The sequence below is a fragment of the Bacillus litorisediminis genome (assembly GCF_022808645.1).
Lineage (GTDB): Bacteria > Bacillota > Bacilli > Bacillales > JC228 > Bacillus_BF > Bacillus_BF litorisediminis.
Window position 1 is genome coordinate 57,672 of record NZ_JAKZKT010000008.1, and the last position, 57,671, is coordinate 115,342.

Below are 57,671 nucleotides of genomic sequence, written 5' to 3' on the forward strand. Positions count from 1 at the left end.
TATAAACTGGGATCCGGTTACCAAAACAGCTTTATCTGACATTGAGGTGATTCATAAGGATGTGCAGGGTGCCTTTTATCACATGAAGTATCCGTTAAAGGACGGGTCAGGTCATATTGAAATAGCCACAACCCGGCCAGAAACCATGCTTGGTGATACAGCCGTAGCCGTACATCCTGAAGATGACCGTTATAAGCATTTAATCGGAAAAACGGTAATTCTCCCAATCGTTGGCCGTGAAATTCCGATTGTTGGCGATGATTATGTTGATATGGAATTTGGTTCTGGGGCTGTTAAAATTACCCCTGCTCATGACCCAAATGACTTTGAAATCGGAAACCGTCACAATCTGCCGCGTATCCTTGTTATGAATGAAGACGGAACAATGAATGAATTAGCAGGAAAATATCAGGGCATGGACCGCTTTGAGTGCCGCAAGCAAATCGTTAAAGATCTAAAGGAGCAAGGCGTTCTCTTTAAAATTGAAGAGCACCTTCACTCCGTTGGTCACTCTGAGCGAAGCGGGGCTGTTGTTGAACCTTATCTATCCACGCAATGGTTTGTAAAAATGCAGCCTCTAGCTGATGAAGCGATTGCCCTGCAGCAAGAAAAGGATAAGGTTCACTTTGTACCGGATCGCTTTGAAACGAACTATTTGCGCTGGATGGAAAACACCCGTGACTGGTGTATCTCCAGACAGCTTTGGTGGGGACACCGAATTCCAGCCTGGTATCATAAAGAAACAGGCGAAGTTTATGTAGATTATGAACCGCCAGCAGATATTGAAAATTGGAAACAGGATGAAGACGTGCTTGATACGTGGTTCAGTTCTGCATTATGGCCATTTTCTACCATGGGATGGCCGAATGAAGAAGCATCGGACTACAAACGGTACTATCCATCCGATTGTTTAGTAACGGGGTACGATATTATTGGATTCTGGGTGTCCCGCATGATTTTCCAAGGCTTAGAGTTTACCGGGAAACGTCCATTCAAAGATGTGTTAATCCATGGATTGGTTCGGGATGCAGAAGGCCGTAAGATGAGTAAATCGTTAGGGAACGGAATCGATCCAATGGAAGTTATTGAAAAGTACGGTGCTGATTCACTTCGATATTTCTTATCTACCGGAACTTCACCAGGGCAAGATTTACGCTTTAGCTTAGAAAAAGTAGAATCGGTTTGGAATTTTGCCAATAAAATTTGGAATGCTTCCCGGTTTGCCTTAATGAATATGGGAGATATGAGTTATACCGATGTCGATTTAAGCGGTGAAAAGTCAGTCGCTGACCACTGGATTCTAACCCGTTTAAATGAGACGATTGAAACGGTAACGAAGCTGGCTGATAAATACGAATTTGGCGAAGTGGGCCGCGTTTTATACAACTTCATTTGGGATGACTTCTGTGACTGGTATATTGAAATGGCAAAACTTCCTTTATATGGGGAGGATGAAGAGGCCAAAAAGACAACTCGTTCCGTACTCGCTTATGTTCTAGACAATACCATGCGTTTGCTTCATCCATTTATGCCATTTATCACAGAAGAAATATGGCAAAGCCTGCCTACTCAAGGTGAATCCATTACAGTGGCAGCGTGGCCAACTGTGAATCCGGATTTAACGAATGATAAGGCTGCAAAAGAAATGAAACTTCTCGTTGAAATTATTCGTTCTGTTCGTAATATCCGGGCAGAAGTAAATACACCAATGAGCAAAAAAATTAATCTTTATTTAAAAACCAAGGATCAAGAAACGAGTGATATTCTCATTCATAATCAAAACTATTTGGAAAAATTCTGTAACCCGGAAAATCTAGAAATCGGAACCGCTGTCGAAACACCAGAAAAGGCGATGACAGCTGTTGCAACAGGAGTAGAGGTTATTCTACCTCTTGCAGGATTAATTAATATTGAAGAAGAAATTGCCCGCCTCGAAAAAGAACTCGACAAATGGACGAAAGAGGTTGAGAGGGTACAGAAGAAGCTTGCCAATGAGCGTTTCATTGAAAAAGCACCACAACAGGTAGTTGAGGAAGAAAGAGCTAAAGAAAAAGATTACACGGAAAAACGGGAAACTGTATTAAAACGGATTGAAGAACTAAAAACAATGTAATGAGGTAATGAATGATGGCGAATCTTACAGGTTCGTCATCATTTATGCGTAGGAGGGGTTTAGCATGAACTATGAGGAAGCTCTTGCCTGGATCCATGGCCGTCTCCGGCTCGGGGTGAAACCAGGCTTAAAACGGATGGAATGGCTCATGGAAAAGATGGGGCATCCAGAGCAAAGGATCAAATTTGTACATATCGGCGGAACCAACGGGAAAGGATCGACCGTTACATTTGTCCGCTCTATTCTGCAATCTGCGGGGTATGAAGTCGGAACTTTTACCTCCCCCTATATTGAACAATTTAATGAAAGAATCAGCATTAATGGAATGCCGATATCGGATGATGAAATGGTACAGCTTACCGAAATAATCATACCGCTGGCAAACGAATTAGAAGGAACAGAACTGGGGGGACCAACCGAGTTCGAAGTGATTACCGCGATGTGTCTCTATTATTTTGGATTTGTCCGTCCGGTTGACATTGTGATTATGGAGGTAGGACTGGGAGGACGTTTTGACTCAACCAACATTATTTACCCTCTTATATCCGTTATCACGAATATTGGTATGGACCACGTTCGCATCCTTGGTGACACGATATCCGATATTGCATATGAAAAAGCAGGTATTATTAAAAATGGAATCCCCGTGATGATCAGTGAAGACAAAAAGGAAGCAGTAGAGATTATAGAAGAAGTAGCAGCCGCGAAAAAAGCTAAATTATATAAGCTGGATACTCATTTTGTGATTTCCAACCACGAATCAATCGAAGATGGCGAACGGTATACACTTGAGACACCATACCATATCTATCGCGATCTCGTTACGGGGCTGAAGGGAACCTATCAGGCTCATAATTCTGCTTTAGCCGTGATGGTAGCAGACTATTTAAAAACATATTTTTCTTTCTTTATCGAACCTGAGCATGTGTATGAAGGGATAAAAAATGCTTATTGGCCGGGACGCTTTGAAACCGTATCGGAACAGCCGACGATTATTATTGATGGGGCGCATAATCGTGAAGGAATCGAAGCACTAACGAAAACACTTAAACTCAGATTTCCGAAAAATAGGATTAAAGTCCTGTTTGCTGGGCTCTCAGACAAGCCATTACAGCCAATGCTTTCACTGCTTAAGGAAATCTCAGATTCACTTTATGTCACGTCCTTTGATTTCCCTAGAGCTGCTTCAGCAGAGGAATTAAAGGCTGCAATACCAGGTGGCAGCGGCTATGTGGCAGAGGACTGGAAAGCTTGGCTAGACGGGCAGCTGACGCAAATGGAAGAACAGGAAATTCTAGTCGTTACAGGCTCTCTTTATTTTATTTCAGAAGTAAAAAAATACTTTGAAATAACAAATGTGTGAAATAAAAGAAATATGTGACAAATAAAAAATATTTTGGTAAAGTTAATTTATTATTAAGACTTTTTGACTAGTTTTATAGGGAAAGGAGGGAAATAAAAATGATGGTTTCTTCTGCTAAAAAAATTGTAATATGGACACTTTGGTCACTTTTTATTCCAGCAGGAATAGCAGCTGCCTATTTTTATTTTCCTCCAATCCTGCCTGAACAGCCAACTGATATGCTATGGTTCCTAGTGCTTATGATTGGGGCTGCTTTAATGCCCTTTGTTGTAAACCGTACAACCATTGCTTTTGTACAATGGATTTCCATGACGGTTTTTCTTTTATATGGCTTATTTATTGAAATTCTATTTATGCATATTTTCCTGGTTTTCTTGCTTTTACGTACCAAAACGAGCAAAAGCGATCTCTATCGTTATCCGCTTAATTCCATTATGATCTTTATGGTCTCTGTTTTAAGCGGTCTAAGTTTTTATGCTCTTGGCGGAGATCATCATACTTTTACTATGAATCAGCCTTACGGGCTTATATTGGTTATCAGCTATACCCTCGTTTATTTTGCAGGAAATCAAGCGGGTTTAATGCTATTTTCAAGATTGTTTTTTAATGTGAAAAGAAAGCTTTTGGGAAAAGATATTATCTGGGAACTTGCTTCTCTATTGATGATTGTTCCGCTGGGGATGGGGCTTTTTATTTTATATAAAGAAATCGGAGTTGCCTCTGGTATTTTGCTGGGAATTCCATTTTTTACTGTCGCCTTTATATTAAGACTCTATTATTCTACTGATATCATTAATGACCATCTTCAAAAGGCAACCGAGATTGGACATGAGCTAACACAAAGTTTAAAAGCCAGAGAAGTAGTAGACCTTTTTATGAAGCGTATAACAACGATTGTTCCAGTCAGTCATGCATATATATTAGATGTGATTGATAATAAGGAACTTCAGTTGATTCGCCGTTATGAAGAAGGCGAAAATAAGAGCTTGGATATGGAACCTCTTCTCCGTTTTGAGGGGATCAGCGGTATGGTTTGGGGTACAAAAAAAGCGGTTCTCTATTCTTCTAAAGCTCAGTGGGAAACGATTGCAAAAGGGTATATGCCCGAGGGGGCGGAAAGCGTTCTCTGTGTCCCGATTATGCGTAATCAGAAGGTAGTTGGCGTTTTGCTGTTAGCTACTACTGAAAAGCGGGCCTATAAAAAATACCAGCTTATGATTGTTGATATATTATGTTCGTATTTAGCGATTGCTCTTGAAAATGCACGTAACTATGAACTTACGAAAAAAGAGAGTGAACGATGTGCTTTAACGGGTTTATATAATTACCGCTATTTTGAGAGACTGATTGAACAAGAGTATCAGATGCTCATGGAGCGTAAATACAATTATTTATCATTGATTCTAATCGATATTGACCATTTTAAGTCGATTAATGATACATATGGCCATCAAAGCGGCAATGAGGTATTGCGTGCAATTGCTGACAGGATTCAGCAATTTATTGGCGAAACAGGCATTGTGGCACGCTATGGCGGAGAGGAATTTGTAATCCTTCTTCCGAATATTTCTAAAGCAGAAGCTTTATCGATTGCAGAAACATTGCGGATTATGATTGCGAATCGTCCGTTTACTCTAGAACAACAATTAATTCAAAATCGGAAAAGGTCGCTTATTCGAATTACCGCCAGTATCGGAGTTGCCAATGCTCCTGAAGATGCAGATGATTACCTGACGCTAATCAGACATGCGGATTTTGCGATGTATGTAGGTGCAAAACGAAGAGGAAGAAATAAAGTATCAGAGTACCAATCCATTCAAGCTAACGGATGAAAGTATCTTTCCATTGGGAAGATACTTTTTGTCATTAAAAATTTTTAATTTTATTATATTTTTTTATATTTAGTAGGAAAAGACTAGTTTTTTATAACTATTATTCAATAAATAATATACAATAGAGTTACAGGAATATGACGGAGGTAGGAGGATGGAAAATCTTATACATACGGCTGTTAGTGCTGTCGGTCTTATTCTATTAGTTTTCTTGCTGCCCGTCCGTTGGTCATTGTTCGGGAGAGTGGTTATTTGGTTTGTTTCCAGTTTAGCGGGAGGGCTATTGATCCTTGCTTGGGGACATCTGCCTAAGCTGCAAACCATTTTGATACATATAGGATTAACCATTTCAATGAGCATTCTGATTTTGAAATGGTGGGGCGAACATTTTTATAAAAAAGCAGTCCAGCAAAAAAGAGGAGCAGCAGACCTTCCTCAGCCATTATTCAGTTATCAAAAGCAACTGGATAAAGCAAAATTGGCAAAACCAGCCAATCTAGTACAAGTGGATTCAGAGTCAGCTTCAATCAATGTCATAGACAGTCAGGCAAGTATACAAGCTGAGGGTCAAATAAAGCCGACAGCCAATATGAAAAACGGCTCCAATACTAAAAATGAGCTTCAGTACCTGCTCTCAGATGAAAAGTTGGATTATGAGATGCCTGGTTTCCGCTGGGATGATGATTCCACGGCTGAAGATGAGCCTGGTTATCTCCTTGATGATTGGATTATGTCAGATGATTGGAATAAATCTCATAAAAAAGAGGAGGCAGCTGAAAAGCTGCAGAACGAATCGCAAACAAAAACCATTGAAAATGTTATATCTTTTGACGAAAAACGAAAAGAACGAGAAAATCTTGCGCTGACTTTAGAGGCTGACCGTGAGCCTCATAAAGATATCATCCACACTTCGGATCAAGTAGCTGATGAGAACAAAATTGAATCGAAGCCGTTCGAAAATATAGAAAACGTGCATCAGTTTAATCAGACGGTTGAGCAATTTGATTTGAAATGGGTGTCTCTTCCTGAAAATCTTGAGGCTGAAACAAGGGATGATATAGAGGAAGAGGAATTTGCATCATCATATCCAGGCAGATCCATGTTATTAAACGACGGTATTGCCAATTTATATAAAGAACAGGCGGAGTCAGTAAAAAAACAAAAAACAACGTACGAGGACGACACGCCTGTTTTACAGAATGAAAAGCTGTTTTTAAAAGAACTGTCCAAACGGTTCCGAGCATCCAGTGAATAAGAGGTGGGACCATGAAAGTTTGGAGAGGAATTCAACTATTTGTTTCGATTCTTTTAGGAAGCGTCTTATTTATTTGTATCTTTCAGCTAAGCAGCTTTGCCTATGAAAAAATTTTTAATCAGGCATTTCCTAAAAATACAGTCATCAGAAGCGCAGTCGTATCAGGGTTGCCTAAGGATGACTCACCAGAAGAAAAGGGTACAGGAAAAGACGATTTGATACAAGCAGACCCGCCTCAGCAAACTGCCAATGCTGCTGTTATTTCCCTTGTTCGATCCTTTCCTGATATAAGCCAATTATCATCTATAGAGTTTCAGATTGAGCCGGGACAGGCTTTTTCCATGCTGCAATGGGCTGAAAACGAAAGCCCAGATACACTTTCTGATGAAGATTTATCTAATGTTGCCTCACTTTTATGGGAAGCGGTATTGTCTACTGATCTGAAGGTAATCGAACGCCATACAAGCAAAAGTCTTCCTGCTGGGATTCAGCCAGGGCTGGAAGCAAAAATTGATAGGACCCAAAAATTGGACTTCCGTTTTTTCAATGACGGTGATTCGCGGCTTGCCTTTAAGCTTGTTCCAATCAGCAAAACGAGTCTGCATTTAACGATTACTGGTCTAAAATCGAATGAATTTGTTCGCTATCATATTATTCAGGAAAAGGTGCTTGAACCAAGAACCATTGTTCAGTATGTGTCTGCGGATGAGGAAAAGGCAGGCACAACACAACCTGGGAAAAAGGGCTCTACTTTAATAATTAGGAGAGATTATTTCAATGCAGAAGGTGAGGTCGTTCATTCAGAGGTTGTTGCTGAAGATACCTATCTTCCTATCTATGAAATTCAGTATAGTATAAAACCATAATCCAGAGGGACTTCGTAATGAAGAATAGCAGTAAGGGTTTTACCGTTATCGAATTACTCATTGCATTTGCCGTACTATCCATAGTTGTAGTGGGGGCCATAGGTTTTTTTACCCAAGGCTTTCAATTTACTTCATACAATGAGGACAAGCTTTCGGCTGTTCATCTATCCTCGCTTGTCTTAGAAAAGGTACAGGAAAATTTTTCAGAAACGGCTTGTCCAAGCCCTGATACCAATCTATTTCCAAACTACCAGCATTTATTTGAGGGTCTTGATGTAAATGGGGCGTTTGTTTTAAATGAAAAGCGCTATTTTATCACGCTGCTTTTGTATTGTGATCCAGAGCAGTCCCTGCAGACCCTTCATGTTCAAGTATTTGACAGTGTTACGCGGGAGAAGCTGCTAAGCCAAAATTTCGGGTACGTTCAGCTTCAGAGCGGGGGAAGTGCTTCATGAGAACGATTTTGAAAAATGAAAAGGGTCTGACGCTAATTGAACTACTTGGAGCTCTCGTTATTTTTGGGATTGTCATAACGGTGATTTTTAGTTTTTTTAGCTTTGGATCGAATGCCTTTCAAAAGGATAAAGCGATGGTTCAGCTGCAAAATGAAGCGAATAGGATCATGACTGCTCTAACTGTCGCTTATTATTCTGAAGGGACTTTTACGGTTGAGCTAAAGGATGATAATGGCGATGGACGGGCAGATATTGTTTTGAATGGAGCGATTATTTCTGAATCAGACTTACTGTATAGTGTTACCCCAGAAACAATCGCAACCAATCTTGAACCAGTCGAGCTTGAGCTTACTGTCTCCGATTTGCAAAATCCAAACGATGCTATCACACTCAAAACTTATTTGCGGAGTGTACGAACCAATGCAAAAACTTCTAATCTATAACCAAAATGAACATGGTTCTGCGTTAATCTGGACTCTCTTGATTACATCTGTATTGACGATTTTAGCCTTAACATTGATTAGTTTTAATGTGACGCAAAGTAAACAAAATCAAAAATCAGAAAGCCTGATTCAAGAAATAAACTTGGCTGAGATGGGGATTCTTGATTTTAGAAATCGTATCTACAGCTATTTATTAAGTGAACCGGGACCAGGCTCTTTGCAGGAGATCAATGATTGGGTTATATTCAATTTTCCTGGAACGATTGAACATTATATTGAGCAGACAGAAGACCAATTCGGATATCAAGTGTTTAATATTCAAACAGAACAGCCTGCAGAAAATCAGCTGAACATTATCTTCCAAAGTAAAGGATTTACGAGTGCTTCTTCTTCTGGGAAAACCTTGACCAATACAATTTATATTACAGCATCGTCTGGCCCTGGCGGGAGTGATGACCCGATTGACGGAGGGGAAGATGGTTCGGATTGGGGACCTGAAGAAGGGGATGAAGGATGGGACATTATAGAGCCTGATAATCCAGATTCAGGTTTTTACGATGGGGATACTTTATTTCAAGGTGAGGTAACCATTGATAATCCAAATAATGAAATTATCATAACCGGCCATGCAAAATTCACGGATGATGTAGGTTTAACCAAACCAGGCGGATCGATCACCATCGGAAAAGATGGGCTCTTTGAGGGTGTCACAAGTCTTGATTCTTCTAAAACCTCTATTATCGTTGGCAGAAATGCCAGATTCTCAGAGGATTTTTATCTTTTGGTTTCCAATGGGAGACTTTCTGTAGGGGAAAACGCGATTTTTGAAAAAAACGTACATGTAACAGGCGAAAACGGCGTCATCGAGATAGACGGGGGTGCATTAGTAAACGGGAATCTCACCCTCGATACAAATTCGGCCAGTTTTACCGCCGGAAGAAATGCTAAATTTGGCGGAACGGTAACCTTAACGAATAAATCCTATATGAATATTGGCGTGGCCAATGCCTGCAGTGCAAATTATGCTGGTCCCGTCTATTTATTTGGGGGAACATCGATATCAATTGGCGGAAATGCACTCTTTCAAAATACACTTTCTCTGCAAGAAAATGGTTCATCCGTAACGATCCAAGGTCATGCAGCTTTTCAAACCATTCCTTCCATTTCAAAGCAAAGTGAGATTATCGTTAACGGGGATGTCTATATGAACGGAACACCTCCGGCAGGAATGCAAGTGTCAGGCAATATATATCCGTATGATGAAACAATCACAGGGTTTTACAGCTGCACAGTACCAGACGGGTCTGGCTGGGACATTAATGATGAGATCCAATATTAAACCGGGCGGTGGAGTATGTGGAAAAAAGAAAAAGGCTAGGAGATTTATTAGTAGAATCGAGACTCATTACACAGGAACAGCTTGATGAAACTCTAATGCTAAAGAAACAGGAGCAAAAAATTGGTGATGCATTAGTTGAGCGAGGCTATATTAATGAACAGCAGCTGATTGAAGTGCTAGAATTTCAGCTCGGCATTCCTCATGTTACGCTTTATCGCTATCCGGTTGATGGGAGCTTAACTTCCCTTATCACCAAGGATTTTGCCCTCCGCCACGTAATCTTGCCAATAAAAAAAGAAGGCAATGTTTTAACGATAGCGATGAATGACCCGATGGACGTTTATACGATTGATGATATTCGGCTTTCAACTGGGTTTGCGATTAGTCCTGTCATTGCTAAAAAAGATGAAATCATTCAATCTATTTATAAATATTACGATATGAAAGAAACATTTTCAGAGCAAGAAACTGTCATTTCTTCCGCGAATACGGGGGATAATGCACCAGCCGTTCGTTTGGTTGATCAGATATTAACGAGCGGTCTTCAATTGCGGGCAAGTGATATCCATATTGATCCGCAAGAAGAAAGAATTCTGATCCGCTATCGTGTTGACGGCAAGCTCAGGACAGAAAGGGTCATCTCGAAAAATATATATGAATCATTGATAGCCCGTATCAAAATCATGGCCAGTATGAATATTACCGAATCAAGACTTCCTCAGGACGGACGGATTAAATTAAAAATGAATGCCACACCAATCGATCTGAGAATCTCAATCCTCCCTACTCTGCATGGTGAGAAAGTCGTCATGAGAATTCTAGATTTATCAAAGGTGATGAAAAAGCTGGCACAGCTTGATTTTAATCGGTCCAACCTCCAGCGCTTTGTGCAGTTAATTGAAAGTCCACAAGGGCTAGTCCTGATTACTGGACCTACAGGAGCAGGGAAAACGTCGACTCTTTATGCGGGACTGCACCATTTAAATAAAGCCGATGTAAACATTGTTACGATTGAAGATCCAGTCGAGTATGAACTAGAGGGGATTAACCAGGTTCAAGTCAATCCTCAAATCGGACTCACCTTTGCTAATGGTCTGCGTTCAATCTTAAGACAGGATCCGAATATCATTATGATTGGAGAAATACGTGACCAGGAAACAGCTGATATTGCGGTCCGCTCAGCCCTAACGGGACATCTAGTGTTAAGTACACTCCACACAAATAGTGCCATTGCGGCGATTCCCCGTTTGATTGATATGGGAGTTGAACCATATTTAGTCGCTTCTTCCCTTTCTGGAGTAGTGGCCCAAAGACTGGTGAGAAAGCTTTGCCGTGACTGCAGGGAGGAGTATGATCCGACTGAAATGGAGAAAGATCTATTTCAAAAGCGCGGTATTACAATCGAAAAAATCTATCGTGCTAAAGGCTGTCCGCTTTGCCGACAAACCGGTTATTCAGGTCGAATGGCAATTCAGGAAGTGCTAATTGTTGATGAATCATTAAAATCTCTGATGTTAAATAATAGCTCCATGCAGCACTTAAAGAATCATGCCAGTCAGCATGGAATGATATCATTGGCTGCTGATGGCCTGTTGAAGGTCAAAATGGGATATACCTCACTGGAAGAGGTTTTGAGCGCAGTTGTGGAAAGCTAGGAGGCAAGGTTAGATGTATAAGGAGCAGCTACACTCTATATTACAAGGAGCATTTGAATTTGGTGCCTCCGATATCCATTTAACGGTCGGAGTACCGCCCATTGTTCGCATCAACGGGGAGTTAAAGCCTTACGGCAAAACGCCTTTACTTCCAGAGCATACAGAAGAAATGGCAAGATCAATCATCCCGCATCACCTTTGGCCTATTTTTAAGGAAAAAGGCGAGCTCGATTTTTCTTATGGTATTCCTAAGGTTTCCCGATTTCGAATCAATGCATATCACCAAAGATCATGTGTAAGTATGGCGATTCGTGTCATCCCCACCCATATTCCAACAATCCAAGACTTGTTTTTGCCGCCGCAAATCCAAAATTTAATTACGCATCCGCAAGGGTTAATTTTAGTGACGGGCCCAACGGGGAGCGGGAAATCGACGACCCTTGCAGCGATGATAAACGAAATGAATCGCTATATGAGAAAGCATATTATTACATTGGAAGACCCGATAGAATATTTACATAGGCACGGTCAGAGTATTATTGACCAGCGCGAGGTTGGGTTCGATACAAGATCGTTTGCCAATGGGCTGCGGGCTTGTTTGCGGCAGGATCCCGATGTGATTCTAGTAGGAGAAATGCGCGATTTAGAAACGATTTCAACCGCTATCTCTGCAGCTGAAACGGGCCATCTTGTATTGGGAACATTGCATACAACCGATGCGGCCTCTACCATCGATAGAATCATAGATGTGTTCCCTGCGGAGCAGCAGACACAAATTCGCATACAGCTTGCGTCGGTTTTAAAAGCCGTTATCTCGCAGCGGTTATTCCCAACTATTGATCATTCGGGCAGAAGAGCAGCGGTGGAGCTTTTAATCTGTAATGCGGCTGTTAAGAATTTAATCCGCAACGAAAAGACGCATCAAATTCAAAGTGTGATCCAAACGAGCAGGGAAGCAGGCATGCAAACGATGCAAATGGCGATTGAAGACTTATTAAGGGAGAGAGTCATTTCCAATGAAGCTGCTTACCCGTATCTTAGAGGTGAGTTTTAATCATGGCTGTCTATCAATATTCAGGTCGTGATCGGAAGGGCGAGAAAAGAAGCGGTAAGCTAAAAGCAGCGGATCAAAAGGAAGCAATGGCGAAACTTCGTGAACAGGGCATTGCGGTCCTTTCTCTCGAGGAATTAACGAGTTTCCTATACAAAGAGATTGAAATTAAGAAAAAAAGGGTCAAGCCACAAGACTTCGTCATGTACATTCGCCAATTTTCCACCCTCATTCAAGCGGGGATATCCATCGTTGAGGCCACCCAAATATTGGCGAAACAAAGCGATAATAAATTATTAAAACAGGCTCTGTTAAAGGTTGAAGAAAAGCTAAGAGAAGGTCGTTCCTTTACACAGGCTGTTGCGGAGCATCCGAAAATTTTTCCGCCCATATTTGTCCATCTGGTAAGAGCTGGAGAAGTGGGAGGAAATATGGATGACATTTTAGACCGTCTTGCCGTCTATTTTGAAAAGCAATATGAAACCCGCAATAAAGTGAAAGCTGCTTTAACATATCCCATCTTTATTGGAATCGTATCGATTATCGTTTTAATTTTTCTATTAACTACAGTCGTTCCAACGTTTTCAACGATGTTTGCCTCATTGGGCGCAGAGCTGCCTATTGTTACAAAAATGGTCCTAACAGCCAGTCAGTTTTTCGTAACTTGGTGGTGGGCATTGCTATTAATAGCAGGAACCATTGTGGGGGGACTTTGGTATTTCATTAAAAAGATGGATGGGCAATACTATCTAGACTATTTTGTATTAAAGCTTCCGATGATTGGGATGATTTTAAGAAAATCCGCTTTAGCGAGAATGACGAGAACATTAAGCTCATTATATGCGAGTTCCGTTCCAATCCTGCAATCAATGTCGATTATTGAAAATGTGGTAGGTAATGAAGTATACGTGCGGGCACTGCAAGAGGTAAAAACATCACTTGAAAAAGGGCAATCCATGACAAAACCTTTGCAGAAGCACTGGGCATTTCCGCCTATGGTGGTACAAATGATTGCAACCGGAGAAAAAACTGGGGCAATGGAAACAGTTTTGGGGAAAGTAGCCGACTTCTATGAAGCCGATGTTTCGATTGCAACAGAGAAGCTGAAGGCGCTGCTCGAACCGGTTTTAATCACATTTTTAGCAGGAGTAGTCGGTGTCATCGTCGCATCGATCGCGCTGCCGATGTTCAGTATGTTTGAATCGATACAATAGGAAAATTTATTCAATAAAGGTATAGTCTAAAAGTCTTAAGTATAATATAATAACTTTGTCCATATAAATATTGGTAACTAGAAAAATTGGAAGCTATGAAAATTCTTCTAATCTTGGGCACTTTGAAGAATATTGAGCTAGTAGTGCAACCGGCCGATTTTACATCATGTTGATTAATCCAGGCATTTTGAACATGTGTAAATATCGGCCTTTTCTATACCAATACATACGAAATTATACTATTCATTAATAGGGGGATTAAACATGCGCCGAATTCTAAAAGCATGGAAAAACGAGAAAGGTTTAACGTTAGTAGAATTATTGGCAGTTGTCGTGATTTTGGGGATTATTGCAGCGATTGCAGTTCCGAGTGTAGGCGGGATAATTGAGAATAGTAAGAAGGATGCGCACATAGCGAACGCTCAACAAATGATTAGTTCTGCTAAACTAGTAGCAATATCAGAATTAACTACAAAAGATGGATCTACTTTTTATATACCATTAGACTATCTTATAGATAAGGGGTATTTAGATAACTTTGAAAATCCATTTACAAACAATAATTACAGTGGGGTAACACCTGATTCAGATAGTTTTAATAATTTTGATTTTACTTTACCTTCAGGCAGTTTACATTATGTAACAGTAACAAAAAATGGAAATAAATATACTTATACTGTTACTCTCAATGATGACCAGACAACTAAATCATATGACATTAGTAATGAAACGGAAACCCAATTAAATAGAGAACAGGCATTTACTACGAACTAACTGGGGAAATCATCATTCCCCTTTTTCTTTTTTATTAGACTAATAGAGGTATTTCATGTTTAATCTATTATTACTTTTTCTTATTATATTTCCGATAGCGGTTAATCCATTTCTACCTGAACAATCATATACAACTCACAAAACTATTTTTCTAGTTTTAATTATTAGTTTATGGTGGACAGGAGTATGGTTTAAACGAAAAAATCTTCTATTACAATGGGATCAAGTGCCTAGACTTCCACTCTTTATGGCATTATTATTTTTAAGTTTAATAATTATTTCAGTTCTTTTTTCAGTTGATATACAAACCTCACTATCAGGAAAAATAGCTAGATATGAAGGGCTTTCAACTTGGATATGTTATTTATCCCTATTTGTAGCAGTTCTTTGGAGATCTTCTGTTTTTATGAAATACAATTGGTTAGTGGGATTTTCTTTTATAGCCACTTTAGCTTCAATCCAAGGTATCCTTGAACATTTTAACCTATCAATTATTAACACAGGTTCTACAAGAAGCGTATCCTTTTTTAGCAGTGCTAATTTTTTTGGAACCTTTTCTTTAATTGCTATTTTAGTAACTATGCTTCTTCTATTTACAGCTAACAAGAAAAAGTTCGCAGCTCTCTATTTATTTTTATTAGCAATCCAGTTCCTCGGTTTACTCTACTCTACCACCCGCAGCGCGTGGTTAGGCTTAGCTATGTGTTTATTCATCACAGGGGTCTATATTTTATGGAAGAATAGACCTTTATTTAAAAGGTATATATCAGTTATCTTTTTATTTATCATTTTATTTTGTACGGCCAATAACCTGGCAAATAATATTTTAGCTAATCGAGCTGCAACGATTGTTCAAGATACCAAGACTGCCATTACCGAAGACAATATGAATGCGGGTTCTCACCGTTGGTACATATGGAGAACATCTTTACCCTTAATAAAAGAATATTTCTGGACAGGCTCGGGGCCGGATACGTTCCACCTCGTATTTCCTAATGATTCTGCAGAGACAATGAAATATTTCCCAACGGTCACGGTTGATAAAGCTCATAATGAATGGCTGCAGATTGCCGTTACCATGGGGGGCCCAGCTCTCATTAGCTATTTACTTTTGGTAGGTACTATTTTATTTAAAGCATATAAAACAATCATTAAAAGTAAGAATCCATCTATAGAACTGGTTATGGTTACAGTCCTCATTTCTAGTTATTTGATACAAGCACAATTTAATATTAGTGTAGTACCTGTTGCGCCATACTTTTGGGTATTTCTTGCCTTAACCTATATGTACGCGCTTCGGGATGAAAAAGAATTTAAAATTAACTCAAACATGTCTATAAATAAAAACAGTTCAACATTTTAATTAAAAATGACAACTACCGCTTATTGCTAATTTAGTAATTTTGTAGCGGTATTTTCTTTATTTCAATCACATAAAGATAGTCACATAAAAAATTTACTAGTATACTAAAACTATCAACCAATAAAAGGAATTATGCTATGGATGCAGTGTATGCAATACTTTTTTTAATGCTCGGATTATTGCTGGGTTCTTTTTATAATGTAGTAGGTTTACGGGTTCCGTTAAAGCAGTCAATCGTTTACCCAAATTCACATTGTCCTCATTGTAAGAGGGAATTGGGTCCGCTCGAATTGATTCCGGTGCTGTCCTACCTTTTTCTCAAAGGGAAGTGCCGAAATTGTAAAGCTCCGATTTCAATTTTGTACCCATTTATTGAATTGTTGACAGGACTATTGTTTATGTATGCGTACCTATATTTTGGTTTTTCAAATGAACTCGTAGTTTCCTTTCTATTAATATCTTTATTAAGCATTATTATCGTAACCGACCTAAAATATATGCTGATTCCCAATAAGATTTTGATATACTTTCTTGTATTCTTGTTAGTTTATCGGGTTTTCTCCCCCCTTGATCCATGGTGGAATCCGTATGCAGCAGGAGTTGGGGTTTCACTTTTTCTCCTTCTTGTAGCCATCCTTAGCAAAGGAGGTATGGGCGGAGGGGATATTAAACTGTTCTTTGTAATTGGGATTGCCCTCGGTTTTCCCAATGTACTGCTGACCTTTTTTTTAGCGACCATAATTGGGGCAGTAATTGGAATGATTGGGATTTTTCTTGGAAGGATTAAAAAGCGGCAGGCGATTCCGTTTGGTCCCTTTATTGCGTTAGGAGCACTTCTATCTCTGTTTTATGGAGAACAGATTATGCAATGGTATTTTGATATTCTTTGGTAGGTGGTGCAGCGGATGAGCGGCTTAGTACGAAAAAAACATCATCGGGTCAACATCATAATCAATGACCGTTTCGTGCGCTTTGTAGAGTCTGGCAAAAATAAATCGATTATTAAATATGGACAAAGGTTGATTCCTTCCGGTTTAATCGTGAATGGATTGGTTCAGGACCAGGATGAGTTCATTTCTTTCTTGCATAAGTTTGTCAAAGATGCTCAGATTAAAGGCCGCCTGGTGCGATATTGTGTTCCTGATTCTCAGGTAATCGTCAGACAAACGAATGTACCAATTGAAATCCCGGATGACGAGATTAAGGGGCATTTGTATTTTCAGCTTGGACAAACCCTTCATCTGCCTTTCGAAGACCCGATTATAGAAGCTGTTCCAAATCAGATTCGGAATGGCGATAAAGAAGTAATAGTAGTTGCGAGTAAGGAGTCAGTTGTACAAAATTATCAGCAGATGCTGGATAAAGTGAAATTGCATCCTGAAGCAGCGGATTTAACCTGTCTGTCGTATTACAGACTTTGCTATCATTTAGACTTAGCCCGGCCGCAAGAGCATCTTTTGCTCGTTCAAATTAACCCAAACTCTTTACAGCTTTCCGTGTTTCATGAACATAAGCCGGTATTTTTAAGACAAATCCCGCTTGTATTTCACGAGGAAACCGTGGAAGTCCACTATGGCAGAAATCATGTTGATCAATTGGTATGGAAAGGAACTAGCCGTCAGCTAGATGAAATCTCAAAACCGATTATCACTGAAATGAGCAGGATGATGGATGTGTACCGTTCGAATTTGGCAAAAGGACAATACGAAATTAATAAGGTGTTAATTGTCGGAGACCACCCATGTATTCATTTGCTCGCAATTGAGATTGATGCTCAGCTTAGCCAAGAAGTAGTTGCATTTACAGAACCATTATTTCAGACAAGGAAAAATGTAAATGTACCTGCCTTTTTCTCAGATTGTATTGGCTTGGCATTAAAGTAGGTGAAATGATGCTTGTAGACATAAATCTGTTACCCAAGAAGAAACAACGGAATAGCCATCTCTTACTTGCAATGGGATTGGTCTTTGTTATTATTGTCCTCATAATCACATCAGGCTTATTATGGTTAAATGGGCAAAAGAAAATAGAAGAGCGCCTGGAAACGCAGCTTGCCCAAATACAGGAGCTTCGGCAAATACAGGAACAGCAAAATCAGCCTGTCAAAACGATTATCCCTTCAAACCAATATGAAGAGGTTGTTCAAAAGTTAGCAGCCTATCCGCTGTCAACCGTTGTTTTATTAAACGAAATCTCAAGATTATTACAGGATCAGGGGTCTGTTTTACAGTTTGAATATGCCTCTAGCCAAATTCACCTTGTGCTTGAGTTTTATGCATCGAGAGAAGTAGCCTTTTTCTTGGACCGCTTAAAATCATCCTCCTTTTTTTCTGTTGTCAAATTAAATGAAATTGAAACCGTTCAGCTAAATGGCGGAGCGACTAATATGTTGCCAAGATATCATGCAGATTTTCAGTTAACTATTCATCCATCAGAGGTACAAAAGGCATCCCAGGAGTTGAATGGACAATGAAAGCAATAAAACTGACAAGAATTGTTCTTTTTACTTTGCTTATCTTTGGGTTGCTTTTATTTTCAGGCTATCAAATTATGGTTCTGCCGCTACAAGCGAATATTGAATCACTCGAACAGAAAATTGAAGAGGAGACCGAGCATTTTGAGACCGTTAGCCAAAAGGATCACAATGAAGTAAATGATAGCCAGCTTAGAATCAATCAGCTGCAAGAGCAGCTGCCGTCTCAGCCGTTAGTGGACCAGCTTATTTTAGAATTGGAAAAAGCAGAGCTTGCCTCTGATAGTCTGATATTAAATATGACGTTTGGCAAATCGTCTGCTGAAGAATCTTCATCCAATGCTGAAGCGGTTGAGGAGGGGCAGGGCCAATCCCCTGCTATTATTCCAAGCGGGGTCAAAAAAGTAACGATTTCCATGTCTGTTCAATCTCCTACCTATGAACAGCTAGAAAGCTTTTTGCATGAGATTGAGAATATGAAACGAATCATTCACATTGATCAATTAACGTTTAGCGGGCAAGAAAACTCATTTGGTCAGGCAAATCAGACTCCTGTTGTGTTCACAATCCAAATATCTGCTTTCTACTATCCCGATGGAGAGATGGCGAAACCGGGCAATTGATGAATAGGACTTTTTGACAAAACAATACGAAAGATGGCGATAACAAGACGACAAAAGTCTTGTTATTTTTTTTGATCTCTATGATAGGATAGGGCAAAACTAGTAAAAGGGGGAGGAAGGATTGAAAGAACAGTCAAATAAAAATGGTCAAATCAAGATTATGCTAAACGAAAAGCCCGCTCCTTTCAAAGAAGAAAAGAAGACTCAGGCAAGGGATATATTAGAAAATGTATCGATTGAAACGGCAGCCGCACGGGAAGAGGCAGAGGAGTTTGACTGGATCCTTCCAGAGATTGATCCAGAACCTCGGGAATTTATTCAGGCAAATCAGAAAGAAAAAAATAAGCATCCTTTTAAAACTTCTGTAAAGAAAGGAAACATGTTTCATACAGTCAGCTCACTATTATTTTCTTTAGCGTTTGCAATTGGTTTGGGTATTGCTTTCGGGATCATTCTATTAAAATTCATTTCTGCTGAAGATAGTCAAACCCCTGCCGAACCCAATAACCCGACTGCGACTTCTGCCAACCAGGCACCGCCAGCCAATGCATCGGCCAGTTTAGTAAAGATCCCGGCTATGACTGTCTATGTCATACAAGGGGGAGTGTTTTCCAACCAAGAAGCTGCTGATACGTTAGTTTCACAGCTCGATGAAAAAGGAATCCCGTCTGTTATAATAGAGAACAATGATAGCGCGTATACGGTTCTATTAGGACTGGCTTCCAATGAAAATGAAGCTAAACAGTTAGCAGCCATATACGCTGAAAAAGAAGTAGAAGTATACGCAAAGGAACAATCCCTAAAGGAAGGAACTTTTGAAACAGCAAGCAAAGGAAATGCCACAGTTCTTAACGAGGCGATCAGTTCGCTGCCCATTTTATTTGATATCACAGGTAAAGCTGCGCTTGGTCAAGGAGTTCCCGAGGACGCACAAACAAAGTTAAGCCAGATTTCCAGCTCCTTACAAAGTACAGAGTTTCAAGACCAAACCTCTTCATTATTGGCTGATATTATTTTGCAAGCTAGTACCTCACTTGAAACTTTTAGTCAAAGCAAAAATGTAAATGATGCCTACCAAGCACAGCAAGTCCTTCTCTCTTATATCAAACTAAATCACGAGATTGAATGATAGTAAAAATAGAAAAAATATTTTTTTACTGTCTATTTTCCGGGAAATGAATCGAAAAATAAAAGAACTGTCGAAGCAATAGCTGGTTTTCGACAGTCTTTTTTTTGTTTTTCTCTTTTGCCTTTTTCCTCATCAATTTGATAGGATATAATAGATTTCCCTTTCTAACAAAATTCTAAAGAGGTGATCGTATGAAACCGCTAATCTTAGCTTCGGGCTCACCAAGAAGAAGTGAATTATTAAAACAAATGGATATTCCGTTTGAAATTCACAAGAGTGGTGTGTCTGAGGATCTTCCCCCACACATTTACCCACAAGATGCCGTGATAGAATTATCCTCACGGAAGGCACTAGATGTAGCTTCACAATATCCTGATTACTTTGTATTAGGTGCCGATACAGTCGTTTCCATTCAAAAAGAGATATTGGGAAAACCGCATGATCAAGACGCAGCGATTTCGATGCTGAAAAAACTTTCCGGTGCAACCCATCAGGTGTACACAGGCGTAACGATTGTGACTAAGGGTTCCGTTCATTCATTTTTTGAAGCAACCGATGTAACCTTTTGGGAGCTTTCTGAACAAGATATCAAGAAATATATTGAAAGCGGCGAACCGTTTGACAAGGCGGGAGGATATGGAATTCAAGGAAAAGGGGCTTATTTAGTAAAAGAGATTAAAGGCGATTACTATAGTGTAATGGGGCTTCCTTTGTCCAAAACAATGCGCGCGTTGAAAAAATGTGGTTTTCCTTTATAAAAGGAGGAAAATCATTTGGAAAAATCCATATTCATGATAAAGGATGTTCCCGAAGAAGAACGCCCAAGAGAACGATTTATCAAGGAAGGACCGGCTAATCTTTCAAACCAGGAATTATTGGCTATTCTTTTAAGAACAGGCTCTCAACAAGAGTCTGTAATGGAATTATCTCAAAAATTGGTCATAAAATTTGAAGGGTTACGAATGTTAAAGGATGCTAGCCTGGAAGAATTGACAAGTATAAAGGGGATTGGAACAGCAAAGGCTATACAGTTGTTGGCGACTTTTGAATTAGCCAGACGCGTTGCCGGTTTAAAGGATGCCGAGCGCTATACCATTCGTTCTCCTGAGGATGGAGCCAATTATGTTATGAATGAAATGAGATTTTTATCACAGGAACATTTCGTATGTTTGTACCTCAATACTAAGAATCAGGTTCTTCACAAGCAAACCATTTTCATTGGGAGTTTGAATGCTTCCATTGTTCATCCGCGCGAGGTGTATAAAGAAGCGTTTCGAAGGTCTGCTGCATCTATCATATGTGTACATAACCACCCATCAGGAGATCCTGCACCTTCACGTGAAGATATTGAGGTCACAAAAAGATTAAATGAATGCGGTAAAATTATTGGCATTGAATTACTCGACCATCTTATAATAGGTGAGAATCGGTATGTAAGTTTAAAAGAAAAAGGATATTTATAACACTATGAATTTAAGGGTCATTGAGCTATAATTAAATTTATGATTTTTTAAAAGACAGTTCAAAAAAACTGTCGTTAAAAAGCAAACTTTATGGGAAAATGAATATAGCTCCTAAGGTTTCATGGAATTCGTTTTTGTTAGGATTCGGGTTAGAAAGGGAGATTTACATATGTTTGGTTTTGGAACAAAAGATTTAGGAATTGATTTAGGAACTGCAAACACACTGGTTTATATTAAGGGGAAGGGTATTGTCCTGAGAGAACCTTCCGTTGTTGCACTTCAGACAGACACGAAAACAATTGTTGCAGTTGGAAATGATGCGAAAAATATGATTGGCCGTACACCTGGAAATATAGTAGCGATTAGGCCAATGAAAGATGGAGTTATTGCGGATTATGATACGACCGCAACGATGATGAAATACTATATCCGTAATGCATTAAAGAAAAAAGGCACCTTTTCGCGGAAGCCGTATGTGATGGTTTGTGTACCTTCTGGGATTACAGCTGTAGAAGAACGAGCTGTTATCGATGCAACGAGACAGGCAGGAGCTAGAGATGCCTATACAATTGAGGAACCATTCGCTGCTGCAATTGGTGCGAATCTTCCTGTTTGGGAGCCAACCGGAAGTATGGTTGTCGATATCGGCGGCGGTACCACTGAGGTAGCCATTATTTCGCTAGGCGGGATTGTGACGAGCCAATCCATCCGAATTGCTGGTGATGAAATGGATGCTGCGATTATCAGTTATATCCGTAAAACCTATAATTTGATGATTGGTGAACGGACAGCTGAGGCGATTAAGGTTGAAATAGGGACAGCTGGTGACCCAGAAGGCATTGATAATATGGAAATCAGAGGCCGTGACCTTCTGACTGGTTTGCCAAAAACGATTGAAATTACACCAGAAGAAATTTCAAGAGCCTTACGTGATACAATCGATGCAATCGTTGATACCGTTAAAAACACATTAGAAAAAACCCCTCCTGAATTAGCTGCTGATATTATGGATCGCGGCATTGTTTTGACAGGTGGAGGTGCTTTGCTGAGAAATCTTGATAAGGTTATAAGTGAAGAAACCAAGATGCCAGTTTTAATCGCTGAAAATCCATTAGACTGTGTAGCAATTGGAACAGGTAAAGCATTAGATCATATTCATCTTTTCAAAGGTAAAACAAAAGAAAGATAAAATTTACGATATACTTGGAGTACCCTAACACTTGAGTGGTTGTTTCATAAAGGGAATAAGCCCTTATGAAACAACCACATCTATGTAGGGACCCCTATCGTTTTACGGTTTGAGGATGTTACCGGAAGACAGAATGGATAATTACAAGTTTGTAAGAGGGTGTGCGTCATGCCACAATTTTTTCTCAACAAGCGACTGATGTTTCTTCTTGTGAGTATTATTATTCTCGTGGCATTGATAGGCTTTTCTATCAGGGAAAGAAGTCAACTCACATGGATAGAGCAATTCGTCAAGGATACGACTGGCTTTGTTCAGAATATCGTTTCCAAACCTGTATATGCAGTTGCAGGTCTTTTTGAGGATGTCCAAGCTTTATTACATACATACGAAGAAAATCAGCTGTTAAAAAGTAAGATGGAAGACTACCATCAGCTCGATCAAAGAGTGAAAGACTTAGAGCAGGAAAATGAAGAATTGCGTAAAACTTTGGGAATCGAAGAAGATTTGCGTGATTTTGAACCGATTCAGGCGATGGTTATCGGGCGAAATCCAGATCAATGGCATGAAATTGTTGAGTTAAACAAAGGGGCAGTAAACGGAGTCGAAGATAATATGGCTGTTATTACAGCGGACGGTCTTATTGGAAAGATCAAGAGCACGTCCCAGTTTACTTCTACTGTCCAATTATTAAGCTCGTTAGACCCGACAAATCGGATATCAGCCATTGTTCAAAATGAGGCAGAAGAAGTTAAGGGTATTATTGACGGCTTTGACAAAGAAAAGAAGGTGCTTTTGTTACGGGATATTCCGTTTGATAAAAAAATTGAAGTTGGAGATCCCGTCGTTTCGTCTGGTTTAGGCGGAGTATTTCCGAGTGACTTGTTTATTGGCGAGGTTTTAGAAGTAGCGCCAGACCAGTATGGTTTAACACAAATGGCCTATATTAAGCCGGCCGCAAACCTCCATAGCATCAATCATGTGATTATCGTCAAAAGGACCGCGACAGAACCGATTCTTTCTTTTACAGATGAAGAGGCTGAGGAGGAAGAGGGCTCATGAGAAAGATCCTCCTCCCTTCCCTGACTCTGTTGATTTTTTTGTTGGAAAGCTTCTATGTTTTGTTTTTTTCAAGATTTTATGATGAATGGATTTTGGTTCCAAGATTTTTATTTTGCATGATTTTTTTTATTGTGCTTTTTTACAATCGCCCGCAAGGATTTCTTTATGCATTCGTATTTGGTTTAATTTTCGATGTTGTACATACAGAAGTACTGGGGGTTTACATGGTACTTTTTCCTTTGCTTTGTTACCTGATGGACAGGTTAATGAAACTTTTCCATCATCATCTGCTTTTGGTTATCTTTGTAACTCTGCTTGGGATTGCGGGACTGGAATTCTTCGTTTATGAACTCAATTTATTGCTTCAAGTAACAGATATAAATATCGAGACATTTGTACATCAGCGTCTGCTGCCGACCATTTTCATGAATGGAATCTTTTTACTCCTTTTTTCATTTCCTTTGAAAAAACTTTTACTCTATCTTCAGGCTAAAATTTTAGATGAATAGTCGAATATTTTTTATGAAAAAAAGGAAAATAGACGCCTTTTGTTGAATTTTAACAATAGGTCAGAGGTGACAAAAGATATGAAAACGAAGCAGAATGTCATCATCAAAGGTACGAAGGATGGTCTAACTCTTCATATGGACGATTCATGTTCGTTTTCTCAATTACTTGAAGAGCTTGAACATAAGCTTTCAGGGACATATGAAGGTCAAGAAGATAAACCTCTCGTTCAAGTACATATACAAACGGGATTACGCTACCTAACTGATGAGCAGAAGGAACTCTTAAGCTCGGTTGTACACCGAAAGAAAAACTTGGTGATCGGATCCATTCAAAGTCAGGTCATTACAAAGCAGGAAGCCCAGAAGCTAAAAGAGGAAAATGAAATTGTTTCGGTTGCGAAAATGGTACGTTCGGGACAAGTCTTGAAAGTACCGGGCGACTTACTTTTAATCGGAGATGTCAACCCGGGCGGAACAGTCATTGCTGGCGGCAATATTTTCGTGATGGGTATTATCCGCGGCATTGCCCATGCTGGTTATAATGGAGATACAGAAGCAGTGATAGTGGCTTCGAAAATGAAACCATCCCAATTGCGGATTGCCGATGCTTTAAATCGGGCACCTGATCATTATGATCTGGATGGACATGATATGGAATGTGCTTATATCGATGACGAGGGACAAATTGTAGTCGACCGGCTGCAATCATTGATCTATCTTCGTCCCGGGTTAACTCGATTTTTGGAAGGAGGACGGTAAAAGTGGGAGAAGCTATCGTTATTACATCTGGCAAGGGTGGCGTTGGTAAGACAACGACATCGGCAAATATTGGAACTGCATTAGCCCTTCAAGGGAAAAGAGTTTGTTTAGTGGATACTGATATTGGATTAAGAAATTTAGATGTGGTCATGGGGCTAGAAAATCGAATCATCTATGACTTAGTTGATGTAGTTGAGGGGCGCTGTAAATTACACCAGGCCTTAGTTAAGGACAAGCGTTTTAATGATCTATTATATTTACTGCCTGCTGCACAAACGAGTGACAAAAATGCCGTCAATCCCGAACAGATGAAAGAACTTATAACGAATCTCAAACAAGACTATGATTATATTATTATTGATTGTCCTGCGGGAATCGAGCAAGGCTTTAAAAATGCTGTTGCCGGAGCGGATCAGGCGATTGTTGTTACAACGCCAGAGCTTTCATCTGTTCGTGATGCAGATAGAGTAATAGGATTATTGGAGAAAGAAGATCATATTGAGCGTCCTAAGCTCGTCATTAATAGAATTCGAACTCATATGATGAAAAATGGAGACATGCTGGATGTAGATGAAATTACAACCCACTTGTCTATTGAATTATTAGGTATTGTTTTAGACGATGATTTAGTGATTAAAGCTTCTAATGACGGTGAGCCGATTGTTTTAAATCCGGAGAGCCGTGCATCGATTGCATACCGCAATATCGCACGACGGATTCTCGGTGAATCGGTTCCTTTGCAATCGCTTGATTTTGATCAAAAGGGTGTATTCGCAAAGATTAAAAGATTTTTTGGAGTAAAGGTTTAATCATTTCGTATGTATAGAAAGGTATTGGATTTATGAGAATCCAATACCTTTTTTTAATTCCATGCAATCTACTTTAGTTGTGGAGAAATCGATGTAGTCTTTTAAATGAGGGTTAAAGGAAAAATTAAAGAAAACGAAAAGTGAAATGACCATCATAAGGGTGATGAAGGACAGACAGCAGAAGAAATAAGGGCAAAATGTCCCTTTTAAAGTTGCTCAAGTACAAAATATAGAAGATGAGAACCCTAACAGTGCTTGATCCGGAGTTATTCTAGCTAAACCAGCTTTATTCACACATTTGATTCTATTTTAAGAGGACAGGTCATAGACTTGTACAAATAATGTTGCAAATAAAGAGGTGGAATCTGCGAAATGAGCCGGACAGATGAAATAAAGAAGCGAATTGCAAAGCGGAAAAGAGAAAGACTCCATAGAGGTCAAGGGGAGGAGAGACGGGGCTTTATCCTTCCAGAGGTTGAGGAACAACATGGATTTGAGAGGATGTATACCTTTGAATCTGGTCCAGACCGATCTCCTGTTTTATTTAAAAAGGAAATTTTTATATTTAAAATCCTTGCTTCGGCCTGTTTATTTTTATTAACTGCGATTCTGTTTAAAAGTACGAACAGTTCGCTAGACTCGATCAGAACGGTCGTATCCGAAACGATGGAAAATGACTTTCAATTTGCTGCAGTCACCGAATGGTATGAAGATACATTTGGAGAACCGCTTGCCTTTTTTCCAACCGATTCAAAGGAAGCTGACGATTCTGAGGTGACGGTAGATTATGCTGTGCCTGCCTCAGGAAAGGTATTGCACTCCTTCGAAACCACTGATCAGGGAATCACTATTGAAACAGGCAAAAATGAGCCTGTTAAAGCCATGAAAGAAGGGGTTGTTATATTTGCCGGGAAAAAAGAGGATACTGGTCAGACTGTTATGATTCAACACGCAGATGATACGATTACCTGGTATGGGCAACTAAAGGAGATAAATGTAAGTTATCAAGAAAATGTCCCGATGGGGGAACAAGTAGGGACGGTGTCTGACGGAAAAAGTGAGGGCAAGGGAGAATTTTATTTTGCCATTCAAAAAGGGAATGAATTTATCGATCCTATCCAGGTGATATCTTTTGAAAAAATGGATTAGCTTCTTTAGAAAAATACACATCCACCCTCTTTTCTGGCTGATTATTGGAGTTTCCATTTTAACTGCCAGGTTCATGGAGGTCCTTGTCCTATTTACATTTGTACTGATTCATGAATTAGGTCACGGGCTGATGGCCCATTTTTTTTCGTGGAGAATTAAAAAGATTTCTCTTCTCCCCTTTGGCGGCGTAGCAGAGATGGATGAGCATGGAAACAGACCCATCAAAGAAGAGCTGCTTGTCGTGCTTGCTGGCCCGATTCAGCATATATGGATTCAACTTGTGCTTTGGATTTTATATGATCAAATGCTGATTCATCCTGACAATTACACGTTATGGACTGGCTTTAATATGATGATTTTATTGATAAATCTTCTTCCGGCATGGCCTCTTGATGGAGGAAAGCTTTTATTTTTATGGCTTTCTCAATTTTTCGCGTTTCGGAAAGCTCATCTTTATACGTTATATACAACAGCAGGAACCCTTGTTATAACCTTACTTGCCATCCTGATTTGGAATCCTCTTCATTTAAACAGTTGGGTCATCTGGATTTTTCTTATGTTTTCCCTTTGGAAAGAGTGGAAGCAAAGACCATTTGTCTTTATCCGATTTTTACTCGAACGTTATTATGGGAACAAAGATCAGGAGGTAAAAGCGATTCAGACGATTTATGCCAATCCGGATGAGAATATCGTGGACGTTTTGGAGCGCTTTTCAAGGGGCCGTAAGCATACAATCAGGATTAGTGGGAATGGGTCAAACGCAAATATTGATGAAAATGAGCTTTTACACGCCTTTTTTGCAGACAAACTTTACAAAGGCAAGGTTGGAGACTTATTGTATATGTACTAGGATCTTTCCCCGAGGTGTTTTTATTTTGAATGAAATTGTGATCAATGCTAAGACCGCTGAACAGCGGTTTGCTTTTTTGCAAAATAAACAATTAGAACATATACACATTGAACAGCCAATCCCTCATCATGCTGCCGGATCGATTTGCATTGGCATAGTGGAAGATATCATTGCCGGAATGAATGCAGCCTTTGTTGATATTGGCGAAGAAAAGTTAGGATTTATTCATCGTGACGATCTCCCCTCCTTTCGTTTGTCTGACTTTCCTTTGGAACAAAAGAAGCAAATGCCTATTACGAAGTTTTTGACCAGGGGAGAAAAAATAATCGTTCAAGTTAAAAAGGAACCTGTCGGTCAGAAAGGGGCAAGGCTAACAGGTTTAATTGAATGGCCGGGAATTGATTTGGTTTATCTGCCTTATAGCTCTTATGTAGCGGTTTCGAAAAAAATCGATCAAGACCTGGCAGGGAAATGGAGGGAAACGGCTGCAGCCTGGCTAAGCCAAAACGAAGGAATTATTCTCAGAACAAGCTGTGCAAAAAAGCCTGAGGGAAAAGTGAGACAGGAATTTGAGGAGATAAAGAAAACTGTTACTTACTATATCAAACAAGCTCCCTATTCGAAACCGCCTCTCGTACTTTTTCAGCCTAAACCGTTTTTAAAAGAACTTGAAGGCTTTGTTCACCGATTTAATGAAGGAACGATTTGGGTTGATTCTGCTGAATTAATAAAGGATCTTTGTGCTATGTTCGGTGATATTTCGGGTTGGCAGATTAAACTTTACCAGGGAGCTGAAGGAATTTTTTCCTACTTTCATATAGAACAGCAAATAGAGAAGCTTCTTTCACAGCATGTTTGGCTTGCAAATGGAGCAAGTCTGACAATTGATGAGACCGAGGCATTGACTTCGATTGACGTGAATACCGGGAAATATATTGGCAAAAGAGAGCATAAGCAAACGGTATTTAAAACAAATGAACTGGCAGCCATCGAGGCAGCAAAGCAAATTCGCTTACGTGATTTAGCTGGATTAATCGTTATCGATTTTATTGAGATGTCAGGAGATGACCAAAAAGAAAAAATAAGGCAAATTTTTCTCAGGGAAACGAAAAAGGACCACAAAACGATTCAGGTTGGTTCTTTTCATGAATTAGGAGTATTACTTTTAACAAGGAAACGGACCGGCCATTCTTTAAAAAAGAAACTGACAAGCCAGTGCCCTGTTTGTTCAGGATCGGGCCGAGTCATTTCTGCAGAGGCACTTGCGTTTTCCCTGCAAAGAGAGATTTTAGAAAGAAAAGGAAAGGCAGACCATATCGTTATTCAAGCGACAACCGATATTATCGACTGCTTTACGATTCAGCCCTATTCTTTAAAGGAACATTTAGAAAAAACCCTGCATCTTGAACTATCCTTTGAACCGATTGAACATTCTCATCCATTCTATCGGATTACCAGGATCGATTCTTAAATCTGATTGACATACGTATGATATTTGTGTTATATTTTTGGATGTTAGTTTGTAGCACCCGTGCTACAACCGCGCGGTTATGGTTTCAAGATAAAGGAGCTTCCTTTACACCTATCACCGGCGAGTCTGAGATTCTAAGGAGGTGCCAATTATGTACGCTATTATCGAAACTGGTGGTAAACAACTTAAAGTTGAAGAAGGCCAAGCTATTTACGTAGAAAAATTACCAGTTGAAGCAGGCGAAACTGTTACTTTTGATAAAGTTCTTTTCGTAGGTGGAGACAACGTAAAAGTAGGTAGCCCTCTAGTTGAAGGTGCGACTGTTACTGGAAAAGTAGAAAAACAAGGTCGTCAAAAGAAAATTGTTGTCTTTAAGTATAAGGCTAAGAAGAACTACCACAAAAAACAAGGTCATCGTCAGCCGTATACCAAAGTAGTGATTGAAAAAATCAACGCGTAAGGCTGTTGATCTCTATGATTAAAGTGTCGATTAACAAGGATTCTGATAAACGGATTACCTCTTTCTTAATCCAGGGACATGCACAATTTGCAGAACCGGGAGAAGATATTGTTTGTGCAGGCGTTTCGGCTGTATCCATTGGCTCTATTAATGCTGTAGAAGAGCTGTTAGGGATTGAGCTTTCTGTCGAGCAAAGAGGTGGCGGCGGTTATCTCCGCTGCAGCGTTCCGAATCTAGAAGATAAAGCAATGGATGAGAAGCTTCAGCTCCTCATTCGTTCGATGATCTCTTCTCTGGAATCGATTGAAAGAGAATATCATTCTTATATTAAAATAACCTACCATACGCAGGAGGTGGAATAAATGCTACGTTTAGATCTTCAATTTTTCGCATCTAAAAAAGGAGTAGGTTCTACAAAGAACGGTCGTGACTCTATCGCAAAGCGTTTAGGTGCTAAACGTGCGGATGGTCAATTTGTTACTGGCGGATCCATCCTTTACCGTCAGCGTGGAACAAAAGTTTATCCAGGCGTTAACGTAGGACGCGGTGGAGATGATACTCTATTTGCTAAAGTAGATGGAGTTGTTAAATTCGAGCGTGTTGGACGTGATCGTAAACAAGTAAGTGTATACCCTGTAGCTCAAGAAGCTTAAGGGAAAGTTGAGGCTGACTCATAGGGGTCAGCCTTTTTCATTCTGGCAGAAAAGTGCTATAGTTCTGTTTCCTTATTTGTTATACTAGCTTAAAAAGCATGTAATATGTTTTCAGAGGGAGAGTCATCGGAAAAGCTGTGCAACCTGGCTTTTGATCTAATATAACTTCTTTTCCGATTGCGGTAAAAATAGTAGAAATTAGGGGAAGAATAATGAGGGAACCAAAAAATGTAGTGGAAATACTACGTTATGCCAGACATGATTGGCTTAATCAGCTCCAGCTGATAAAAGGTAATCTAGAGCTTGGCAAAACTAATCGTGCTAAGGAAATCATAGATGAAATCATAATTGATGCAAGAAACGAATCAAATTTGAGTAATTTGGGATTAGATGATTTTAGTTCACTTCTGTTAACCTGTAATTGGATGCAGCATTTTTTTAGATTAGAATATGAGGTTCTTGAGGTATCGGGGACGTTTCCTCTGGAAGATCAGGTGATTACATCCTGGATGAATCATTTATTTTTATATTTGGAGGATTCATTTGATCCACAGGGTGAAAATCATGTATTCATTTCAATTGAGGTAACATCAGAATGGACACGCTTATTCATTGAAGTCAGAGGAGAATTTCTTCCAAATTCAAATATTGTAACATACATACATAAGCATCCTTTAAAAAGAGGGGCAGTTCACTTCATCGACGAGACTGAAGGAGAACTGACCTTTGAAATCATGATTCATGCATGAGTAGGTTCCGTAGGAGGGAATCAGATGTTTGTCGATCAAGCAAAAATATATGTAAAAGGCGGAGATGGCGGTAATGGAATGGTTGCCTTCCGCCGTGAAAAGTACGTACCGAAGGGAGGACCTGCAGGAGGAGACGGAGGCAAAGGGGCTGATGTAATCTTTGAAGTCGAAGAAGGACTCAGAACCTTAGTTGATTTCCGTTATAAAAGGCATTTCAAGGCTCCTCGCGGCGAGCATGGCATGTCTAAAAGTATGCATGGAAAAAATGCTCCTGATATGATAGTTAAAGTTCCGCCCGGAACAATAGTTCGAGATGAAGATACACAGGAAATTATTGCAGATTTAACCCGTCATGGCCAGCGTGCTGTTATCGCGAAAGGCGGAAGAGGCGGAAGGGGCAATATCCGCTTTGCGACCCCTGCTAATCCGGCTCCTGAAATAGCCGAAAATGGCGAACCGGGACAAGAGCGATACGTCATATTGGAGCTTAAATTGTTAGCTGATGTGGGTTTAGTAGGGTTTCCAAGCGTTGGGAAATCCACGCTTTTGTCTGTTGTATCTTCAGCGCGCCCTAAAATTGGCGAGTATCATTTCACTACGATTGTGCCGAATTTAGGAGTGGTTGAAGCTGGGGATGGCCGGAGTTTTGTCATGGCTGATTTGCCAGGATTAATTGAAGGCGCTCATCAGGGTGTCGGACTTGGAATCCAATTCTTACGCCATATTGAAAGAACAAAGGTCATCGTTCACGTGATTGATATGGCCTCTGTTGAGGGCAGAGATCCGTATGAAGATTTTGTAACCATTCAAAATGAATTGGAACAATATAATTTAAGGTTAACTGAACGGCCGATTATCATCGTTGCTAATAAAATGGATGTGCCAGAAGCTGAGGAAAACCTCAAGAAATTTAGAAATCAGCTAGACCGGGATTACCCGATTTTTCCGATTTCAGCGGTGACAAAAGATGGTGTCAGAGAATTGCTGTTAAAGATTGCTGATGTTTTAGATGAGACACCTGAGTTCCCATTAAATCTGGAGGAAGAAACAGAGGAAAACCGGGTTGTTTATAAACATGAAAATAAAGAATCCGACTTCAGCATTCGGCGCGAATCAGATGGCAGCTTTGTTATTTTTGGTGACAAAATTGAACGTCTCTTTAAGATGACGGACTTTTCAAGAGATGAATCAGTTAGAAGATTTGCCCGCCAGCTCCGGGGAATGGGGATTGATGAGGCGTTAAGACAAAGAGGAGCAAGTGATGGGGATATTGTCCGGATTATGGATTATGAATTTGAATTTATTGAATAAGCCTTCCTCACTCACTTTTAGATCCATTTTGATTAAGACTAAGAGGGGGAGCGTAAAATGAAAATCGCCTATCTGGGACCAGAAGCAACTTTCACACATGAGGCGGTTCGGACTTTTTTTCCTGATGGAGATCCCAGGCCGTATAAAACGATTCCAGATTCGCTGGATGCATTGCAAAGAGAAGAGGTAGAGGTTTCGGTTGTACCTCTAGAAAATGCTTTAGAAGGTTCAGTGAATATCACATTAGATTACCTTATTCATGAAGTGCAGTTTCCGATTGTGTCTGAGTTAATTCTGCCGATCCGTCAGCATTTAATGGTTCACCCCAATTATGCGGATGAATGGGAAACAATCGAGAAGATTTATTCACATACGCAAGCTTTGGCTCAATGTCATCGCTTTTTGCATCAGCAATTTTCAAATATACCCCGGGAAGAAGCTACATCTACTTCTGCGGCTGCTAAAAAGGTAAAAGAAGAGAAAGAACGAAAAATAGGGGCTATTGCCAATGAACTTGCTGCGAAACACCATGGTCTGCAAATTGTAAAAAGAGATATTCACGATTCCAAAAATAATCACACCCGATTTGCAATCGTAGCTAATCATCCGGTTCAGACGGCTTCCAGACAAGTAAAGCTGAATTCTTATAAAACCACGATAACGGTAACTCTGCCAATGGACGAGGCTGGCACGCTCCATCAAGTCCTGTCGGCATTTGCTTGGAGAAAGCTTAATTTGAGCAAAATTGAGTCCAGACCAATGAAAACTGGACTGGGACATTATTTTTTTATAATTGATATTGAGGAAAAATGGGATGATGTATTAATTCCTGGGGCCATTCAGGAATTAGAGGCGATCGGATGCGGAGTTAAAATTTTAGGCAGTTACCCTTCGTATTCAACCATATCATTGCAATCAGCTAAATAACCGATTGAAAAAAGAAGGCTACCGGTTTGTAGTCTTCTTTTTCATATCTTAATATAGCGTTTCTACTAAAAAGCCTGCTTTCCCAAGGGCTTTTTCCGCCTCATCCAGTTGCTGCATGTTTGGTGCTGATAATGTGTGAAGGTGATATCCTTCTGTCAGTTCTAATAAAAAGGAAGCTTTATGTTTTCTCATTTTCTCCATAAAAAGCTCAACGTCTCTTCTGTTGGATACCATAACAGACGCTTTTAAATCACCGTAAACGGGATGGTCAATCGTCACATCTTTAACAGTGACCCCGTAATCAACAATTAGCTGAAGTTCTTCCTCTGTCCTCTGGGGTGTATGATAGCACGCTACAATCCGTTCAACATAGGCAGTGGGTTCATTTTTTGTATAGATATACCCTTGACTGGTTGCAACAATAGGTTCATTCATCGCTTTAAGCAAGGTTATGTCACCAACTATGACCTGGCGTGACACATTGGTCTGTTTGGCTAATTCACTGCCTGTAAGAGGCTCCTTACTGGTTTTTAACAAATCTAAAATAAAGTTCCTCCGTTCAGCTCCTAACATTTTTTTACTCAACTGAAACCCCTCCCTTATACATTTATTTTACTAAAAAGAGACGAGCAATGTAATGAAAGATGGTTTGCCGGGGTTTTTAATCTTATACATGCAGTTTTTCCATATGTTCATTTATCCTAATCTGAAATGGGGGGTGATCTGATTCATTGCCTCCTCCCTTCGCCGTCGGACCTCCCCCCTGCTTTACATCTTCCTCCTCTCTACTTTTTCGATTCTTAAACAAACACAACTTCTTAATTGTTTTCATAACTATGTAATGGTCGACACATATTTTCCGGGAAACACATATTTTTTCCAATCCTCTCATATTTTTTTTTGAGGATGATTAGCAAAATGCCTAGAGTCACATAGACTATATGGACGAATGCCTGACAGGAGGGATATGCACGTGAAGATTCACATTGTCCAAAAAGGGGATACTCTGTGGAATATCGCCAAAAAATATGGCGTTAATTTCGATGAGTTGAAAAAAATGAATGCCCAGCTATCAAACCCTGATATGATAATGCCGGGCATGAAGATTAAAGTACCTGACTCTGGCGGAACGGTAAAAAAAGAATCAATTTCACCGAAAAAAGAAATGCCTGTTAAGGAACATCCTTTAAGCAATCAGCAGCCGATAGCCCAGCCGATTAAAGAGGCACCTATAAAAGAAGTACCTAAAAAAGTCGAGGGTGTTCAATTTGCTCCTAAAATGCCAAAGCCGATTGTTCCTGACATCGATATCAATAATTATTATATGGTAAACATGGAAAACATGTCCGTCGAAATGCCAAATATTCCGCCAAAGCCTAAAAAAGAAGCACCAGTGGCCCCGATTAAGGAAAAGCCGGTCGCTCCGATAAAAGAAAAACCGGTAGCACCAATTAAAGAAAAACCAGTTGCTCCGATTAAGGAAAAACCGGTAGCGCCAATCAAAGAAAAACCAGTTGCTCCGATTAAGGAAAAACCTGTCGCACCAATTAAAGAAAAGCCAGTGGCCCCAATTGCAGAAAAGCCAGTTTTACCGATTAAGGAAAAACCGATGGCTCCAATTAAAGAAATGCCAATTGCACCGATTGAAGAAAATATTTCCCCAGTCGAAGAGAATATCGCTCCGATGGAGGAAAATATTGCGCCAGTTGAGGAATATAGTGTACCTGTATCACCAGTTTTACCTGGGTCTGGTCTTTGCCCGCCACCGCCATGCCCGCCGGGATTCGGACCAATGCATTTTGCTCCACAAGTACAAGGGATCGCAACACCGCCTTTTCCAAATCAAATGCCACAATTTATGGAAGAATATGAGCAACCACCGTATGATTACACTCAAGTAATGGGTATTGAAGATACGATGCAGGATGAAAATATACCTTACAATCCATATCTACAACAGCCTTTTGCACAGATGCCGACTCCAACCCAGCCTGTTTCGCAGCCATATGGTCAATGGGGGTCATCGTTCATGCAACCAGGTTTCGACAGTCCGGCAGGATTTACCCCTACAGGAGGCTTTCCTGCAATGGGAGGTCCTGGATATGGCGGAGTACCAATAGATGATTATGAAGACGACGGATTCGATTATGACGAAACACCGATGGGTGACACAGAGTACGGAGGACCAATGGACGGACCAGGATACGGCGGAGCGCCAATGGGAGTCCAAGGCTTCGAAGGAATGCCAATGGGCGGACCAGGATACGGCGGAGCGCCAATGGGAGTCCAAGGCTTCGATGGGATGCCGATGGGCGGACCAGGATATGGCGGAGCACCAATGGGAGTTCAAGGCTTCGAAGGAATGCCGATGGGCGGACCAGGATATGGCGGAGCACCAATGGGAGTTCAAGGCTTCGAAGGAATGCCGATGGGCGGACCAGGATACGGCGGAGCGCCAATGGGAGTCCAAGGCTTTGGAGTAATGCCGATGGGCGGACCAGGATACGGCGGAGCGCCAATGGGAGTCCAAGGCTTTGGAGGAATGCCAATGGGCGGACCAGGATACGGCGGAGCGCCAATGGGAGTCCAAGGCTTCGATGGGATGCCGATGGGCGGACCAGGATATGGCGGAGCACCAATGGGAGTCCAAGGCTTTGGAGGAATGCCGATGGGCGGACCAGGATACGGCGGAGCGCCAATGGGAGTCCAAGGCTTTGGAGGAATGCCAATGGGCGGACCAGGATACGGCGGAGCGCCAATGGGAGTCCAAGGTTTTGGAGGAATGCCAATGGGCGGACCAGGATACGGCGGAGCGCCAATGGGAGTCCAAGGCTTCAGTGAAGGACCAATGGGCCAAGGATATCCAATGACCTCTCCCCAAGGCCAGAGACTATATGATGATGATTTAGCAGATACCTATCAAGGAGCGCCTTATGCACCAAAGCCACAAGCTATTGATGATTGCGGCTGTGGCGGCCCAAGACTCATGCCAAACGGTTACCCTGCCCCTTTCTACCCGCAAGCCGATGTAGCGCCATTTGGATGGCAAGGGTCTCCATATGACCCGAATTTATATGGTCCTGAATCAATACGTGACGATAATGATCAGTAATAGCAATCACAAACACACAGTATCAGGAGACGATCCCTTACAAAGTCGTCTCCTTTCCTTTTTTCAAGCTAATATAGAGGAACCTATCAAAAAAATAAGCCTGATCAGGGACCAAATTTTTAAAATTGAGACCCATCAAAAAAAGTATGCGGGAAAGGGCTTTTCAAATGCAGACTCTTTGAAAAAACAAAAATGGTTAACCAAGCGGCTTCATAAGGCAGGGTTCAATAAAACCTACCACTTTTTAAAAACTAAACCTGAAAAAGGATACTTATATAAAGGAAAATATTATGGGATTTTAACTTGGATTGAACATAGTAATCCTGTATTCCGTTTTAATTCAAACGAAAATTGCCAAGCAGGCGTTCTTTTATTAAAAGAATTTCATGATCATACAAAAAAAGTTTTATCTAAAGGAGATTCTTATTTTGGATCAATCGATTATTACCAGAAATGGGTTGAACGCTATCGGCAATTTAAGTCCAATGTGCCGGCGTTACAATCGTTTGTTCCTTCTGGAATTATTGAGGATATTTTGAAATGGGGCGAGAAATCTTTAAAAAATATTGAATACCGTTCACCATATGAAAAGGAAGAACGAGTAATTCTTCATGGTGACGTAGCACACCACAATTTTATCCGTTCCGAAAAAGGTCTGTACCTGATTGATTTTGATTTGTCTTCCATAGGACATCCTATTCATGATTACCTGCAGTATGCGAATCGGATTTTACCCTTTCTTCAATGGGACGTAAATGAATTAATAAAGCTGCCGGGTTATTCACAATTACTTGAGGATCCTTATTTTATATATGCAATATTATATCCTACTGACATTTATCGTGAATGGAACCGTGCGATAAAACACGGCCTGTTGGGACAAGAAAAAACAGTAAAAAATCTGTTAAATGTAACGATTGACCAATATGAAAAAAGATTAAAATTTTTTAACTCCCTGCAAAATATGGTAATATAGAGACAAACTTTGTGAAAGGGAGAACATAATGGAACAAAAAGTGAATCATTTAGTTTCCTGGCTCCAATCCAAAATAAAAGAGGCCAATGCGAATGGAGCGATTGTTGGTATTAGCGGCGGGATTGACTCTGCGGTTGTTGCACATCTGATTAAACGCGCCTTTCCTGATCACTCATTAGGTTTAATTATGCCTTGCAAAAGCAATCCGCGTGATCAGGAAGATGCACTTAAGGTCGTACAAAGCAGTCAAATAGATTATCACCTGATTGATTTGTCTGAGACACATTCTGTATTAATGGATCAAATTAAAAAACAGCTTGTTGCAGCAGGAACCTGGAATGAGGAACGGGCTCAATTAGGGGAAGCCAATACAAAAGCAAGACTGCGTATGACCACATTATATGCGGTTGCTAACAACTATGGGTACATTGTTGTCGGAACCGATAATGCTGCTGAATGGCATACCGGATATTTCACTAAATATGGGGATGGCGGTGTTGATTTAGTACCGCTTGTTCACTTGACCAAAGGTGAAGTAAGAGAAATGGCGAAATATCTAGGTGTACCAGATGATGTTATTCATAAAGCGCCTAGTGCCGGACTATGGGAAGGCCAAACAGATGAAAATGAAATGGGCACGACCTACGATATGATTGATGCTTATTTAAGAGGAGAAACCATTCCAGAAAAAGACCGTCAAATAATTGAAAAAATGCATGCACAGTCGGAACATAAGCGACATCTTGCTGCTGCACCTCCGAAATTTTAATAAATTGGACTGAACTGACAGTAATGAAAGCCTCCTTTTGCTGACAAGCTAAAAATAGCATGTGAAAAACATGCCATTGGAAGTCAAAGGGGGTTTTTAGGTTGAACCGAATAATTGTAAGTATCCCTTTAACATGTCTCTTGCTCACAGGTGTTACTGCTTGTAACACTAATCCCAATGCCGGTGAAAACGCACAAAACGACCCCTTCGACCGCGTCGGATATTTTACAAATGATGAGCGCGGATTTATGAACAATAACCGCATGCCTGCACAAGGGTATAATGACCCTACCTTAAACCGCGGTCAAGACAAAATCGAGGATTATACCTATTCAGATGCAGATTATAACTATCATCACCATATTAATAATCCTGAATGGATGACGCAAAGGCCATATTTTGAAAAGTATAATGGCGAATTAGCCAATGAAATTTCAAACCGGGTCGGGGAGGTACAGCACGTTCGGCATGTTCGTACCATCGTCTACAACGATACGATTTTTCTTGGCGTGGAGATTGATGACCCCTTTCATAAAGAACAAGTTGTTCATACTGTGAAGGAAGCTGTTGTTCCATACCGGGACGGCCGTGAACTTGTAGTCATTACGGATCCGAAAGAGTTTGTCAAAATGAGAGAAGTAGACAATAAAATGCGGGATGGAAAAAATGTTGAGCAAATCAATCGTGAATTGGAGGAGCTTTTTTCCACCTATTTGCCAAATGAACGGGAAATTGCCGAATAGAAGAGGCAGAGCCATTAAACGGCTCTGCTTTTTTACATTTTAATTAAAAATTTTAGCAAACAAGAAATTCGACGTAGCTAAAATTTTTGGAATAAAGTACGACGGCCAGAATGGCGAAGTCGAGCGATACATTAGGATGTGGCGTTTCGAGTGTGATAAGTGCAACTTGGCAATCGACTGCTCCGTGCTTGGAGCTAGCCAATTTTTTTTAATGTCATTTCAAATGGATAAAGTTTCTAAGTTTGGTCAAACTAACTAATGAAAACATTTTGATTCCCGAGGTGACCAAGATGACACTTCATCTGCGTGTAGTCCTACTCTTCTTATTAGTAACAGCCGCATATGGACTTGTATTTTTTAATAGCGATTCATATAGAAATGAGGAAGCACAAGCGGTTCAAGCTACAGCAAGAGAAATGAAACCGTTAATCGTAAAGGTCATTTTGGAAAGAAACTATATCGATGGTGAAACAAGTGAAGAGATTGTATACGAAAAAATCCAAGCGATGGAAGATTTCTGGAGTAAATATAGCGAATGGCAGCTAGTAGATATGAAAGCAGGAATGGTTAAGTTTAAAAAAGAGGTAGATGATATTTCACCTCTTCTTAAATCCAATGGGTACTTTGGGGTTACACACGATGGAGTGTTATCTATCTTTAATGGCATACCAAGTAAAGCACGTGTAATTCAATCGTTTTTTCAGCTAGATATGAAAAAGCTGGAAAGTATAGAACGCAAAAAGCTTGAAAAAGGAATTCGCATCTCGTCCAAAGATCAATATGTGGAAGTATTAAATGTATTTAGAAATTATTCAAAAGAATGAAACCCGGTCTTCACCGGGTTTTCTTTTTACACTTGATATATAGGATTTTAGCAATGAACCCAATGCGATATTAAAAATTCAAGTAAAAGTAGATTCTGAGCTTATGGTTTCTTTAACCTCTGCGCAGTAAAGTCACTGCTACGCCTAGCCTAAGCACTAGCCAAACAATTCTTTACATTTTCAGTCATCTCTCCCGTTTCAGCCCAACCATTTCTATAAAAGGTATGATAAAATGGAAGGCAGCAAATCGTTGAGGAGATAGTTGTATGTATGAATATTTAAACGGGACAATTGTAGATATTGAACCAGAATATATAGTAGTCGATGTGAATGGAGTCGGGTATCAGGTGATGACTCCTAACCCATATCGCTTCTCCAAACAGCCGGTGAAGGTTTACACTTTTCTTTATGTAAGAGAAGATGTCCATGCTTTGTACGGTTTTGTCAGTAAAGAAGAACAAAAGTTATTTAAACAGCTGCTCAATGTAACGGGAATTGGACCAAAAGGAGCGTTAGCTATTTTAGCTGCAACTGCTCCTAATGAAGTGGCTGCTGCAATAGAAGCTGAGGATGAAAGCTTTTTAACAAAGTTTCCTGGTGTTGGAAAAAAGACGGCAAGACAAATGATTTTAGACTTAAAAGGCAAGCTAAAAGGGTTTGAAATAAGAACAGCTCATCAGGCAGCAGAAGAAATCACCAGCAATAACACCTCTGCTTATGATGAGCTGGAAGAAGCTATATTAGCCTTAAAGGCTTTAGGCTACTCGGAAAAGGAGTTACATAAAATTAAAAAGGAATTAGAAAAGATGGACGGCTTTACTGTCGATCTATATGTAAAAAAAGGCTTACAAATGCTGATGGCTAAAGGGTGATAAATGGTGGAAAATCGAATTGTTTCAGATACTGTCAGTCCAGAGGATGCATCACTTGAGTTAAGCGTCCGCCCCTCTAGCTTTACAAATTATATAGGACAAGAACAGGTTAAACATAATTTAAAAATTTTTATCGAGGCAGCCAAAATCAGGGAAGAGTCGCTAGATCATGTCTTGTTATATGGTCCTCCTGGACTGGGGAAGACTACATTAGCCGGGATTATTGCTGCGGAGATGAATGTTCAGTTAAAGACGACTTCTGGCCCTGCTATCGAGCGAGCTGGGGATTTAGCTGCGATTCTTACCGCCTTATCGCCAGGGGATGTTTTATTTATCGATGAAATTCATCGTTTGAATCGGGCGGTAGAAGAGGTATTATATAGTGCGATGGAAGATTTTTGCCTAGACATAGTGATCGGAAAGGGTGAAGGAGCTCGCTCCATTCGTATTGATCTTCCTCCCTTCACATTAGTTGGCGCAACCACCCGAGCAGGCGCCCTATCCGCTCCTCTAAGGGACCGATTTGGGGTACTTTGCCGGCTAGAGTATTATGAAACAGAGGAATTGGCTAAAATCATAACAAGAACTGCAGATATTTTTGGCATTGAAGTTGTCGAAAGTGCTGCCCTTGAAATTGCAAAACGATCAAGGGGGACACCTCGGATTGCGAACCGTCTCTTGCGCAGGGTTCGTGATTTTGCACAGGTTCAAGGAAACGATTATATAGATCTTGAGATTACCAACAATGCTCTTGATCAGCTTCAAGTTGATAAGCAAGGGTTGGATCATATTGATCATAAGCTGCTGCTAAGTATGATCGAAAAATACAGAGGCGGTCCCGTTGGGGTAGAAACGATATCTGCCACAATCGGTGAAGAAGTAACGACGGTTGAAGAAGTATATGAACCGTATTTACTGCAAATAGGTTTTATTCAGAGGACGCCAAGAGGACGAGTGGTAACGGATTTAGCTTATCGTCATTTTAAGATGGAGGTGCCAAAGGATTGAGCGGAATAGGAAAAATGCTGATGACTATAGGAGCAGTACTTTTTATCGTCGGACTCCTGTTTTATTTCTTTAAGCTTGGCAAACTTCCAGGCGATATTGTTATCAAAAAAGGCAATACTACCTTTTATTTTCCTATCGTAACATCCATCTTAGTAAGTATCATTTTATCACTTATATTTTATTTTTTACGAAGATTTTAGTATGTTGATTGAAGCTGGAAGCGAAACGCATGCAGCGGAAATCAACATCAAGTTTAAGTATTGAGATTGGAGATTGATAGCATCATGAAGGTTGATGAGTTTGATTTTAACCTCCCGCCAGAATTAATAGCGCAAACCCCATTAAAACAAAGAGAAGAAAGCCGATTAATGGTTTTAAATAAGAGAACAGGCGATATAGAACACCGAATCTTTCGGGATATTATCCATTATTTGAATCCTGGTGACTGTTTAGTATTAAATGACACTAGGGTTTTGCCGGCCCGGCTTTATGGAGTAAAAGAAGACACAGGGGCAAAGGTAGAAGTTCTATTACTAAAGGAAGTCGGATCAGATGAATGGGAAACTTTGGTAAAGCCTGGGAAAAAGGTGAAACCGGGAACGACTCTCTCTTTTGGGGACGGGATTTTACGGGCTGAATGTGTCGGAACAACTGAGTTTGGCGGGCGAATTTTTAAATTTTTCTATGATGGAATTTTTTATGAAATTTTAGATCAATTGGGGGAAATGCCGCTGCCGCCCTATATTACAGAGCAACTAGAGGATAAGGACCGGTATCAGACTGTATATGCAAAACATGAAGGTTCTGCGGCTGCACCAACAGCTGGCCTGCATTTTACTGAACAGTTATTAGAGGATATCCGCAAAAAAGGGGTTCACATTGCCTTCATTACTCTTCACGTAGGGTTAGGCACTTTTCGTCCCGTTCAGGTTGAGGATATTAATGAGCATCAAATGCATTCAGAGTTTTACCAGATGACAGAAGAAACTGCTCAGCTTCTAAATCAGGTTAGAGAAGCAGGAGGCCGGATTATATCGGTTGGCACCACTTCGACTCGTACTTTAGAAACAATTGCTCAAAAAAATAATGGCCGGTTTGAAGCCGACTCAGGCTGGACTGATATTTTTATATATCCGGGATTTGTTTTTAAAGGCATTGATGGAATGATTACAAACTTCCATTTGCCAAAGTCTACGCTCATCATGCTGGTGAGTGCGCTTGCCGGCAGAGAATTTATTATAAAAGCTTATGAGGAAGCCGTAAAGAAAAGCTATCGCTTTTTTAGCTTTGGCGATGCTATGCTGATACATGAAGGGAGTACAGGCCTTGACACCACCAATTAGATACGAACTGATTAAAACGTGCAAGCAATCAGGGGCCAGACTTGGAATCTTGCATACTCCGCATGGTTCCTTTGAAACACCTATGTTTATGCCAGTGGGCACTTTAGCTACAGTGAAAACCATGTCTCCAGAAGAATTAAAAGAAATGGGTGCCGGTGTTATTTTGAGTAACACCTACCATCTCTGGCTTAGACCAGGGGAAGACATTGTAAAGGGAGCGGGCGGTCTGCATGGTTTTATGAATTGGGATCAGGGAATTTTAACAGATTCTGGCGGATTCCAAGTATTTAGTTTAAGTGATATGAGAAGAATTGAAGAAGAAGGCGTTCATTTCAGAAATCATTTAAATGGAGATCGTCTTTTCTTATCACCGGAAAAAGCAATGGAAATCCAAAATGCACTAGGTTCTGATATTATGATGGCTTTTGACGAATGCCCGCCTTATCCAGCTACCTTTGAATATATGAAAAAGTCAGTAGAACGTACGAGCAGATGGGCGGAACGATGTTTAAAGGCGCATAAGCGCCCGGATGTCCAAGGGCTATTTGGTATTGTTCAGGGAGGAGAATATCAGGAATTACGTGAGCTTAGTGCAAAGGATTTGATTTCATTAGATTTCCCTGGCTATGCAGTAGGGGGATTATCTGTCGGCGAACCAAAGGATGTGATGAATCGGGTATTAGAATTTACCACACCTTTATTGCCAGCCGATAAACCGCGATATCTCATGGGTGTAGGAAGTGCTGATTCTTTGATTGACGGCTCGATTCGGGGAATAGACATGTTTGACTGTGTGCTTCCATCTAGGATTGCACGCAATGGAACTCTCATGACCAGCACAGGCAGATTGAATATAAAAAATGCGAAGTTCGAAAAAGATTATGGTCCTTTAGATGAACATTGCGATTGTTATACCTGCCGAAATTATTCCCGTGCCTATATCAGGCATCTAATTAAAGCAAATGAGACGTTCGGAATTAGACTTACTACTTATCATAATCTGTATTTTCTGCTAAACTTAATGAAGCAGGTAAGACAAGCCATTCGCGAAGACCGCCTCTTGGATTTCCGGGAGGAGTTTTTCGAACAATATGGTTTTAATCGTCCCAATGCGAAAAATTTCTAATAGGGGAAGGAGTGAAATATAGTTGGAATCTCTTGCAGGATTATTACCTATCATTTTAATGTTTGTATTATTCTATTTCCTGCTGATCCGTCCGCAGCAAAAACGTCAAAAGCAAGTACAGCAAATGCAGCGTGACCTTCAAAAAGGGGATAAGATTGTCACAATTGGAGGATTACACGGTTTTGTTGATGCAATTGACGAAGGACAAATTGTCATCAGATGTGGAGATGGAAGCCGTCTTACATACGATCGCGCAGCGGTACGCGAAGTGATCGAGAAAGCAAAATCACCTAGCTTAGACAAATAAAAAAACTGGCGAAATCCGCCAGTTTTTTTATCTAGGATGCTCTGCTGGATGTTATGTTCACGCCTAAGATTCCGCCCATCATAGCAGTAATGATGAAGCATGCATGATACACAAGTTCTTTAAGTGTAAACATCGAGTCATACCCTAAGTATTGGAATAAAAGGATAATTAGAGTAAAAAAGACACCTGTTAATCCGCCTACTAGCCAGCCTCTTTCCTTTCCTTTTCCTCCAGATATAAAACCACCCAAAAACATCGCTAAAAAGGTAATCCCTGTGATCACATATTGAATCGAATGTTCCTGCAGAGAGGTGAATCTTAATAATAGGGAAAAGATTAAACTTGTTAAAGCTGCAAAAATAAATATTGTTAATACACCATAAAAAATGGCACGGCTTAATTTTTTTGTTTCGATGGTTCTCACTCCCCTCAAATCTTTTAGTACAAGCATATTCAGGTGCACAGCTAAATAGAATCCCTTTGTCCAAGAAAATTTATCTGACTGCAGCAAAGCCATAGGATATCCGTTGTATCCTTCCGCCAGTTGGAATTTTTCAACACTCATAATTTTGCATCGTTGTTACACAATAGGATAGGACACAATAGGAGGGGACATGGCCTTGGAAGAATATATTGTGGTTATTGTGCGAACACTCCTTATTTACTTAACGATTACTGTGATTTTTCGGCTAATGGGTAAGAGAGAAATCGGAGAATTAAGCATTATAGATCTTGTTGTATTTGTCATGATTGCCGAGCTAGCCGTTCTAGCGATAGAGGATACAAAGACCTCCATTATTTTACAATTATTGCCGATGATTGTTTTGTTAGCTGTTCAAGTTTTCCTAGCCTTTATATCATTAAAAAGTGTTCGGTTTCGCCAAATTGTAGAGGGAAAGCCGGCTATCATTATCAATAAAGGTAAAATTGATGAAGGGGCCATGAGAAAGCATCGGTATAATTTCGATGATTTGCTATTACAGCTGCGTGAAAAAGATATTCGAAATATATCAGACGTTGATTTTGCCATTTTAGAACCATCAGGCAAGTTATCTATATTTACAAAGGATGAAAATCTCGAGAAAGAGGATTTTACTCTGCCATTAATTATTGATGGATTCATTCAAGAAGATAATTTACAGATAATCGGCCAATCGAAAAAATGGTTGCTTGGAAAGCTGCGCGGAAAAGGATATACCGATATAGATAAAATTTCCTTCTGCAGCTATCAAAACGGTGAATTCTTCATAGATGAAAAAGATGAGATAACAACTGCTAAACAAGGGTCAGACTCCAGCTAACAAATTGGTCTGACCCTTGATTTTTTTCTATCTGTATTTCGGAATAATCACAAATCTCGAAAGAATACCGCCTATATAAGGGATTCTTCCGGCTTCTTCTTTTTTAATCAATCCTATTAATCCAGAGACGAAAAGGTAAAGAACTGTCATGATGAAAGCTGTAATAATAAGCTGAATGACAATCGTTTGCGAATCGAAATATGGGAGAACAATCGTACCTATCCAGCCTGTAGCAAACATGGTAATAAGTACTTTACATATTTCCCGGATATTGATTGAAAACTGGATTGATTTTAAAACGGTAAAGTAATGTAAAAATGTAACCAGAACAGTTCCTACGACCATTCCGAGCGCAGCCCCCATTATTCCGAACTGCGGTTTCGAGGCCAATAATAGAATGGTTAATAGCTTAGCGACATTTCCAAAAAAACTATTATACATCGCGGCTTTAGCCAAATCTAAAGCCTGCAGCACGGCTGCCAGCGGACCTTGTACATAATAAAAAATAAAAAAGGGAGCCATCACCTTGATAAAAGCAGAACCATTTGTAGAACCATACATCGCTGTCATTAGCGGGTCCGCGAGAACAAAGAGTATCACAACGGATAGTCCTCCTGTCACATAAGAGAATCTTAATGTTTGATTTAAACGGCTTTCAACTAGTCTTCGATCATTTAATGTATTGGCTTCACTGATAGCGGGTACAAGTGATGTTGAGAGGGCATAGGTAATAAAAGATGGCAGAAATAACAATGGGAGGGCAAAACCAGTTAGTGCCCCGTATTGTTTGGTCGCTAACTGTGTCGCAACCCCTGCTAATGCTAGACTGTTGGCTACAACGATTGGTTCCAGAAACCACGAGACGGAACCGATAATGCGGCTGCCCAATGTTGGTAAAGCCACTCTCATTAATTCATTAAAAACATTGGCACTCGAGCGGATGCTTTGAAAAAATTTATTTCGCACCCGGAAGTGTTTCTTTAATTTAAACATCGTCATCAAATATAGGAGGGAGGCAAGCTCACCCATAATCGAAGCAACCATCGCTGCAGCAGCTGCATATTCAACCCCATATGGCAAGAATGCTTTGGTCATAAACGCAATTAAAAGGATACGTACAAATTGTTCAATGACCTGCGATATCGCGGCTGGCTTCATATTTTGTCTTCCCTGAAAGTAACCGCGAATTACTGATGATACGGCAATAATCGGGATAACAGGAGCGATTGCGATTAGCGGGTAGATCGTCCTTGGATCCGTAAAAAACAGCTCAGAAATAACGGGTGCAAACAGTAAAAGGGCAGGTGTAAATACGAGCGAAAGGGATAAAGTGGTTGCTAATGAAACGACTAATATTTTTTTTACTTTTTTTCGATCCCCTTTTGCTTCAGCTTCAGCTATATTTTTCGAAATCGCGACGGGTAACCCCAGCTGTGTTAATGTAATAACTAAAATAAAGGTAGGAAAAGCCATCATATAAAGGCCGACACCCTCTTCGCCGATGACTCTTGCAATCACAACCCGATTTATAAAACCAAGAATTCTCGTAATAAATCCTGCTAAGATTAATATAATCGTCCCTTTTATAAATTTGGACATATTGGTTTCTCCCTGCCTTCTCAAAATCGTTTGCTTCATATACAATGATATATATGCTTACATGTGGACAAAGCATGACAAGTTTAAAAGGAGAGAGTGCCTTGGATACGACAAAAGCGTGGGAGTCTTATCGCCAAGAATTAATACCCGCTTTAGAAAGCAAACTCACTGAACTTTCATTACTCGGGTATGCAAAGGTTACAGAAGATCAGCTCTGGACCTTTTTGCTGGCTAAAAAGTGGAAAAAGCTAAGCGGTGATATCCACATTCACCGTCTGGTACGTGATATTTTACAGGTAAAGCCGCAGGAATTTATGAGTTATCAAACGATTGAGGCTTTTAAATCCCCAAATCTTTTTGCAAAAATAGATGAGGAAGAACTAAAAGAACTGCTCGCTTTTAGACCTGAATAAGTGTTTAAATATCCAAGGAGAAGTTAGTTGGACAGGCAACGTAATTAAGGAGGATTTACATAATGGTTAAACGCAGTAGAATCGTTGCGTTTTTTCTCATTGTCGTTTTATTAGCAAGTGCAATGGGGATCACAACGAAAGATATTCTTGGAAATATTAGACTTGGTTTAGACCTGCAAGGCGGATTTGAGGTTTTATATCAAGTGAATCCGCTCGAGGATGGCAAGGAAGTCACATCCGAAATGGTCACCAGTACAGCTCAAACACTCAGTGAACGAATTGACTCATTGGGAGTTAATGAGCCTTCTATTGAAATTGAGGAAGGAAATCGGATTCGTGTACAGCTGGCTGGTATTGAAGATCAGGCAACAGCAAGGGAATTATTAGCGACAGAAGCTAATATTAGCTTTAGAGATATAAACGATAATCTATTACTCGATGGAACAGCCTTAGTAGAAGGGGGAGCCAAGCAATCCTTTGACCCGAACACAAATGAACCTATCGTTACACTTGAATTAAAAGACCCATCTCTATTTGGGGAGGCAACAAGAAAAGTTATTGAAGATGGTTCTCGTACAATTGTTATTTGGCTGGATTACCAAGAAGGAGATTCTTACGAGAAAGAATTACTGAAGCCAGAGGAAGAACGAAAATTTATTTCGGCACCTTATGTAGAGGAAGTTTTAAATACAACTGATGTTATGATTTCTGGGGGTAACTTCTCTGTTGAGGAAGCGCAAACCCTTGCATCTCTTTTAAATTCAGGAAGCTTGCCTGTCAAGCTGGACGAAGAATATTCCACTTCCGTGGGAGCTCAGTTTGGTGAGCAGGCACTTCAAAAAACAATTTATGCTGGAATCATAGGTATAGGTCTCATTTTTATTTTCATGCTTGCCTATTATCGGTTTCCGGGGCTGATCGCTGTTATTACCTTAACTGTCTATTTGTTCATAGTACTATTAGTATTTGACTGGATGAACGCAGTTTTGACATTGCCTGGAATTGCTGCCCTGATTTTAGGGGTTGGTATGGCAGTGGATGCCAACATTATAACGTATGAAAGAATTAAAGAGGAAATTAAAGTTGGCCGTTCGATAAAAGCAGCCTTCCAGGAAGGAAATAAGACATCTTTACTGACAATCATGGACGCGAATATTACGACGCTATTAGCTGGTGCAGTCCTCTTTATTTTCGGGACAAGTTCTGTCAAAGGGTTTGCTACCACTTTAATTGTAAGTATATTGGTCAGCTTCATTACAGCTATATATGGCACGAGATTATTGCTTGGCTTATGGGTTAATAGTAAAGCTTTAAATAAACGCCCTGGCTGGTTCGGGGTCAGAAAAGCAGATATTAAAAATATTGCTGAGGGCTATAGCCCATACGATTTACCGACTAGATTTGATAAATTGGATTTTGTAAAACACCGCAATAAGTTTTTTATTGCCTCAGGTGTCTTAATTACTGCCGGATTGGTATGTCTACTTATTTTCCGTTTAAATCTGGGGATTGATTTTTCAAGCGGAACACGTGTCCAAATTATTGCTGACGACACCTTAACAACTGAGGAAGTTTCAGGCGAACTGGCTGAAATTGACATGCCTTCAGAGGATATTGTACTAGCTGGTGAAGAAAACGAAATGGCCATAGTGCAATATAAAGGTGTTATGTCAAAGGAAGAAATCGATGTAATCAAGACTCACTTGACTGAAACTTTTGGTAGTGAACCAAGTGTAAGCACTGTATCTCCGACAGTCGGACAAGAGCTTGCTAAAAATGCACTCTATGCCACTGCCATTGCCGCAATTGGGATTATTATTTATGTGGCATTTCGGTTTGAAGCAAAAATGGGAATCGCTTCGGTTATCGCCCTTTTACATGATGCTTTCTTTATCATCGCAGTCTTTAGTATTTTACAGCTAGAAGTCGATCTCACTTTTATAGCAGCTTTATTAACCATTATCGGTTATTCGATTAATGATACAATCGTTACGTTTGACCGGATCCGCGAAAATATGATCATGAAAAAACGGATCAAAACTTATGATGAAATCAAAGAAATCGTTAATCAAAGTATCAGACAGACTTTAACCAGATCGATTAATACAGTTTTAACTGTTGTCATCACAGTGGTTGCGCTTTATGTCCTTGGAGCAGAGCCGATTCAGAATTTCTCATTTGCGTTATTAATCGGATTGATTGCCGGAACGTACTCTTCACTGTTTATTGCGGCACAGCTTTGGATGATTTGGAAGGCTCAAGAGCTCAAGAAAAAAGGAACATTAATTACAGAGAAACAGAAAAAACGGATTTCAGACGAACCGCAAGTTTAATTCAAAGATTTGGCTAAAAGGCCAGGTTGTCCCTTTATAAATATCTAAGGGGGTCCTGGCTTTTTGCTTCTACTTTAAAGATAAAATTTTTACAAAAGAAGTAATTTCGACGTAGTTAAAATTTTTAGCAATAAAGTATAAGTGCAACTAGGCAATCGCCTAAAGGCTTGGCGCTAGCCAAGTTTTCTTTAGATTTTTTCTGAAAGATGCGGAAACAATATAGAGGTAGAAAGTATGGAAGGAGCTCTACAGTGGAGAAAAATGATAGATTTAGGCAAGCGGAAATTGCTGTGTGGGTGGGCATAATCGGTAATATTGTTCTAGCGATCGGCAAGTATATCGCTGGAGTCATCTCAGGCAGCCGCGCTTTAATTGCTGACGGGGTTCACTCAGCCTCTGATGTGGCAGGTTCAATTGCAGTTTGGGTGGGCTTGCGTGCAGCTAAACAGCCTCCAGACGAAGATCATCCTTACGGGCACGGGAAGGCTGAATCAATTGCTGCCATTATCGTAGCCGTCCTATTAGTGATTGTCGGCTTTGAAATAGGAAAATCATCGTTTGACGCATTTTTTGATCCAATCGGTCCCCCCTCTATGCTGGCTATATATGTTATTGTTATATCGATTCTCATTAAAGAAGCGATGTTTCAATATAAATTCAGATTGGGAAAAAAACTGAAAAGTGATGCATTAATTGTCAACGCTTATGATGACCGGTCAGATGTATATGCTTCTATAGCAACGTTAGTCGGAATTGGCGCCTCCATTATTGGCGGATATTTAGATATTAAATGGCTGGTTTATGCGGACCCTGTTGCCGGTATGATTGTCGCGGTACTCATTTTAAAAATGGCATGGACGCTTGGTGCAGAATCAATCCATAATACGTTAGATCACGTACTGCATGAAGAAGATACTCTCGAAATGAGGGAAGCCGTTGAGTCGATTGAAGAAGTTAAAAAAATTAACGAATTTCATGCCAGAGAGCATGGCCATTATGTGATTGTCGATATTAAAATTGCAGTTGATCCAAATATGACAGTTGAGGATGGACATCTTGTCGGTAAAAAGGTGAAAGAAAAGCTGATGGAAACAGAGCATGTTCAGGATGTTTTTGTACACGTTAACCCTTATAATCCGGAAGACTAAAGCAGCGCAAAACCAGCTGCTTTTTATTTTTTATTACATTGAAGGGGTTCAAACACTCCTGTATAATTAGTTAGGTTAAAGGGGTGTACGTATGCTTAATTCAAAAAATAGATGGATGATTTCAGAAGCAGATTCAGAAAACATTCAGCAATTATCAATCGAGCTAGAGGTTTCTCCATTATTGGCGAAGCTGCTGGCAACCAGAGGCTTAGACAACGTCGAAAAGGCGAAACAATTTATACATACAGATTATTTGCAGTTTCATGATCCTTTCTTAATGAGAGATATGAATAAAGCTGTGACAAGAATTAAAAAAGCCATAGAAGAACAAGAACCTATATTAGTGTTTGGTGATTATGATGCAGATGGTGTAACAAGCACTTCGGTCATGATGACCGTTCTTCAAGATTTAGGGGCCAATGTTCAATTTTATATTCCCGACCGGTTTACAGAAGGGTATGGTCCTAATAAAGAAGCGTTTTATCAGGCAAAAGAAGAAGGAATAGAGCTCATTGTCACGGTTGATACGGGGATTTCTGCAATAGAAGTCATTGAATTTGCTAATGAATTAGAACTAGACGTTATTATAACGGATCACCATGAACCGGGAGAGACGCTTCCAAATGCATACGCAATCATCCATCCAAAAGTAGGGGGAGATTATCCATTTCCATCTCTAGCAGGTGTTGGAGTGGCCTGGAAGGTAGCGCATGCCCTTTATGGCACATTGCCTGACCACTTATTAGAGCTTGTTTGTATTGGAACAGTTGCCGATTTAGTCCCGCTACAGGATGAAAACAGATTGATTGTAATCGAGGGTTTAAAAAAATTAAGACAAACCACACGTCATGGTCTGCTTGCTCTCCTTTCCTGTGCAAAAGTTGACGCATCGTCGATTGATGAAGAGACGATAGGGTTTACTCTCGGGCCAAGATTAAATGCACCTGGCCGACTGACACATGCCGCTACTGCTGTATTACTGCTTTTGACTAAGGATGAGTCCGAGGCATTAGCAAATGCACAGGAAATAGAGGCTTTAAATAAAGAAAGACAAAAAATCGTACAAGAAACCGTAAAAGATGCGATTAAACAAGTTGAACAGACTCATGATTTGGACAAGGACCGAGTGATTGTTGTCGGAAGCAAGAACTGGAATTCAGGAGTGATTGGCATTGTCGCTTCTAAGCTTGTCCAGGAATACTACAGGCCGACCTTTGTCTTTAGCATCGACGAGTTTGAGGGAACGGCCAAAGGATCTGCCCGAAGTATTCACGGGTTTGATTTATATGAAAATTTAACTGAAGTGAAGGATGTTCTTCAGCATTATGGCGGCCATCCGATGGCAGCGGGAATGTCACTGTTAGAAGATGATTTGAATCTATTTAGGGAAAGAATGAATAAACTGGCCATAGCAAAGTTAAATAAAGATGATCTAATCCCTATTTTAAAGGTGGATGCGAGGCTAACTTTAGACGATATTGATATTGAAGCGATTGAAGAGATGAAAATGCTTGCTCCTTTTGGTGTGCAAAACCCGAAACCGCGAGTTCTGATCGAAAATACAACAGCTTTGGATATCAGAAAAATCGGAGCAGATAAATCCCATGTAAAAATGACGGTTGGGGATCAGTCATCCTTGGATGTGATCGGGTTTGGCCTGGGAGCGGTTGCTGATGAAATTGCTCCGCTTTCCCCGATTGACGTGGTTGGGGAACTATCTATCAATGAATGGAATAACCGAAAAAAACCGCAGCTGATGATGCAAGATGTTTGTGTCAAGGAGTGGCAGCTCTTTGACTGGCGAGGAATACAAGGTGTTCTAGAAAAAATAGACTCTTTACCAAGTGAAAAACGAAAGATTATCTTTTTTAATCAGACGGCATTATCTCCATTAAATAACAAATTCAAAGAGAGTCTCACCCCCTTTCATAATGCATCGGTTACGGCAGAGGATTATGTGATTTTATGGGATCTTCCGACAAGTTTGGAACAGTTAACTCAAGTTTTTCAAAATCATATTCCTGCGAGGGTATATGCTTATTTTACAAGCAGCGAGGATTACTTTCAGACGGTTCCCACCCGTGAACATTTTAAATGGTTTTACGCTTATCTATTGAAATATAATTCATTTAACCTGAAAAAGCATGGAAGTGCATTAGCCAAACGAAAAGGGTGGACTCACGATACCATAGAATTTATCTCAAAGGTGTTTTTTGAGTTAGAATTTGTTACAATAGAGAATGGTGTGGTTTATATCAATCCGACCAAGCAAAAACGTGATTTAACGGACTCTCCTACTTACAAGATGAAAGTAGAGAGAGTAGAATTGGAAAAAGAGCTTTTATACTCATCCTATTCACAATTGAAAGCAACATTTGAGAAGTTTATATATAGGCATGAGAAAGCTAGGGAGGAAGTTAAATAAAATGGACTTAAAGCAATATATTACAATTGTTGAAGACTGGCCAAAACCAGGCATTAGGTTTAAAGATATTACTACATTAATGGACAATGGCGAAGCTTACAAATATGCAACAGATCAAATTGTAGAGTATGCCCGTGCGAAAAACATTGATTTAGTAGTTGGTCCAGAAGCGAGAGGGTTCATTATTGGCTGTCCGGTTGCATATGCCCTAGGTGTGGGTTTTGCACCCGTTAGAAAAGAAGGAAAACTTCCTAGAGAAACAGTAAAAGTTGAATATGGATTAGAGTATGGAAAGGATAGCTTAACCATTCATAAAGACGCAATCAAACCAGGCCAGAGAGTGCTGATCACAGACGACCTTTTAGCAACAGGCGGAACGATTGACGCAACGATTCAGCTAGTTGAAAAACTGGGAGGGGTCGTAGCAGGCATTGCGTTTTTAATAGAACTTGCATACCTGGAAGGAAGAAGCAAGCTCGAAGGCTATGACATTTTAACGTTAATGAAATACGAGTAAGCACTTCACATTGAAGTGCTTCTTTTCATACGTTCATAATAGAAAGATCTATTGAACATTTATATACAGAAGACCATAAATAACGGGAAATCATGTGCTGCTCAGGAGTCAGGACTATACAACTTTTCTCGTTTTCTCTATAATTATGTCAACTCCTAATTGGAACGTAAGGTGATTTCATGGCAAACGATCAGGTTTTAACCGCCGAACAGGTTATAGATAGAACAAAAAAATATTTGAATGAAGAACATGTTGCACTTGTGCAAAAAGCTTATGAGTTTGCCCGAGAGGCTCATAAAGATCAGTATCGCAAATCAGGTGAGCCTTATATCATTCATCCCATTCAAGTAGCGGGAATACTGGCAGACTTGGAAATGGACCCTTCTACTGTAGCGGCAGGGTTTCTTCATGATGTGGTGGAGGATACTCAAGTATCTTTAGAAGAATTAAAGGTAGTTTTTAATGAAGAAGTTGCCATGTTGGTTGATGGAGTGACAAAGCTCGGGAAAATCAAGTATAAGTCTCATGAAGAACAGCAGGCAGAAAATCATCGAAAAATGTTTGTTGCCATGGCACAGGATATCCGCGTGATTCTTATTAAACTAGCAGATCGGCTTCATAATATGCGGACTCTTAAGCATTTGCCTTTAGAGAAACAAAGACGGATTGCAAATGAAACGTTAGAAATTTTTGCACCTCTAGCTCATAGACTTGGGATATCCAAAATTAAATGGGAGCTTGAAGATACAGCACTCCGCTTCTTAAATCCGCAGCAATATTATCGGATTGTCAATCTGATGAAGCGAAAACGGGCTGAGCGCGAAGAGTATTTAGATGAAGTAATCGAAGAAGTGAAGGAACGGCTAAATGAAGTGAACATTAAAGCCGAAATTACAGGGAGACCTAAGCATATTTATTCGATTTACCGCAAAATGGCGCTGCAAAATAAACAATTTAATGAAATATATGATTTACTCGCGGTTCGTATAATCGTCCAAAGCATAAAGGATTGTTACGCTGTTTTAGGTATTATTCATACTGCATGGAAACCAATGCCTGGCAGATTTAAAGACTATATTGCCATGCCGAAGCCAAATATGTATCAGTCTCTTCATACCACGGTCATTGGTCCGAAGGGCGATCCGTTAGAGGTGCAGATCCGTACCTTTGAACAGCATCGGATCGCAGAATTCGGGATTGCTGCTCACTGGGCTTATAAAGAGGGTAAAAAAGTTTCCGAAGGCATGAGTTTTGAAAAGAAATTAACATGGTTTAGAGAAATCCTTGAATTCCAAAACAATACCAATAATGCTGAAGAATTCATGGAATCATTAAAGATTGATCTGTTCTCAGATATGGTATTTGTCTTTACACCTAAAGGCGATGTAATAGAGCTGCCAGCTGGTTCAGTCCCAATCGATTTTGCATATCGGATTCACTCCGAAATTGGAAATAAAACAATTGGCGCGAAAATAAACGGGAAAATGGTTCCCCTCGATTATAAGTTAAAAACCGGCGATATTATTGAAATAATGACATCTAAGCATTCTTATGGCCCGAGCCAGGATTGGCTTAAGCTTGCGCAAACTTCGCAGGCAAAAAATAAAATCAGACAATTTTTTAAAAAGCAGAGACGTGAAGAAAATGTTGAAAAGGGCAGAGAATGGATTGAAAAAGAAATCCGAAATATGGAGTTTGATGTAAAGGAAATCATGACTCCAGATAATTTGAAAAAGGTGGCAGAGAAATTTAATTTCTCTAATGAGGAAGACATGTTTGCAGCGGTTGGTTATAATGGCATCACGGCTCTGCAAGTGGCTAACCGGTTAACAGAAAAGTGGAGAAAGAAACGGGATCAGGAACAGGAAAATAGTTTTATCGAAACATTGCCTGATTTGAAAGCTCAACCTCATAAAAAGAGAGATTCAGGTGTTAAAGTAAAAGGGCTCGATAATTTGCTGATTCGTTTATCAAGATGCTGCAATCCAATCCCTGGCGATGAAATCATCGGATATATTACAAAAGGACGTGGGGTGTCAGTTCACCGGACAGATTGTCCAAACGTGTTAACCGAGGATGCTAAAGCCAGGATTATTCCTGTCGAATGGGAAGGCAGCACATTCCAGCGAAAAGAGTACAACGTTGATATTGAAATTAGCGGCTTTGACAGAAGAGGCTTGCTTAATGAAGTGCTTCAGGCTGTTAATGAAACGAAGACAAATATCACAGCCGTAACGGGCAGATCGGACCGAAACAAAATGGCTACCATTAATATGTCGATCTCCATTCATAATAAGAGCCATCTTCAAAAAGTTGTGGATCGCATAAAACAGCTGCCCGATATTTATGCAGTCAGAAGAATGATGAGTTAAGGAGTTTGAATCATGAAAGTGGTGCTACAGCGGGTAAAGAAAGGATCTGTCAAAGTCGAAGGGAACGTAGTTGGAAAAATCGCGCGCGGATTTGTATTGTTAGTGGGAGTTACCCATGAAGATTCAGAATCCGATGCTAAATACTTAGCAGAAAAAATTGTCCATCTTCGAGTCTTCGAGGACGAACAGGAGAAGATGAATCTTTCTCTCCAGGATGTCGGCGGTGAAATTTTATCCGTTTCCCAATTTACATTATACGGGGACTACCGCAAAGGAAGACGGCCAAACTTTATGGCTGCAGCCAAGCCTGATTACGCTGAAAAAGTCTACAACTATTTTAATTCGTGTTTACGTGAGCTAGGTGTAAACGTAGAGACAGGTATTTTTGGGGCGATGATGGACGTAGAGATTCACAATGACGGTCCTGTGACATTGATTTTGGAGAGTAAATAAAATAGCGGATAGCGCAATTAAACAAGGCAATTGCACCAATGCAATTGCCTTGTCTGTTTATACTCTTTAGGAAAGTATAACACTTTAGCATGTCTCGCTAACCTGCAAGTGGTATCTAGTAACTAATGCTTTTAAAATATTTCGCTAGCCCGTAGTAGATCGCTGAAGTTACTTGTTCTTGGTAAGGGCTTGTTTGTACGGTGGCTTCCTCGATAGGATTGCTCAAGTAACCAAGCTCTAACAGAACGGCTGGCTGATTATTTTCCCTTAGTACAAAATAATCCCCGTAGCGTGCCCCGCGGTTGTTCAGCTTTGTTTTGCTCACAAGTTCAGACTGAATCATCTCGGCTAATTGTTTATTGGAAGAATCATAGTAATAAGATGTAATCCCGTTGACACTCGGATCATCATAGCTATCATAATGAAGACTAATAAAGACATCTGCATGATAAAAGTGAGAAAGACTCACCCTTGATTGTAATGATAGATGACGATCGTCGCTCCTAGTCACAATCACATTAGCTCCTGCAGCTTTTAATTTTTGCGCTAATAGCTGACTGGTTCTAATCGTGATTTCTTTTTCATTGGTACCGGTTGCTCCGGTAGTGCCGTGGTCAATTCCTCCATGGCCAGCATCTAATACAATTGTTTTTCCCGCTAAATATTGACTTTCATTTGCTTTTTCGATTGAGGAATCTGTACGGCTGGTCGAAACGACCCATCC

Annotated in this window: 57 protein-coding genes, 1 riboswitch and 1 other annotated feature (2 of these 59 cut by a window edge); of the genes, 53 read left to right on the plus strand and 4 right to left on the minus strand. The window is 40.1% G+C overall.

The annotated features are described in order from the left end of the window. The 34 genes from MLE14_RS05995 to pheA all read left to right on the plus strand — a co-directional run. Positions 1–2,113, plus strand: the 3' portion of a protein-coding gene (locus tag MLE14_RS05995; protein WP_243297442.1) for a valine--tRNA ligase. 533 nt of this gene lie to the left of the window's left edge; the window shows 2,113 of its 2,646 coding nt (coding positions 534–2,646); its start codon lies off the left edge, out of view; it ends in the stop codon at positions 2,111–2,113. 64 nt (positions 2,114–2,177) lie between these two features. After that, the gene (locus tag MLE14_RS06000; RefSeq protein WP_243297443.1) at positions 2,178–3,476 is read left to right on the plus strand and encodes a bifunctional folylpolyglutamate synthase/dihydrofolate synthase; all 1,299 of its coding nucleotides are present in this window, start codon (positions 2,178–2,180) and stop codon (positions 3,474–3,476) included. 98 nt (positions 3,477–3,574) lie between these two features. Continuing rightward, a complete protein-coding gene (locus MLE14_RS06005; RefSeq protein WP_243297444.1) occupies positions 3,575–5,308 on the plus strand; it encodes a sensor domain-containing diguanylate cyclase in 1,734 nt (577 codons plus the stop codon). A gap of 154 nt (positions 5,309–5,462) precedes the next feature. Then, positions 5,463–6,563, plus strand: coding sequence for a hypothetical protein (locus MLE14_RS06010; RefSeq protein ID WP_243297445.1), 1,101 nt, complete (start codon positions 5,463–5,465; stop codon positions 6,561–6,563). An 11-nt stretch (positions 6,564–6,574) separates the two neighbouring features. Continuing rightward, positions 6,575–7,429 (plus strand): VanW family protein, encoded by an 855-nt coding sequence (locus tag MLE14_RS06015; protein WP_243297446.1) that lies wholly within the window; start codon positions 6,575–6,577, stop codon positions 7,427–7,429. 17 nt (positions 7,430–7,446) lie between these two features. Continuing rightward, a complete protein-coding gene (locus MLE14_RS06020) occupies positions 7,447–7,884 on the plus strand; it encodes a type IV pilus modification PilV family protein (RefSeq protein WP_243297447.1) in 438 nt (145 codons plus the stop codon). After that, positions 7,881–8,327 carry a PulJ/GspJ family protein gene (locus tag MLE14_RS06025; protein ID WP_243297448.1) on the plus strand — a complete coding sequence of 149 codons (447 nt, stop codon included), beginning with the start codon at positions 7,881–7,883 and terminating at the stop codon, positions 8,325–8,327. The genes MLE14_RS06020 and MLE14_RS06025 overlap by 4 nt, the downstream gene beginning before the upstream one ends. Next, on the plus strand, positions 8,305–9,666 hold the full coding sequence (locus tag MLE14_RS06030; RefSeq protein ID WP_243297449.1) for a hypothetical protein: 1,362 nt from the start codon (positions 8,305–8,307) through the stop codon (positions 9,664–9,666). Before MLE14_RS06025 ends, MLE14_RS06030 begins: the two co-directional genes overlap by 23 nt. A gap of 8 nt (positions 9,667–9,674) precedes the next feature. After that, on the plus strand, positions 9,675–11,321 hold the full coding sequence (locus MLE14_RS06035) for a GspE/PulE family protein (protein ID WP_243297450.1): 1,647 nt from the start codon (positions 9,675–9,677) through the stop codon (positions 11,319–11,321). Between the two features lie 13 nt (positions 11,322–11,334). Then, complete coding sequence (locus MLE14_RS06040; RefSeq protein WP_243297451.1) at positions 11,335–12,375, plus strand: type IV pilus twitching motility protein PilT; 1,041 nt, start codon at positions 11,335–11,337, stop codon at positions 12,373–12,375. A gap of 2 nt (positions 12,376–12,377) precedes the next feature. Further along, positions 12,378–13,586, plus strand: coding sequence for a type II secretion system F family protein (locus tag MLE14_RS06045; RefSeq protein ID WP_243297452.1), 1,209 nt, complete (start codon positions 12,378–12,380; stop codon positions 13,584–13,586). Between the two features lie 79 nt (positions 13,587–13,665). Beyond that, positions 13,666–13,750: riboswitch (cyclic di-GMP riboswitch) on the plus strand. A gap of 100 nt (positions 13,751–13,850) precedes the next feature. Next, positions 13,851–14,360, plus strand: a complete 510-nt coding sequence (locus tag MLE14_RS06050; protein ID WP_243297453.1) for a type II secretion system protein — start codon at positions 13,851–13,853, stop codon at positions 14,358–14,360. A gap of 55 nt (positions 14,361–14,415) precedes the next feature. Beyond that, positions 14,416–15,723, plus strand: a complete 1,308-nt coding sequence (locus MLE14_RS06055) for an O-antigen ligase family protein (RefSeq protein WP_243297454.1) — start codon at positions 14,416–14,418, stop codon at positions 15,721–15,723. A gap of 137 nt (positions 15,724–15,860) precedes the next feature. Further along, positions 15,861–16,616, plus strand: coding sequence for a prepilin peptidase (locus MLE14_RS06060; protein ID WP_243297455.1), 756 nt, complete (start codon positions 15,861–15,863; stop codon positions 16,614–16,616). A gap of 12 nt (positions 16,617–16,628) precedes the next feature. Then, the gene (pilM, locus tag MLE14_RS06065) at positions 16,629–17,606 is read left to right on the plus strand and encodes a type IV pilus biogenesis protein PilM (RefSeq protein WP_243297456.1); all 978 of its coding nucleotides are present in this window, start codon (positions 16,629–16,631) and stop codon (positions 17,604–17,606) included. An 8-nt stretch (positions 17,607–17,614) separates the two neighbouring features. Then, positions 17,615–18,196: a PilN domain-containing protein gene (locus tag MLE14_RS06070; RefSeq protein WP_243297457.1), complete on the plus strand. Its 582-nt coding sequence runs from the start codon at positions 17,615–17,617 to the stop codon at positions 18,194–18,196. Further along, entirely contained in the window at positions 18,193–18,819 is a 627-nt protein-coding gene (gene pilO / locus MLE14_RS06075; RefSeq protein ID WP_243297458.1) for a type 4a pilus biogenesis protein PilO, read from the plus strand. The genes MLE14_RS06070 and pilO overlap by 4 nt, the downstream gene beginning before the upstream one ends. A gap of 121 nt (positions 18,820–18,940) precedes the next feature. Beyond that, a complete protein-coding gene (locus tag MLE14_RS06080; protein ID WP_243297459.1) occupies positions 18,941–19,948 on the plus strand; it encodes an SPOR domain-containing protein in 1,008 nt (335 codons plus the stop codon). 191 nt (positions 19,949–20,139) lie between these two features. Then, complete coding sequence (locus MLE14_RS06085) at positions 20,140–20,706, plus strand: Maf family protein (protein WP_243297460.1); 567 nt, start codon at positions 20,140–20,142, stop codon at positions 20,704–20,706. Positions 20,707–20,739: 33 nt separating this feature from the next. Then, positions 20,740–21,411, plus strand: coding sequence for a RadC family protein (gene radC / locus MLE14_RS06090; RefSeq protein WP_279326780.1), 672 nt, complete (start codon positions 20,740–20,742; stop codon positions 21,409–21,411). 169 nt (positions 21,412–21,580) lie between these two features. Then, positions 21,581–22,600 (plus strand): rod shape-determining protein, encoded by a 1,020-nt coding sequence (locus tag MLE14_RS06095; RefSeq protein ID WP_243297461.1) that lies wholly within the window; start codon positions 21,581–21,583, stop codon positions 22,598–22,600. Positions 22,601–22,768: 168 nt separating this feature from the next. Further along, on the plus strand, positions 22,769–23,659 hold the full coding sequence (mreC, locus tag MLE14_RS06100; protein WP_243297462.1) for a rod shape-determining protein MreC: 891 nt from the start codon (positions 22,769–22,771) through the stop codon (positions 23,657–23,659). Next, a complete protein-coding gene (gene mreD, locus MLE14_RS06105) occupies positions 23,656–24,168 on the plus strand; it encodes a rod shape-determining protein MreD (RefSeq protein ID WP_243297463.1) in 513 nt (170 codons plus the stop codon). The genes mreC and mreD overlap by 4 nt, the downstream gene beginning before the upstream one ends. Before the next feature lie 78 nt (positions 24,169–24,246). Next, positions 24,247–24,927, plus strand: a complete 681-nt coding sequence (minC, locus tag MLE14_RS06110; RefSeq protein ID WP_243297464.1) for a septum site-determining protein MinC — start codon at positions 24,247–24,249, stop codon at positions 24,925–24,927. 2 nt (positions 24,928–24,929) lie between these two features. Then, the gene (gene minD, locus MLE14_RS06115; RefSeq protein ID WP_243297465.1) at positions 24,930–25,736 is read left to right on the plus strand and encodes a septum site-determining protein MinD; all 807 of its coding nucleotides are present in this window, start codon (positions 24,930–24,932) and stop codon (positions 25,734–25,736) included. Positions 25,737–26,108: 372 nt separating this feature from the next. After that, positions 26,109–26,885, plus strand: a complete 777-nt coding sequence (locus tag MLE14_RS06120) for a M23 family metallopeptidase (RefSeq protein ID WP_243297466.1) — start codon at positions 26,109–26,111, stop codon at positions 26,883–26,885. Further along, positions 26,869–27,735, plus strand: coding sequence for a M50 family metallopeptidase (locus MLE14_RS06125; protein ID WP_243297467.1), 867 nt, complete (start codon positions 26,869–26,871; stop codon positions 27,733–27,735). The genes MLE14_RS06120 and MLE14_RS06125 overlap by 17 nt, the downstream gene beginning before the upstream one ends. 25 nt (positions 27,736–27,760) lie before the next feature. Next, complete coding sequence (locus MLE14_RS06130) at positions 27,761–29,206, plus strand: ribonuclease E/G (RefSeq protein ID WP_243297468.1); 1,446 nt, start codon at positions 27,761–27,763, stop codon at positions 29,204–29,206. Between the two features lie 57 nt (positions 29,207–29,263). Beyond that, positions 29,264–29,344: a sequence feature (ribosomal protein L21 leader region), on the plus strand. A gap of 13 nt (positions 29,345–29,357) precedes the next feature. Further along, on the plus strand, positions 29,358–29,666 hold the full coding sequence (rplU, locus tag MLE14_RS06135) for a 50S ribosomal protein L21 (RefSeq protein WP_243297469.1): 309 nt from the start codon (positions 29,358–29,360) through the stop codon (positions 29,664–29,666). Between the two features lie 14 nt (positions 29,667–29,680). After that, positions 29,681–30,028 (plus strand): ribosomal-processing cysteine protease Prp, encoded by a 348-nt coding sequence (locus MLE14_RS06140; RefSeq protein ID WP_243297470.1) that lies wholly within the window; start codon positions 29,681–29,683, stop codon positions 30,026–30,028. Continuing rightward, the gene (rpmA, locus tag MLE14_RS06145; protein ID WP_243297471.1) at positions 30,029–30,319 is read left to right on the plus strand and encodes a 50S ribosomal protein L27; all 291 of its coding nucleotides are present in this window, start codon (positions 30,029–30,031) and stop codon (positions 30,317–30,319) included. Between the two features lie 212 nt (positions 30,320–30,531). Further along, positions 30,532–31,068 (plus strand): Spo0B domain-containing protein, encoded by a 537-nt coding sequence (locus MLE14_RS06150; protein WP_243297472.1) that lies wholly within the window; start codon positions 30,532–30,534, stop codon positions 31,066–31,068. Positions 31,069–31,092: 24 nt separating this feature from the next. Continuing rightward, positions 31,093–32,379 carry a GTPase ObgE gene (obgE, locus tag MLE14_RS06155; protein ID WP_243297473.1) on the plus strand — a complete coding sequence of 429 codons (1,287 nt, stop codon included), beginning with the start codon at positions 31,093–31,095 and terminating at the stop codon, positions 32,377–32,379. Between the two features lie 57 nt (positions 32,380–32,436). Next, positions 32,437–33,306 carry a prephenate dehydratase gene (gene pheA, locus MLE14_RS06160; protein WP_243297474.1) on the plus strand — a complete coding sequence of 290 codons (870 nt, stop codon included), beginning with the start codon at positions 32,437–32,439 and terminating at the stop codon, positions 33,304–33,306. 48 nt (positions 33,307–33,354) lie between these two features. Here pheA and MLE14_RS06165 read toward each other — a convergent pair whose 3' ends face one another. Beyond that, a complete protein-coding gene (locus MLE14_RS06165; RefSeq protein WP_243297511.1) occupies positions 33,355–33,879 on the minus strand; it encodes a transcription repressor NadR in 525 nt (174 codons plus the stop codon). Between the two features lie 400 nt (positions 33,880–34,279). On the opposite strand from MLE14_RS06165, the gene safA reads away from it, so the two are divergent. The 11 genes from safA (at position 34,280) to yajC (ending at position 44,386) form a co-directional block, all read left to right on the plus strand. Continuing rightward, a complete protein-coding gene (safA, locus tag MLE14_RS22420) occupies positions 34,280–36,418 on the plus strand; it encodes a SafA/ExsA family spore coat assembly protein (RefSeq protein ID WP_313897735.1) in 2,139 nt (712 codons plus the stop codon). Beyond that, positions 36,366–37,394 (plus strand): phosphotransferase, encoded by a 1,029-nt coding sequence (locus MLE14_RS06180; protein WP_243297475.1) that lies wholly within the window; start codon positions 36,366–36,368, stop codon positions 37,392–37,394. Before safA ends, MLE14_RS06180 begins: the two co-directional genes overlap by 53 nt. 28 nt (positions 37,395–37,422) lie before the next feature. Further along, positions 37,423–38,163: an NAD(+) synthase gene (gene nadE / locus MLE14_RS06185; protein ID WP_243297476.1), complete on the plus strand. Its 741-nt coding sequence runs from the start codon at positions 37,423–37,425 to the stop codon at positions 38,161–38,163. A 101-nt stretch (positions 38,164–38,264) separates the two neighbouring features. Next, the gene (locus tag MLE14_RS06190) at positions 38,265–38,906 is read left to right on the plus strand and encodes a YhcN/YlaJ family sporulation lipoprotein (protein WP_243297477.1); all 642 of its coding nucleotides are present in this window, start codon (positions 38,265–38,267) and stop codon (positions 38,904–38,906) included. A gap of 290 nt (positions 38,907–39,196) precedes the next feature. Beyond that, on the plus strand, positions 39,197–39,730 hold the full coding sequence (locus MLE14_RS06195) for a BofC C-terminal domain-containing protein (RefSeq protein ID WP_243297478.1): 534 nt from the start codon (positions 39,197–39,199) through the stop codon (positions 39,728–39,730). 266 nt (positions 39,731–39,996) lie between these two features. After that, positions 39,997–40,602, plus strand: coding sequence for a Holliday junction branch migration protein RuvA (gene ruvA / locus MLE14_RS06200; RefSeq protein ID WP_243297479.1), 606 nt, complete (start codon positions 39,997–39,999; stop codon positions 40,600–40,602). A 3-nt stretch (positions 40,603–40,605) separates the two neighbouring features. Then, entirely contained in the window at positions 40,606–41,610 is a 1,005-nt protein-coding gene (gene ruvB, locus MLE14_RS06205) for a Holliday junction branch migration DNA helicase RuvB (RefSeq protein ID WP_279326316.1), read from the plus strand. Positions 41,611–41,624: 14 nt separating this feature from the next. Then, positions 41,625–41,810 (plus strand): DUF2905 domain-containing protein, encoded by a 186-nt coding sequence (locus tag MLE14_RS06210; protein ID WP_390628338.1) that lies wholly within the window; start codon positions 41,625–41,627, stop codon positions 41,808–41,810. A gap of 84 nt (positions 41,811–41,894) precedes the next feature. Then, positions 41,895–42,953 (plus strand): tRNA preQ1(34) S-adenosylmethionine ribosyltransferase-isomerase QueA, encoded by a 1,059-nt coding sequence (queA, locus tag MLE14_RS06215; protein WP_243297482.1) that lies wholly within the window; start codon positions 41,895–41,897, stop codon positions 42,951–42,953. Continuing rightward, positions 42,919–44,079, plus strand: coding sequence for a tRNA guanosine(34) transglycosylase Tgt (gene tgt / locus MLE14_RS06220; protein WP_243297483.1), 1,161 nt, complete (start codon positions 42,919–42,921; stop codon positions 44,077–44,079). Before queA ends, tgt begins: the two co-directional genes overlap by 35 nt. A gap of 22 nt (positions 44,080–44,101) precedes the next feature. Further along, positions 44,102–44,386, plus strand: coding sequence for a preprotein translocase subunit YajC (gene yajC, locus MLE14_RS06225; protein ID WP_243297484.1), 285 nt, complete (start codon positions 44,102–44,104; stop codon positions 44,384–44,386). 31 nt (positions 44,387–44,417) lie between these two features. Here yajC and MLE14_RS06230 read toward each other — a convergent pair whose 3' ends face one another. Continuing rightward, entirely contained in the window at positions 44,418–44,951 is a 534-nt protein-coding gene (locus MLE14_RS06230; RefSeq protein ID WP_313897623.1) for a TIGR04086 family membrane protein, read from the minus strand. Between the two features lie 55 nt (positions 44,952–45,006). On the opposite strand from MLE14_RS06230, the gene MLE14_RS06235 reads away from it, so the two are divergent. Then, positions 45,007–45,687: a DUF421 domain-containing protein gene (locus MLE14_RS06235; protein ID WP_243297485.1), complete on the plus strand. Its 681-nt coding sequence runs from the start codon at positions 45,007–45,009 to the stop codon at positions 45,685–45,687. Between the two features lie 27 nt (positions 45,688–45,714). Here MLE14_RS06235 and spoVB read toward each other — a convergent pair whose 3' ends face one another. Beyond that, the gene (gene spoVB, locus MLE14_RS06240; protein ID WP_243297486.1) at positions 45,715–47,286 is read right to left on the minus strand and encodes a stage V sporulation protein B; all 1,572 of its coding nucleotides are present in this window, start codon (positions 47,284–47,286) and stop codon (positions 45,715–45,717) included. A gap of 101 nt (positions 47,287–47,387) precedes the next feature. On the opposite strand from spoVB, the gene MLE14_RS06245 reads away from it, so the two are divergent. From MLE14_RS06245 to dtd, 7 genes are all read left to right on the plus strand, one after another. After that, positions 47,388–47,699: a post-transcriptional regulator gene (locus MLE14_RS06245; protein ID WP_243297488.1), complete on the plus strand. Its 312-nt coding sequence runs from the start codon at positions 47,388–47,390 to the stop codon at positions 47,697–47,699. A 62-nt stretch (positions 47,700–47,761) separates the two neighbouring features. Beyond that, a complete protein-coding gene (gene secDF / locus MLE14_RS06250) occupies positions 47,762–50,032 on the plus strand; it encodes a protein translocase subunit SecDF (protein ID WP_243297490.1) in 2,271 nt (756 codons plus the stop codon). Positions 50,033–50,283: 251 nt separating this feature from the next. Further along, positions 50,284–51,180, plus strand: coding sequence for a cation diffusion facilitator family transporter (locus MLE14_RS06255; RefSeq protein WP_243297491.1), 897 nt, complete (start codon positions 50,284–50,286; stop codon positions 51,178–51,180). Between the two features lie 91 nt (positions 51,181–51,271). After that, the gene (gene recJ / locus MLE14_RS06260; RefSeq protein WP_243297492.1) at positions 51,272–53,605 is read left to right on the plus strand and encodes a single-stranded-DNA-specific exonuclease RecJ; all 2,334 of its coding nucleotides are present in this window, start codon (positions 51,272–51,274) and stop codon (positions 53,603–53,605) included. 1 nt (position 53,606) lies between these two features. Then, positions 53,607–54,122, plus strand: coding sequence for an adenine phosphoribosyltransferase (locus MLE14_RS06265; protein ID WP_243297493.1), 516 nt, complete (start codon positions 53,607–53,609; stop codon positions 54,120–54,122). Between the two features lie 179 nt (positions 54,123–54,301). Next, on the plus strand, positions 54,302–56,494 hold the full coding sequence (locus MLE14_RS06270; RefSeq protein WP_243297494.1) for a RelA/SpoT family protein: 2,193 nt from the start codon (positions 54,302–54,304) through the stop codon (positions 56,492–56,494). Positions 56,495–56,506: 12 nt separating this feature from the next. Next, entirely contained in the window at positions 56,507–56,947 is a 441-nt protein-coding gene (gene dtd, locus MLE14_RS06275; protein ID WP_243297495.1) for a D-aminoacyl-tRNA deacylase, read from the plus strand. 115 nt (positions 56,948–57,062) lie between these two features. Here dtd and MLE14_RS06280 read toward each other — a convergent pair whose 3' ends face one another. Continuing rightward, a protein-coding gene (locus MLE14_RS06280; protein ID WP_243297496.1) for an SH3 domain-containing protein crosses the window boundary here: on the minus strand, positions 57,063–57,671 show its 3' end. Its footprint extends 1,203 nt past the window's final position; the window shows 609 of its 1,812 coding nt (coding positions 1,204–1,812); the start codon falls outside the window, past its right edge; it ends in the stop codon at positions 57,063–57,065.

What these genes read in the sequence shown, in the direction of transcription:
- MLE14_RS06000 (WP_243297443.1), top strand. Translation starts at nt 2,178, where the DNA reads ATGAACTATGAGGAAGCTCTTGCCTGGATCCATGGCCGTCTCCGGCTC.
- MLE14_RS06005 (WP_243297444.1), top strand. Translation starts at nt 3,575, where the DNA reads ATGATGGTTTCTTCTGCTAAAAAAATTGTAATATGGACACTTTGGTCA.
- MLE14_RS06010 (WP_243297445.1), top strand. Translation starts at nt 5,463, where the DNA reads ATGGAAAATCTTATACATACGGCTGTTAGTGCTGTCGGTCTTATTCTA.
- MLE14_RS06015 (WP_243297446.1), top strand. Translation starts at nt 6,575, where the DNA reads ATGAAAGTTTGGAGAGGAATTCAACTATTTGTTTCGATTCTTTTAGGA.
- MLE14_RS06020 (WP_243297447.1), top strand. Translation starts at nt 7,447, where the DNA reads ATGAAGAATAGCAGTAAGGGTTTTACCGTTATCGAATTACTCATTGCA.
- MLE14_RS06025 (WP_243297448.1), top strand. Translation starts at nt 7,881, where the DNA reads ATGAGAACGATTTTGAAAAATGAAAAGGGTCTGACGCTAATTGAACTA.
- MLE14_RS06030 (WP_243297449.1), top strand. Translation starts at nt 8,305, where the DNA reads ATGCAAAAACTTCTAATCTATAACCAAAATGAACATGGTTCTGCGTTA.
- MLE14_RS06040 (WP_243297451.1), top strand. Translation starts at nt 11,335, where the DNA reads ATGTATAAGGAGCAGCTACACTCTATATTACAAGGAGCATTTGAATTT.
- MLE14_RS06045 (WP_243297452.1), top strand. Translation starts at nt 12,378, where the DNA reads ATGGCTGTCTATCAATATTCAGGTCGTGATCGGAAGGGCGAGAAAAGA.
- MLE14_RS06050 (WP_243297453.1), top strand. Translation starts at nt 13,851, where the DNA reads ATGCGCCGAATTCTAAAAGCATGGAAAAACGAGAAAGGTTTAACGTTA.
- MLE14_RS06055 (WP_243297454.1), top strand. Translation starts at nt 14,416, where the DNA reads ATGTTTAATCTATTATTACTTTTTCTTATTATATTTCCGATAGCGGTT.
- MLE14_RS06060 (WP_243297455.1), top strand. Translation starts at nt 15,861, where the DNA reads ATGGATGCAGTGTATGCAATACTTTTTTTAATGCTCGGATTATTGCTG.
- pilM (WP_243297456.1), top strand. Translation starts at nt 16,629, where the DNA reads ATGAGCGGCTTAGTACGAAAAAAACATCATCGGGTCAACATCATAATC.
- MLE14_RS06070 (WP_243297457.1), top strand. Translation starts at nt 17,615, where the DNA reads ATGCTTGTAGACATAAATCTGTTACCCAAGAAGAAACAACGGAATAGC.
- pilO (WP_243297458.1), top strand. Translation starts at nt 18,193, where the DNA reads ATGAAAGCAATAAAACTGACAAGAATTGTTCTTTTTACTTTGCTTATC.
- MLE14_RS06085 (WP_243297460.1), top strand. Translation starts at nt 20,140, where the DNA reads ATGAAACCGCTAATCTTAGCTTCGGGCTCACCAAGAAGAAGTGAATTA.
- radC (WP_279326780.1), top strand. Translation starts at nt 20,740, where the DNA reads ATGATAAAGGATGTTCCCGAAGAAGAACGCCCAAGAGAACGATTTATC.
- MLE14_RS06095 (WP_243297461.1), top strand. Translation starts at nt 21,581, where the DNA reads ATGTTTGGTTTTGGAACAAAAGATTTAGGAATTGATTTAGGAACTGCA.
- mreC (WP_243297462.1), top strand. Translation starts at nt 22,769, where the DNA reads ATGCCACAATTTTTTCTCAACAAGCGACTGATGTTTCTTCTTGTGAGT.
- mreD (WP_243297463.1), top strand. Translation starts at nt 23,656, where the DNA reads ATGAGAAAGATCCTCCTCCCTTCCCTGACTCTGTTGATTTTTTTGTTG.
- minC (WP_243297464.1), top strand. Translation starts at nt 24,247, where the DNA reads ATGAAAACGAAGCAGAATGTCATCATCAAAGGTACGAAGGATGGTCTA.
- MLE14_RS06120 (WP_243297466.1), top strand. Translation starts at nt 26,109, where the DNA reads ATGAGCCGGACAGATGAAATAAAGAAGCGAATTGCAAAGCGGAAAAGA.
- rplU (WP_243297469.1), top strand. Translation starts at nt 29,358, where the DNA reads ATGTACGCTATTATCGAAACTGGTGGTAAACAACTTAAAGTTGAAGAA.
- MLE14_RS06140 (WP_243297470.1), top strand. Translation starts at nt 29,681, where the DNA reads ATGATTAAAGTGTCGATTAACAAGGATTCTGATAAACGGATTACCTCT.
- rpmA (WP_243297471.1), top strand. Translation starts at nt 30,029, where the DNA reads ATGCTACGTTTAGATCTTCAATTTTTCGCATCTAAAAAAGGAGTAGGT.
- MLE14_RS06150 (WP_243297472.1), top strand. Translation starts at nt 30,532, where the DNA reads ATGAGGGAACCAAAAAATGTAGTGGAAATACTACGTTATGCCAGACAT.
- obgE (WP_243297473.1), top strand. Translation starts at nt 31,093, where the DNA reads ATGTTTGTCGATCAAGCAAAAATATATGTAAAAGGCGGAGATGGCGGT.
- pheA (WP_243297474.1), top strand. Translation starts at nt 32,437, where the DNA reads ATGAAAATCGCCTATCTGGGACCAGAAGCAACTTTCACACATGAGGCG.
- MLE14_RS06165 (WP_243297511.1), bottom strand. Translation starts at nt 33,879, where the DNA reads ATGTTAGGAGCTGAACGGAGGAACTTTATTTTAGATTTGTTAAAAACC.
- MLE14_RS06180 (WP_243297475.1), top strand. Translation starts at nt 36,366, where the DNA reads ATGACCCGAATTTATATGGTCCTGAATCAATACGTGACGATAATGATC.
- nadE (WP_243297476.1), top strand. Translation starts at nt 37,423, where the DNA reads ATGGAACAAAAAGTGAATCATTTAGTTTCCTGGCTCCAATCCAAAATA.
- MLE14_RS06195 (WP_243297478.1), top strand. Translation starts at nt 39,197, where the DNA reads ATGACACTTCATCTGCGTGTAGTCCTACTCTTCTTATTAGTAACAGCC.
- ruvA (WP_243297479.1), top strand. Translation starts at nt 39,997, where the DNA reads ATGTATGAATATTTAAACGGGACAATTGTAGATATTGAACCAGAATAT.
- ruvB (WP_279326316.1), top strand. Translation starts at nt 40,606, where the DNA reads ATGGTGGAAAATCGAATTGTTTCAGATACTGTCAGTCCAGAGGATGCA.
- MLE14_RS06210 (WP_390628338.1), top strand. Translation starts at nt 41,625, where the DNA reads ATGCTGATGACTATAGGAGCAGTACTTTTTATCGTCGGACTCCTGTTT.
- queA (WP_243297482.1), top strand. Translation starts at nt 41,895, where the DNA reads ATGAAGGTTGATGAGTTTGATTTTAACCTCCCGCCAGAATTAATAGCG.
- tgt (WP_243297483.1), top strand. Translation starts at nt 42,919, where the DNA reads ATGAAGGGAGTACAGGCCTTGACACCACCAATTAGATACGAACTGATT.
- MLE14_RS06230 (WP_313897623.1), bottom strand. Translation starts at nt 44,951, where the DNA reads ATGAGTGTTGAAAAATTCCAACTGGCGGAAGGATACAACGGATATCCT.
- spoVB (WP_243297486.1), bottom strand. Translation starts at nt 47,286, where the DNA reads ATGTCCAAATTTATAAAAGGGACGATTATATTAATCTTAGCAGGATTT.
- secDF (WP_243297490.1), top strand. Translation starts at nt 47,762, where the DNA reads ATGGTTAAACGCAGTAGAATCGTTGCGTTTTTTCTCATTGTCGTTTTA.
- recJ (WP_243297492.1), top strand. Translation starts at nt 51,272, where the DNA reads ATGCTTAATTCAAAAAATAGATGGATGATTTCAGAAGCAGATTCAGAA.
- MLE14_RS06265 (WP_243297493.1), top strand. Translation starts at nt 53,607, where the DNA reads ATGGACTTAAAGCAATATATTACAATTGTTGAAGACTGGCCAAAACCA.
- MLE14_RS06270 (WP_243297494.1), top strand. Translation starts at nt 54,302, where the DNA reads ATGGCAAACGATCAGGTTTTAACCGCCGAACAGGTTATAGATAGAACA.
- dtd (WP_243297495.1), top strand. Translation starts at nt 56,507, where the DNA reads ATGAAAGTGGTGCTACAGCGGGTAAAGAAAGGATCTGTCAAAGTCGAA.